This window comes from Pseudomonas sp. B10(2017) (assembly GCF_002113295.1).
Lineage (GTDB): Bacteria > Pseudomonadota > Gammaproteobacteria > Pseudomonadales > Pseudomonadaceae > Aquipseudomonas > Aquipseudomonas pudica.
In genome coordinates this window covers 1-55,675 of the sequence record NZ_NEJU01000015.1, presented here as the reverse complement: position 1 = coordinate 55,675, position 55,675 = coordinate 1, and the positions used below count along the sequence as shown (strand labels likewise).

At 63.6% G+C, this 55,675-nt stretch carries 50 protein-coding genes (1 of these 50 cut by a window edge); 23 read left to right on the top strand and 27 right to left on the bottom strand.

The genetic code is table 11. The features are described 5' to 3' along the window. The 7 genes from pdeM to CAF92_RS18160 all read right to left on the bottom strand — a co-directional run. Positions 1 to 519, bottom strand: partial view of a ligase-associated DNA damage response endonuclease PdeM gene (gene pdeM, locus CAF92_RS18190; RefSeq protein ID WP_085601554.1) — the 5' portion only. 135 nt of this gene lie to the left of the window's left edge; 519 of the gene's 654 nt are visible here — the first part of the coding sequence; the start codon lies at positions 517 to 519; its stop codon lies off the left edge, out of view. Next, a complete protein-coding gene (locus tag CAF92_RS18185) occupies positions 516 to 2,969 on the bottom strand; it encodes a ligase-associated DNA damage response DEXH box helicase (protein ID WP_085601553.1) in 2,454 nt (817 codons plus the stop codon). Before CAF92_RS18185 ends, pdeM begins: the two co-directional genes overlap by 4 nt. A 67-nt stretch (positions 2,970 to 3,036) precedes the next feature. After that, on the bottom strand, positions 3,037 to 4,152 hold the full coding sequence (locus CAF92_RS18180; protein WP_085601552.1) for a succinylglutamate desuccinylase/aspartoacylase family protein: 1,116 nt from the start codon (positions 4,150 to 4,152) through the stop codon (positions 3,037 to 3,039). A gap of 161 nt (positions 4,153 to 4,313) precedes the next feature. Further along, positions 4,314 to 5,972, bottom strand: a complete 1,659-nt coding sequence (locus tag CAF92_RS18175; RefSeq protein ID WP_085601551.1) for an ATP-dependent DNA ligase — start codon at positions 5,970 to 5,972, stop codon at positions 4,314 to 4,316. After that, on the bottom strand, positions 5,969 to 6,985 hold the full coding sequence (locus tag CAF92_RS18170) for a ligase-associated DNA damage response exonuclease (RefSeq protein WP_085601550.1): 1,017 nt from the start codon (positions 6,983 to 6,985) through the stop codon (positions 5,969 to 5,971). The genes CAF92_RS18175 and CAF92_RS18170 overlap by 4 nt, the downstream gene beginning before the upstream one ends. 106 nt (positions 6,986 to 7,091) lie before the next feature. Beyond that, the gene (locus tag CAF92_RS18165; protein WP_085601549.1) at positions 7,092 to 9,533 is read right to left on the bottom strand and encodes a penicillin acylase family protein; all 2,442 of its coding nucleotides are present in this window, start codon (positions 9,531 to 9,533) and stop codon (positions 7,092 to 7,094) included. Positions 9,534 to 9,692: 159 nt separating this feature from the next. Then, positions 9,693 to 11,033 carry a PLP-dependent aminotransferase family protein gene (locus tag CAF92_RS18160; protein ID WP_085601548.1) on the bottom strand — a complete coding sequence of 447 codons (1,341 nt, stop codon included), beginning with the start codon at positions 11,031 to 11,033 and terminating at the stop codon, positions 9,693 to 9,695. Positions 11,034 to 11,188: 155 nt separating this feature from the next. On the opposite strand from CAF92_RS18160, the gene CAF92_RS18155 reads away from it, so the two are divergent. Then, the gene (locus CAF92_RS18155) at positions 11,189 to 12,385 is read left to right on the top strand and encodes an MFS transporter (RefSeq protein ID WP_085601547.1); all 1,197 of its coding nucleotides are present in this window, start codon (positions 11,189 to 11,191) and stop codon (positions 12,383 to 12,385) included. A gap of 56 nt (positions 12,386 to 12,441) precedes the next feature. Here CAF92_RS18155 and CAF92_RS18150 read toward each other — a convergent pair whose 3' ends face one another. Genes CAF92_RS18150 through CAF92_RS18135 form a run of 4 tightly spaced genes read right to left on the bottom strand, consistent with a single transcriptional unit; the run spans position 12,442 to position 14,108 of the window. After that, a complete protein-coding gene (locus tag CAF92_RS18150) occupies positions 12,442 to 12,639 on the bottom strand; it encodes an SEC-C metal-binding domain-containing protein (protein ID WP_003258907.1) in 198 nt (65 codons plus the stop codon). Positions 12,640 to 12,646: 7 nt separating this feature from the next. Continuing rightward, positions 12,647 to 13,132, bottom strand: coding sequence for an LEA type 2 family protein (locus CAF92_RS18145; protein WP_085601546.1), 486 nt, complete (start codon positions 13,130 to 13,132; stop codon positions 12,647 to 12,649). 2 nt (positions 13,133 to 13,134) lie between these two features. Further along, on the bottom strand, positions 13,135 to 13,611 hold the full coding sequence (locus CAF92_RS18140; RefSeq protein WP_015271542.1) for a YchJ family protein: 477 nt from the start codon (positions 13,609 to 13,611) through the stop codon (positions 13,135 to 13,137). A 2-nt stretch (positions 13,612 to 13,613) separates the two neighbouring features. Then, positions 13,614 to 14,108 carry a DUF6231 family protein gene (locus CAF92_RS18135; protein WP_085601545.1) on the bottom strand — a complete coding sequence of 165 codons (495 nt, stop codon included), beginning with the start codon at positions 14,106 to 14,108 and terminating at the stop codon, positions 13,614 to 13,616. 159 nt (positions 14,109 to 14,267) lie between these two features. Here CAF92_RS18135 and CAF92_RS18130 point away from each other — a divergent pair, with 159 nt between their 5' ends. The 4 genes from CAF92_RS18130 to CAF92_RS18115 all read left to right on the top strand — a co-directional run bounded on the left by CAF92_RS18130 (position 14,268) and on the right by CAF92_RS18115 (position 16,895). Then, positions 14,268 to 14,960, top strand: a complete 693-nt coding sequence (locus tag CAF92_RS18130; RefSeq protein ID WP_003258902.1) for an OmpA family protein — start codon at positions 14,268 to 14,270, stop codon at positions 14,958 to 14,960. Positions 14,961 to 15,050: 90 nt separating this feature from the next. Next, on the top strand, positions 15,051 to 15,770 hold the full coding sequence (locus tag CAF92_RS18125) for an OmpA family protein (RefSeq protein ID WP_085601544.1): 720 nt from the start codon (positions 15,051 to 15,053) through the stop codon (positions 15,768 to 15,770). A 98-nt stretch (positions 15,771 to 15,868) separates the two neighbouring features. Further along, positions 15,869 to 16,144, top strand: a complete 276-nt coding sequence (locus tag CAF92_RS18120) for a DUF1145 domain-containing protein (RefSeq protein ID WP_025340369.1) — start codon at positions 15,869 to 15,871, stop codon at positions 16,142 to 16,144. Next, on the top strand, positions 16,137 to 16,895 hold the full coding sequence (locus tag CAF92_RS18115; RefSeq protein WP_085601543.1) for a collagen pro alpha-chain precursor: 759 nt from the start codon (positions 16,137 to 16,139) through the stop codon (positions 16,893 to 16,895). The genes CAF92_RS18120 and CAF92_RS18115 overlap by 8 nt, the downstream gene beginning before the upstream one ends. 74 nt (positions 16,896 to 16,969) lie before the next feature. Here the strand turns inward: CAF92_RS18115 and CAF92_RS18110 are convergent, their stop codons facing one another. Further along, the gene (locus tag CAF92_RS18110) at positions 16,970 to 17,434 is read right to left on the bottom strand and encodes a CopD family protein (RefSeq protein WP_046614729.1); all 465 of its coding nucleotides are present in this window, start codon (positions 17,432 to 17,434) and stop codon (positions 16,970 to 16,972) included. A gap of 98 nt (positions 17,435 to 17,532) precedes the next feature. Between CAF92_RS18110 and dinG the strand changes: the two genes are divergently transcribed. From dinG to pdxH, 5 genes are all read left to right on the top strand, one after another. Beyond that, positions 17,533 to 19,677, top strand: coding sequence for an ATP-dependent DNA helicase DinG (dinG, locus tag CAF92_RS18105; RefSeq protein WP_046614728.1), 2,145 nt, complete (start codon positions 17,533 to 17,535; stop codon positions 19,675 to 19,677). Between the two features lie 78 nt (positions 19,678 to 19,755). Then, the gene (locus CAF92_RS18100; protein WP_085601542.1) at positions 19,756 to 21,990 is read left to right on the top strand and encodes a beta-galactosidase; all 2,235 of its coding nucleotides are present in this window, start codon (positions 19,756 to 19,758) and stop codon (positions 21,988 to 21,990) included. 227 nt (positions 21,991 to 22,217) lie between these two features. Beyond that, on the top strand, positions 22,218 to 23,363 hold the full coding sequence (locus CAF92_RS18095; RefSeq protein ID WP_085601541.1) for a serine hydrolase domain-containing protein: 1,146 nt from the start codon (positions 22,218 to 22,220) through the stop codon (positions 23,361 to 23,363). Between the two features lie 99 nt (positions 23,364 to 23,462). Beyond that, a complete protein-coding gene (locus tag CAF92_RS18090) occupies positions 23,463 to 24,440 on the top strand; it encodes an OmpA family protein (protein ID WP_046614725.1) in 978 nt (325 codons plus the stop codon). A gap of 18 nt (positions 24,441 to 24,458) precedes the next feature. Beyond that, positions 24,459 to 25,106, top strand: a complete 648-nt coding sequence (gene pdxH, locus CAF92_RS18085) for a pyridoxamine 5'-phosphate oxidase (protein WP_046614724.1) — start codon at positions 24,459 to 24,461, stop codon at positions 25,104 to 25,106. Between the two features lie 39 nt (positions 25,107 to 25,145). Here the strand turns inward: pdxH and CAF92_RS18080 are convergent, their stop codons facing one another. Further along, positions 25,146 to 25,379 carry a hypothetical protein gene (locus CAF92_RS18080; RefSeq protein WP_085601540.1) on the bottom strand — a complete coding sequence of 78 codons (234 nt, stop codon included), beginning with the start codon at positions 25,377 to 25,379 and terminating at the stop codon, positions 25,146 to 25,148. Positions 25,380 to 25,526: 147 nt separating this feature from the next. Between CAF92_RS18080 and CAF92_RS18075 the strand changes: the two genes are divergently transcribed. Then, a complete protein-coding gene (locus tag CAF92_RS18075) occupies positions 25,527 to 25,991 on the top strand; it encodes a glycine zipper 2TM domain-containing protein (RefSeq protein ID WP_085601539.1) in 465 nt (154 codons plus the stop codon). A gap of 68 nt (positions 25,992 to 26,059) precedes the next feature. Here the strand turns inward: CAF92_RS18075 and nhaA are convergent, their stop codons facing one another. From nhaA to CAF92_RS18035, 8 genes are all read right to left on the bottom strand, one after another. Then, positions 26,060 to 27,235 (bottom strand): Na+/H+ antiporter NhaA, encoded by a 1,176-nt coding sequence (nhaA, locus tag CAF92_RS18070; RefSeq protein WP_085601538.1) that lies wholly within the window; start codon positions 27,233 to 27,235, stop codon positions 26,060 to 26,062. Positions 27,236 to 27,547: 312 nt separating this feature from the next. Then, entirely contained in the window at positions 27,548 to 29,155 is a 1,608-nt protein-coding gene (locus CAF92_RS18065; protein ID WP_085601537.1) for an NAD(P)/FAD-dependent oxidoreductase, read from the bottom strand. A 103-nt stretch (positions 29,156 to 29,258) separates the two neighbouring features. After that, positions 29,259 to 29,906 (bottom strand): COG3650 family protein, encoded by a 648-nt coding sequence (locus tag CAF92_RS18060; RefSeq protein WP_371916246.1) that lies wholly within the window; start codon positions 29,904 to 29,906, stop codon positions 29,259 to 29,261. Positions 29,907 to 29,954: 48 nt separating this feature from the next. Next, positions 29,955 to 30,656 carry an ABC transporter ATP-binding protein gene (locus CAF92_RS18055; protein WP_013973921.1) on the bottom strand — a complete coding sequence of 234 codons (702 nt, stop codon included), beginning with the start codon at positions 30,654 to 30,656 and terminating at the stop codon, positions 29,955 to 29,957. Next, positions 30,657 to 31,424, bottom strand: coding sequence for a high-affinity branched-chain amino acid ABC transporter ATP-binding protein LivG (gene livG, locus CAF92_RS18050; RefSeq protein WP_013973920.1), 768 nt, complete (start codon positions 31,422 to 31,424; stop codon positions 30,657 to 30,659). Beyond that, entirely contained in the window at positions 31,421 to 32,677 is a 1,257-nt protein-coding gene (locus CAF92_RS18045) for a high-affinity branched-chain amino acid ABC transporter permease LivM (RefSeq protein ID WP_025340357.1), read from the bottom strand. The genes livG and CAF92_RS18045 overlap by 4 nt, the downstream gene beginning before the upstream one ends. Next, complete coding sequence (gene livH, locus CAF92_RS18040; RefSeq protein WP_025340356.1) at positions 32,674 to 33,597, bottom strand: high-affinity branched-chain amino acid ABC transporter permease LivH; 924 nt, start codon at positions 33,595 to 33,597, stop codon at positions 32,674 to 32,676. Before livH ends, CAF92_RS18045 begins: the two co-directional genes overlap by 4 nt. A 184-nt stretch (positions 33,598 to 33,781) precedes the next feature. Beyond that, entirely contained in the window at positions 33,782 to 34,897 is a 1,116-nt protein-coding gene (locus tag CAF92_RS18035; RefSeq protein ID WP_024087643.1) for a branched-chain amino acid ABC transporter substrate-binding protein, read from the bottom strand. Positions 34,898 to 35,256: 359 nt separating this feature from the next. Between CAF92_RS18035 and CAF92_RS18025 the strand changes: the two genes are divergently transcribed. Next, positions 35,257 to 35,568: a DUF2288 domain-containing protein gene (locus CAF92_RS18025; protein ID WP_046614718.1), complete on the top strand. Its 312-nt coding sequence runs from the start codon at positions 35,257 to 35,259 to the stop codon at positions 35,566 to 35,568. A 164-nt stretch (positions 35,569 to 35,732) separates the two neighbouring features. Next, positions 35,733 to 36,620, top strand: coding sequence for an NAD(P)-dependent oxidoreductase (locus CAF92_RS18020; RefSeq protein ID WP_085601535.1), 888 nt, complete (start codon positions 35,733 to 35,735; stop codon positions 36,618 to 36,620). On the opposite strand, the gene CAF92_RS18015 is transcribed toward CAF92_RS18020, so the two are convergent. Together CAF92_RS18015 and rapA are read right to left on the bottom strand one after the other, a co-directional pair. Beyond that, a complete protein-coding gene (locus tag CAF92_RS18015) occupies positions 36,520 to 38,784 on the bottom strand; it encodes a bifunctional diguanylate cyclase/phosphodiesterase (RefSeq protein WP_085601534.1) in 2,265 nt (754 codons plus the stop codon). The two genes, CAF92_RS18020 and CAF92_RS18015, sit on opposite strands and share 101 nt — an antisense overlap. A 319-nt stretch (positions 38,785 to 39,103) precedes the next feature. Beyond that, entirely contained in the window at positions 39,104 to 41,950 is a 2,847-nt protein-coding gene (gene rapA, locus CAF92_RS18010) for an RNA polymerase-associated protein RapA (RefSeq protein WP_085601533.1), read from the bottom strand. 161 nt (positions 41,951 to 42,111) lie between these two features. On the opposite strand from rapA, the gene CAF92_RS18005 reads away from it, so the two are divergent. From CAF92_RS18005 to CAF92_RS17985, 7 genes are all read left to right on the top strand, one after another. Then, positions 42,112 to 42,807: a M949_RS01915 family surface polysaccharide biosynthesis protein gene (locus tag CAF92_RS18005; protein WP_085601532.1), complete on the top strand. Its 696-nt coding sequence runs from the start codon at positions 42,112 to 42,114 to the stop codon at positions 42,805 to 42,807. Between the two features lie 63 nt (positions 42,808 to 42,870). After that, positions 42,871 to 43,200 carry an aspartate-semialdehyde dehydrogenase gene (locus tag CAF92_RS18000; protein ID WP_085601531.1) on the top strand — a complete coding sequence of 110 codons (330 nt, stop codon included), beginning with the start codon at positions 42,871 to 42,873 and terminating at the stop codon, positions 43,198 to 43,200. Positions 43,201 to 43,267: 67 nt separating this feature from the next. Next, a complete protein-coding gene (locus tag CAF92_RS27475) occupies positions 43,268 to 43,429 on the top strand; it encodes a hypothetical protein (RefSeq protein ID WP_178081805.1) in 162 nt (53 codons plus the stop codon). 135 nt (positions 43,430 to 43,564) lie between these two features. Then, complete coding sequence (gene ccoM, locus CAF92_RS27750) at positions 43,565 to 43,681, top strand: cytochrome c oxidase subunit CcoM (protein ID WP_025340347.1); 117 nt, start codon at positions 43,565 to 43,567, stop codon at positions 43,679 to 43,681. Between the two features lie 180 nt (positions 43,682 to 43,861). Then, positions 43,862 to 45,850 (top strand): FUSC family protein, encoded by a 1,989-nt coding sequence (locus CAF92_RS17995; RefSeq protein WP_046614713.1) that lies wholly within the window; start codon positions 43,862 to 43,864, stop codon positions 45,848 to 45,850. After that, complete coding sequence (locus CAF92_RS17990) at positions 45,837 to 46,043, top strand: DUF1656 domain-containing protein (RefSeq protein ID WP_046614712.1); 207 nt, start codon at positions 45,837 to 45,839, stop codon at positions 46,041 to 46,043. The genes CAF92_RS17995 and CAF92_RS17990 overlap by 14 nt, the downstream gene beginning before the upstream one ends. Before the next feature lie 12 nt (positions 46,044 to 46,055). Next, positions 46,056 to 46,925 (top strand): HlyD family secretion protein, encoded by an 870-nt coding sequence (locus tag CAF92_RS17985; protein WP_085601530.1) that lies wholly within the window; start codon positions 46,056 to 46,058, stop codon positions 46,923 to 46,925. 40 nt (positions 46,926 to 46,965) lie between these two features. Here the strand turns inward: CAF92_RS17985 and CAF92_RS17980 are convergent, their stop codons facing one another. Further along, the gene (locus CAF92_RS17980; protein ID WP_046614710.1) at positions 46,966 to 47,724 is read right to left on the bottom strand and encodes an SDR family NAD(P)-dependent oxidoreductase; all 759 of its coding nucleotides are present in this window, start codon (positions 47,722 to 47,724) and stop codon (positions 46,966 to 46,968) included. Positions 47,725 to 47,835: 111 nt separating this feature from the next. Here CAF92_RS17980 and CAF92_RS17975 point away from each other — a divergent pair, with 111 nt between their 5' ends. Beyond that, positions 47,836 to 48,744, top strand: coding sequence for a LysR family transcriptional regulator (locus tag CAF92_RS17975; RefSeq protein WP_085601529.1), 909 nt, complete (start codon positions 47,836 to 47,838; stop codon positions 48,742 to 48,744). A 123-nt stretch (positions 48,745 to 48,867) separates the two neighbouring features. Then, on the top strand, positions 48,868 to 49,203 hold the full coding sequence (locus CAF92_RS17970; protein ID WP_085601528.1) for a DUF2025 family protein: 336 nt from the start codon (positions 48,868 to 48,870) through the stop codon (positions 49,201 to 49,203). A gap of 179 nt (positions 49,204 to 49,382) precedes the next feature. Here the strand turns inward: CAF92_RS17970 and CAF92_RS17960 are convergent, their stop codons facing one another. Both CAF92_RS17960 and CAF92_RS17955 read right to left on the bottom strand, forming a co-directional pair. Continuing rightward, positions 49,383 to 51,968, bottom strand: a complete 2,586-nt coding sequence (locus CAF92_RS17960) for an EAL domain-containing protein (RefSeq protein WP_085601526.1) — start codon at positions 51,966 to 51,968, stop codon at positions 49,383 to 49,385. Positions 51,969 to 52,019: 51 nt separating this feature from the next. Further along, positions 52,020 to 53,093 (bottom strand): diguanylate cyclase, encoded by a 1,074-nt coding sequence (locus CAF92_RS17955; protein WP_046614838.1) that lies wholly within the window; start codon positions 53,091 to 53,093, stop codon positions 52,020 to 52,022. 130 nt (positions 53,094 to 53,223) lie between these two features. Here CAF92_RS17955 and CAF92_RS17950 point away from each other — a divergent pair, with 130 nt between their 5' ends. Then, positions 53,224 to 54,315: an MBL fold metallo-hydrolase gene (locus CAF92_RS17950; RefSeq protein ID WP_046614706.1), complete on the top strand. Its 1,092-nt coding sequence runs from the start codon at positions 53,224 to 53,226 to the stop codon at positions 54,313 to 54,315. Between the two features lie 3 nt (positions 54,316 to 54,318). Here CAF92_RS17950 and CAF92_RS17945 read toward each other — a convergent pair whose 3' ends face one another. After that, complete coding sequence (locus tag CAF92_RS17945; RefSeq protein WP_046614705.1) at positions 54,319 to 55,215, bottom strand: formate/nitrite transporter family protein; 897 nt, start codon at positions 55,213 to 55,215, stop codon at positions 54,319 to 54,321. Positions 55,216 to 55,675: the final 460 nt, after the last annotated feature.

Here is a 55,675-nt window from a genome sequence, read left to right as displayed (position 1 = left end):
CCGCAGGCGTTGCCGAGCCTTGCCACGCAGTACGAATACCGGATGTACATGGCCTGCCAGTACCGGGTGGCTCGGGTGTGGATCGGGTTCGTGCTGTAGCGCGAAGGGTTCCAGCAGCCAGGGTTCGCTCAAGACTTCTATTGCGAGCGACACGGGTGGATCACCGGCGTTCCTATCATGATTGCCGCGTATCAGCACAATTTTCAGGGCCTTGTGCCGTTCTCGCCACGTCTGCAGCTTGGCGAGCGTTGCCGGCGCACGCGCTGCTCGTGCATGCAGGAAATCGCCAAGAATGATCAGTTGCTCGCAATCATGTGCGGCCAGCAATGCATCCAGGCGGTCGAGTGTCGCGTCGGTGGTGCCGCGTGGTACCGGTTGGTGCAGGGCACGATAACTCGCTGCCTTGCCGATGTGCACGTCGGCCACCAGCAGGGCACGGCGGGCTGGCCAGTAGATCGCCTTGTCCGAAAGCAGCCAGAGCACTTGGCCATGGTGTTCGATGGATAGAAAGTTGGTCATACCGTAGCGTCCGCCACACTGTTCAGCTCAGCGACCATCCTGGCAATCCGGTCCGCCAGCTTCTCGGTGCTCAATGTCTCGCGCATGCCTTCCACCAGCAAGGCAAAGGCCAATGGCCCAGGCCGCTCAAGCTGTCGCAGCTCCAGCCGCAACTGCCCCATTTTCAGCAATTGCCGGTGCAGCCGCTCGATCTCCAGTTCCTCGTTCAACACTTCGTCCCGTGCCTGGGTCAGCAGCAGGTTGCCAGCGTCGTGCTTGCGAAATACCTCGTAGAACAACCCGCTGGAGGCCTGGATCTGCCTCAGGCTTTTCTGCGCCGCCGGATACCCGCCAAACACCAGCCCGGCAATTTGCGCGATCTCGCGAAAGCGGCGCAATGCCATTTCTCCTGCATTGAGGCTGGCCAGCACATCGTCCAGCAGGTGTTCGGTACCGAGTGCCTGCGGCAGGTGCGTTGCCCAGTCCACGTTGCCAGGGCTGAGCAGTTCGAACCCGTAGTCATTGACGGCAATCGAAACCGAAAGCGGCTGCACGCGGCTCACTCGCCAGGCAATCAGGTTGGCCAGGCCAAGGTTTGCCATACGCCCGGCGAACGGATACAGGAACAGGTGCCAACCCTGGCGCGACTTGAAGGTTTCGGCCAGCAGCGTGGTGGGAGTGGGCAGCGCCGACCACTGCGCCTGCAAGGCAAGCAAGGGGCGCACTGCGCGCATCTCCGGGCCTTGGAAACACCCCTGAGATGCTGCGCCGAACTGCTCGACCAGTGCGTTGGCCAGTTCGCTGGAGAGCGGCATGCGGCCACCATTCCAGCGTGCAACCGCCGCCTTGCGCGCGGTGCTGCGGCGTACGTAAGCGGTCATGTTTTCCACGCGCACCAGCTCCAGCACTCGCCCGGCGAACACCAAGGTATCGCCAGGGCGCAAACGGGCAATAAATGCCTCTTCAACGCTGCCCAGCGCCTTGCCCCCACCACCCTTGCTCCAGTACTTGAGCTGCAGGCTGGCGTCGCTGACGATGGTACCGATACTCATGCGATGGCGGCGTGCCAGACGTTCGCTGGCAACCCGGTAAGCGCCGTCGGCCTGGCGCTCGACGCGCTGGTAGTCCGGGTAGGCGCTCAGAGAACTGCCGCCATGACAGACGAAGTCCAGCGCCCATTGCCACTGGCTGTCGCGCAACTGGCGAAAGGCCCAGGTGCTACGCACTTCGTCCAGTAACTGCTCCGGATGAAAGCCACTGCCCAAGGCCATGCTGACCAGGTGTTGCACCAGCACGTCCATGCACAAGCGCGGCGAATGACGGGCCTCGATGTGCCCGGCTGCCAGGGCCTGCCTGGCGGCGGCTGCTTCCACCAGTTCCAGGCTGTGGGTGGGCACCAGAGTAACCCGGGAGCGCCGCCCCGGCGCATGGCCGGAGCGCCCGGCCCGTTGCACGAGGCGGGCAATGCCCTTGGCAGAACCGATCTGCAGTACTCGCTCCACGGGCAGGAAGTCTACTCCCAGGTCCAGGCTGGAGGTGCAGACCACTGCCTTCAGCCTGCCTTGCTTGAGGCTGCGCTCCACCCAGTCACGGGTATCGCGGGCCAGCGAGGCATGGTGCAAGGCAATCAGTCCGGCCCAGTCGGGGCGTACTTCGAGCAGGGCCTGGTACCAGAGTTCGGCCTGCGCACGAGTGTTGGTGAATACCAGGCAACTGCTGCTGGCGTCGATTTCCCGACTGACCTGGTCGAGCATCTTCAAGCCCATGTGCCCAGCCCAGGGGAAGCGCTCGATGGCCGTTGGCAGCAGGGTATCGACCTGTAGCGGCTTGTCTTGTCGGCCTTGTACCAGCAAGCCGCCTTGTGGCAGCAATACGTCCAGCGCATGTTGAAGATTGCCGAGGGTGGCAGACAGGCCCCAGGTCGGCAGGGTCGGGTGCCAATGGCGCAGGTGGGCCAGAGCCAGTTGCAGTTGTACCCCACGCTTGTTGCCCAGCAGTTCGTGCCATTCGTCCACCACTACCAGGCGCAGCGTGGCGAAGTCGTCGCGGGCTTGTGCCCGGGTCAACAGCAGCGTAAGGCTTTCAGGGGTAGTGACCAGTACGCTGGGCAGGCGCCGTGCTTGCCGGGCACGTTCGGCACTGCCGGTGTCGCTGCTGCGAACGCCCACGTTCCAGGGCAGGCCCAGGTCGTCCAGCGGCAGCTGCAGCGCGCGGGCGGTGTCGGCGGCCAAGGCTCGCATGGGGGTGACCCACACCACCTGCAAGGGGGCAGCATGACGTCCCTGGGCTTGGGCCTTGAAGGCCCGCAGCGCGGCGAGCCATATCGCGTAGGTCTTGCCGGCACCGGTACTGGCATGCAGCAAGCCGGATTCGCCTCGTTCCACGGCAGCCCAGACACGGCGCTGGAAAGCGAAAGGCTTCCAGCCACGCTTGGCGAACCAGGCCTTGGCGAGGTCGGTGGCGGCGGGCATGGGGCATAGGGTCCTTCGATGGCTGTGTTGCTACAGACAACCAGGCTGGTGCAATGGTTTTACCGGATCAGTTGGCAAGCAGGTAGCCGCTGCGGCACACCTGCTCGCCTGCGACATGGGCGATGACCATGCCTGCGGTAGCCATGCGCCGTACGTTTCGTGCATAAAGCAGGCCGGGCTGGCTGTTGCGGATGGCAGTGACTCGGTCGCTGAGCGGGTCGATTACTTCAGCGATCAGCTGGCCCGCCTCCAGGTGCTGGCCTGGCCGGGCGTGGTACACCAGCAGCCCGCCCAGTGGCGTTATCACCGGTTCGACGGCGGCCAGCGGCGTGGCCGGGCAGCGCAAGGCGGGCAGGGCGGCTGCGGCTCCTTCGATGACCCCCGCATGGGTCAGGAAGTCGAGGATCGCCTGACAGTCCTTGCTGGCCAGGTCGTGGCTTACATCGGCCTGGCCGCGCAGCTCGACGGTGACCGAGCAGCAGCCCAGCGGAATCGGGAACCGTTTGCCAAAGCGTTGCTGCAACTGCCACCAGACCAGGCTGAAGCACTCATCGAACGACTGCCCGCCTGAGTCGGTAGCCAGCAGGCTGGCCTGGGCAACCAGGTAGCGGGCCAGCGGCTCGATCTGCGGCCAGGCGTCTGGCGTGGTGTACAGGTGCTCGACCGCCTCGAAGTCGCAGTGCAGGTCCAGCACCATGTCGGCATCGCAGGCAAGGCGCTGCAGTATCAGGCGTTGGGCTTGCAGCGGTGTGCGCGCCGGGTGTGCGTCCAGCCCGCGGCGCAGGTATTCGCGGATCAGCGCAAGGTTGTGCGCCGGGTCTTCGGTAAGGTGCTCTTCGATCTGGTCGCCGATGCTGTCCGAAAGGTCGACGAAGTTACGGTTGAAGTTCTCGCCACTTTGCAGTTCGAAGCGCCCCAGCGGCGCATCCAGCAGCACTTGTTCCAGACCGACCGGGTTGGCCACCGGTACCAGGATGATTTCGCGTTGCAGGCGGCCTTGCTGTTCCAGTTCACCCAGGCGGCGCTTGAGGTGCCAGGCCACCAGCATGCCGGGCAGCTCGTCGGCATGCAGCGAGGCCTGGATATAGACTTTGCCGCCACCGCGAGGTCCGAAGTGGAAGCTGTGCAACTGGCGGGTGATACCCGGAACGGGCGAGAGCAGGTCGTGAGTTGAATGGTGCATGGTGGTCCTGGGTGCGTGGCGAAAACGGTCTGCGACACGGGGCGGCACACAGATAGAAGCACAGTTTTTGGCCTTGCGCCTGCATCGGTGCCCTCCTGGTCACCGCGCTGGCTTCTTTGCGGGTTTAGCCGCGAAGAAGCCAGCACGGTCCAGAAATGTTTTCAGGCCAACAGCGCCTGCAATGTGGCCAGGTCATCCGCTTCTTCCACTGGCTTGTCCAGCCGCCAGCGCAGCATCCGCGGAAAACGCACGGCAATGCCGCTCTTGTGCCTCCTGGACAGGGCGATGCCCTCGAACCCAAGCTCGAACACCAGCGTTGGCGTCACGCTGCGTACCGGCCCGAAAGTTTCAACCGTGGTCTTGCGGATGATGGCGTCGACCTTGCGCATTTCTTCGTCACTGAGCCCTGAATAGGCCTTGGCAAAGGGAACCAATGCCCGCCCCGGCGTACCGGCTGGCGCGTCCCACACGGCGAAGGTGTAGTCGCTGTACAAGCTGGCCCGCCGGCCATGACCGCGCTGGGCATAGATCAGCACGGCATCGACGCTGAACGGGTCGATCTTCCACTTCCACCAGGTGCCCATGTCCTTGGTGCGCCCCACGCCATACAAGGCCTCGCGCTGCTTAAGCATCAGCCCTTCCACCCCCAGGCTGCGGGATTGTTCGCGCTGGCGGGCAAGGTCGGCCCAGTCCTGGCCTTCGAGCAGAGGCGAGAGCAACACCGGGGCCAATGGATGCTGCTCAAGCACGTGTTCCAGCTGTTGGCGGCGTGCATGCTGCGGCCGGCTGCGCCAGTCCTCGCCTTGCCATTCCAGCAGGTCGTAGGCCTGCAGCACGACCGGTGCGTCGCTCAACAGCTTTTTGCCCAAGGTCTTGCGCCCCAGGCGCTGCTGCAACATGGCAAAGGGTTGTACAGCCAGTTCATCTGCTGAACCACCGGGTTTCCATACCAGGATCTCGCCATCGAGCACGACACCGTCGGGTAGCGTCTGTGCCAGGCTGTGCAATTCGGGGAAGCGTTCGGTGACCAGTTCCTCACCGCGCGACCAGACCCACAGCTGGCCTTCGCGCTTGACCACCTGGGCGCGAATGCCGTCCCATTTCCATTCGATCTGCCATTCGCTCGGCGGCCCGAGCAGTGCATCGAGCTGGTCGGTTGGTACCTGAAGGGGGTGGGCCAGAAAAAACGGGTAGGGCTGGCCGCCACGCTGGCTATGTTCATCGTCTGATTCCGGGGCTATCAGCCGTTGATAGCTGGCTGGCGTCGGGCGGTGGCTGATGTCGGTGTAGCCAACCAGGCGCTGGGCCACGCGTTTGGCATCCAGCCCGGCCAGTTGTGCGAGGGCACGAGTGACCAGCAGCTTCGATACGCCCACGCGAAAGCTGCCAGTGATGAGTTTCAGGCAGAGCATCAGGCTGGGTCGGTCCAGTTGGGCCCAAAGAGGCGGCAGGCGTTCCTGGATCTCCTCTACCGGCAACCCGCGCAATGGCAGTAGATGGGCTTCGACCCAGCGGGCGAGGCCGTCGTCGCCAGGGTGATGGCTTTCCGGCATCAGCAGGGAAATGGTTTCGGCCAGGTCGCCAACGGCCTGGTAGCATTCCTCGAACAGCCAGTCAGGCAGCCCCGCCAACCTGCCGGCCAGCTCCCGCAGCACGCGTGTAGGTACCAGTTGACGAGGGCGGCCGCCTGCCAGGAAGTACACCGCCCAGGCGGCATCCCCAGCCGGGGCGGTGCTGAAGTAGTCGCGCAGCGCCGTGAGCTTGGCAGTGCTGGAGGTGGTCGCATCCAGCCTCAGGTACAGCTCGGCGAATGCTTTCATGCGTCTGGCTCCGCGGCTACCACGTCATCTTCCTCGCCATACTCGGTCACGAAGGCGCGGGCATCGAGGCCTTGTTCGATGAGGTAGCGCACCAGCACATTGACCGAGCCGTGGGTGACCATCACGCGTTCTGCGCCAGTCTGGCCGATGGCCCAGAGCAACCCCGGCCAATCGGCATGGTCCGAGAGCACGAAACCTCGGTCTACCCCGCGCCGGCGACGGGTGCCGCGCAACAGCATCCAGCCACTGGCAAAGGCATCGCTGTAGTCGCCGAAACGGCGCATCCAGCTGCTGCCACCCGCCGAAGGCGGTGCCAGGACCAGTGCCTGGCGCAGCAGCGGGTCGTTGCGTGGGATATCGCCGACATAGCGGGTTTGCGGAAGGTAGACGCCAGCGTCCCGGTACACCCGGTTGAGTGGTTCGACAGCGCCATGCACGAGGACAGGACCAATGTCGGCGTCCAGCCCGTGGAGGATTCTCTGGGCCTTGCCGAAGGCGTAGCAGAACAGCACGCTGGCTTTCCCCTGTTCGCTATTGGCGCGCCACCAGGTATTGATGCTGGTGAAGATCTCGCCCTGGCTGGGCCAACGGTAGATGGGCAGGCCAAAGGTCGATTCGGTGATGAACGTGTGGCAGCGCACCGGTTCGAACGGCGTGCAGGTGCCGTCGGGTTCCACCTTGTAGTCGCCGGACGCGACCCAGACCTCACCCTGATATTCCAGGCGCACTTGCGCCGAGCCCAGTACATGCCCGGCTGGGTGCAGGCTCAGGGTTACGCCATGGTGCAGCAGGCGTTCGCCGTAAGGCAGGGTTTGCAGGTCGATGTCCTGGCCCAGGCGGCTGCGCAGGATGCCGGCGCCTGGGGCGGCGGTGAGGTAGTGGCGGTTGCCGACGCGGGCATGGTCGCCGTGGCCGTGGGTGATGACGGCACGTTCCACTGGCCGCCAGGGATCGATGTAAAAATCACCTGGCTGACAGTACAGGCCTTCGGGGCGGGCGATGACGAGGTCCATGGCATGGGTGCTGGCTTGGAGTTACCAGTTAGGAACCATGGTAGGGGCGGGAAGTTCGACTGAGAATGGTTGGGGCACAAGGTGGCCCCAACACAGATGCTACTGCTTACTTCCCGGGTACCAACGTCAAACGCTGGTTGCCATATGCCCGCGCGAAGTTCTGCTGTTGCAGTGGCAGGCTCATGAAGCGCCCTTTGAACCAGGCGTCCAGCCCATCGCTGTAATGCTTGCTGGCCGGGTTGCCGGACTGCCCGCTGCTGGTCAGCACCTGCAATGGCTCGGCCTGGCCGAAGTCGACGATCATCCGCGCCGAGGCCGGCAGGCGGGTGTCGAAATCCCTGCCCCAGGCGTATGGCGTCAAGGCCAGGGTGGTGAAGTCTCCACCGGCAGCCAGCGGCGAGCGGCCGAGGGCGTCGCCCAGGCCATGGTAGGCCGGTGCAGGCCAGCGGTATTGGTGCAGCTTGCCCCACTGCCAGGTGCGGCGGTCGGCGCCCAGTTGCGCGGTGCCAGCATCCACCGCGCCCGCCAGGCTGCGCGCTAGAATGGCCGGCTTGTCTTCTTTCTGCGGGGTGCTGCGGTCATCCCAGAACGGGCTGTCGTCGCGGCCCAGCAGGTGGTCGGCCTGTGCCGAGAACGACAACCGTGCATTGCTGACGAAAGCCTGCCATGCCGGGCCGGATTCCGGGCCCAGGTCGTCGAGGAAGGTTTGCCGGGCGACTTCCTGGAGGAACAGTTCGTACAGCGCGGCATCGGCCGATACAGGGCTCAGACGGCCATCGAAGGCCTTGAGCCGGGCCAGAGCGTCGCTGGCCTTGTCGCGCTGTGCGGCGGGCAGCGCATCGATCGCCTGCTTGAGCGGCTGGGCCATGCCTGGGGCATCAAACATCTGCTTGAGCTTGTCGGCCAGCAGGGTGGTGTGATCGTTCTGCAGGGCCATCAGGCTGCGGCTGTCGTGGCGGCCATTGCCGGCCAGCTGGGCCAGGCGTTCGGCGCGTTCGGGGTAGTACCAGGTGCTGGACAGCTGCATGCCATAGCCACGCGGAAGGCTGCGCTGGTTGGCGTGGCCGATCCAGCCGGCGGGCGGGTCCTGGTCGTAAGGGTGCAGCATCGGGTCGGCATAGCCGTCCCAGTCGTAGCGCCCGTCCCAGCCCGGCGAGGGCAGAAGGCCCTGGCCTTCACGGCGGTTGGGGTAGCGGCCACTGACTTGCCAGCCGATGTGTTCGGGTTCGGCGAAGACGAAGTTGAGCGCGGCGGCGGTCACCTCACGGGTGCTGTCGAAGGCACGTTCCACGCTCTTGGCGCGGGTCAGGTCGAACAAAGCATCCAGGCTGCGGTCGCCCTTGAACTGTGGCAGGTTCAGCGCCAGGCCCAGGCTGGCATTGCCTGGCTGGGCCAGCAGGGTGCCGTGACGGGTGTCGTACATCACCTCGCGCAGCGGGCGCTGGCCGCGGACGAAGAAGGTTTCGCTGCGGGCGCGGGCCGGCAGCCATTTGCCGTCGGCCAGATAGCTCAGCTGGCTGCCCTGGTGGCGCAGTTGCTCCAGGTACAGGTCCTGGTTATCGGCCATGACCGCGCTGCTGCTCCAGGCCAGCTTGCCGTTGTAGCCGGCCAGCACGATCGGCAAACCAGGCAGCGACAGGCCGGCGACCTGGTACTTGCCGGTGTGGATCTGCACCGGGCTAAGGGCCCAGGCGGCTCGGCTGTCGCTGGCCAGCAGGCTCTTGCCGCTGCGGCTGCGCTGCGGCGCCAGGGCCAGGTTGGCCGAGCCCGGGCTGCCCAGAAGATCGAGGTCGGCCAGCTTCTGGCTGGCAGCTGCCAGGGCCGGCAGCCCCGGCAACTGGTTGGCCAGGTTCAGGTCCTTGAGCTTGTCCACTTCGGCTTCGGCCAACGGCTCGTCCGGGGCACCAGGCAGCAGCCAGGCCAGCTTGTCGCTGCCGGCTTTCTGCGCCAGGGTCAAGGCGCTCAGTTCTTCCTGAAGGTTCACCGACTGGCTGAAGGCATACAGGCTGAAGATCAGCGCCGAGTCTTCGGGCTTCCAGTATTCGGGGCGGTAGCCACTGCTGGCCAGGCCGGCGGGCAGCTTGTCGCGGTAGCGGAACAGGTAGGCGTTGACGCCGCGCGCATACACTTCGAAGAAGCGCTTGAGCCGTGGCGAGGCGTCAGCATACTGCTGGGCGGCGCTCTGCTTGAGGTTGGCCGCACGCATCAGGCGGTCGATGTCCAGCGCGTCGCTGCCGGCCAGTTCTGCCAGGCGGCCCTGGGCCAGCAGGCGCATGGCGACCATCTGCTCGATGCGGTCGCCGGCATGCACATAGCCCAAGCTGAACAGAGCGTCATGGAAGCTGCTGCTTTCGATCAATGGTGCGCCCATTGCGTTGCGCCGAACCGACACGTTCTGCGCCAGCCCCTTGAGCGGCTGCACACCGCTGGCCGGTGGCACGCTGTCCTGATAGCCGCCCGTCTGGCAGCCTGCCAGCCCGAGCATGCCGAGCAGCGTGGCAGCGGTTGCGAACCGCGGGCGGAATGGAGGGAAGGCGGAGGCGGCCATGACGAGGGCTCCTGCAAGGCGTGGCGGGTTTCGAAAGGCGCTAAGGTAGTGAGCGCGCAGGCGCCATGCAAGGTCCCTGGGCGGTTTATTTTTTGTGCTTGGCGTGGGATGTGTGGTGCCTGTGAGATCGAGCGCCACCTCAAAAATCAAGACATGCGCTCAAACCTTGAAAAGTTCGGCCACGGCGTCGGAAAAGTGCGTGCAATTGATGCGTGCATGGCGTTGAAAGTCGCGGCTGACAGCGAAGGCCGAGCCTGGCATCAATAGCACCTGGTGCAGTTCCAGGCGACGCATGAAAGGCTGCAGGTCGGCCAGTTCGGGGTGGTAGACCCACAGGAACATGCCACCTTGGGGCGTTATGTCGAACTGCCAGCCACGCGCCCGCAACAACTGCTGCGTCTGTGCCTGCTGCCGGATCAGGCGCTGCTGCAGGTCTTGCATGTGCCGGGCATAGGTGCCGTCGGACAAGATGGTGTTGACGAAGCGTTCGCAAAACGCCGGCACCGCCACGCAGGTCAGCAGCTTCAGGCGCGTCAGCGGCTCCATCAGCTCTGCCGAGCAGGCGATGTAGCCCACGCGCAATGAAGCGGACAGGCATTTCGAGAAGCTGCCGATGTAGATGACCCGCTCAAGGTTGTCCAGTTCGGCAAAGGTCTGGCGTACACCCGGGCTGAAGTCGCCGTAGACATCGTCCTCGACCACGAAGAAGTCGTGTTCCACCGCCAGTCGCAGGACGCTGAAGGCATTGTGCGGGCTGATGTTGCCACCGGTCGGGTTGTGGAAGGTGCTGTTGCAGAAGAATGCCTTCACCTTGTGCCTGGCCAGGTGCTCCTTCATGTCTTGCACGTTTGGTCCGTCCTGGGTTCGGCGCACCCCGACCACGTGGCCGCCGGCCAATTGGATCAGCTTGATCAGGTTGCCGTTGCCGGGCTCGTCGACGAACACGTGATCCCCTGGCTTGATCAACAACCGCGCCACCAGGTCCAGCGCTTGTGTGGCGCCCAGCGTAGTCAGCAACTGGCTTGGCCGGGCATCGACACGGGTCAGGCGTTGCAGGTGCACGCACAACTGCTTGCGCATGGGCAGGTAGCCCTGGATATCGCCATATTCCGCGAGCGAACTCTGCTCCAACCGCGCCGTGCGGCGAATCGCCTTGGCCAGCAGCTCGGTGTCACGCCAGGCGGGTGGCAGCCAGCCGCTGCCCAGTTTGATGTTGTGCTGGCCCCCCTGCAGCAGATTGAACAGCGGGTCGCCGGCCATGCCTGCGGGCGCATCCAATGCGCCGGTTTGCCGTGAGTGGCTGGCGACGAAGTAGCCGCGCCCAGGAATGGCGGTCAACACACCTTCGCTGACCAGCCGGGCATAGCTGGAGACGACATCGTGGTAGCTGCAGCCAACCGCCGCCGTCAGCTTGCGGATGGAGGGCATGCGCTGGCCGGGCAGCCATTCGCCGGCTTCGAGGCGCTGTTTCAACTGGTCATGAAGGCTGTGCGGGCGCATGGCGGGTCCAGCAGCTGTTAGAAAAAACAGCCTAACAGTTAACCGGAAAACGAGTCGACTGTGCGAATTTCAGGGCGCGGCAGATGCGACCATGGACCTGTCGGCATCTTTCCCAATTCCGAAATCGACCCGTCCACCAACCGTGAGCACACGCTATGTCGAGCACACTCCCGCGGCGCACGTACCTGTATTTCACCGCGCAATCGATCAACCTGACGACTGCGGTCATGTCCGTGACCATGGCGGCCATTGTCGGGGCGGCGCTGGCGCCTGCCGCCACGTGGTCCACCGTGCCCTATGGTTTCCAGTTCCTCTGCCTGATGCTGGCCACCTATCCGGTCTCCAGGCTGATGAGCCGTATCGGCCGCAAGCGCGCCTTCATGCTGGGCTCGATCCCTTTGGCGGTGTCTGGCATCAGTGGCTACCTGGCGGTGCAGTACCAGCACTTCCCGACGCTGGTGATCAGCCATTCGGCATTGGGCATCTACATTGCGTTTGCCAACTTCAATCGCTTCGCGGCCACCGACAACCTGGCCCAGAACCTGAAACCCAAGGCGCTTTCCCTGGTAGTGGCCGGTGGGGTAATCGCTGCCGTGGTCGGGCCGGCCTTCACCGAGTGGCTGAGGGATGTTCGCGGGTATCCGCTGTTTTCTCTCTGCTACGCCGCTTTTGTCGTCCTGGCGGTGATGTCGTTGCTGACAGCGGCCTGCCTGCCCGGCGATACCGGCACCGCCAGTAAAGACCGTGCAGCGAAACCGGCTGATACGACCGCCGAGCCACTGAGCCCGGTGGTTGCCGTGGCCATGGCAGTGGCCGCGCTGGGCTACGGGATCATGAATTTGCTGATGATCCAGGCATCCATGCACATGAAACACATGCATGAGGACTTTTCCGACGTTCGCCTGGCGATTCAATGGCATGTGATTGCCATGTTTGCCCCATCGTTCTTCACTGGTGCCATCATCCACAAGCTCGGTATCAGGGCCACCATCTGTCTCGGCCTGGGCCTGCTGATCGGTTGCACGGCCATGAACATGTGGTCGCACAGCTACGCGATGATGACCTTGTCACTGATAGCCCTGGGCCTGGGCTGGAACCTGACTTACGTGGGCGGTGGGGCGCTGTTGGCGCAGATGCTGCAACACAGCCCGGCAGCGATGCAGATGCAGGGGAAGAACGATCTGGCCATCGCGGTGTTCGCGACCATTGGCGCATTCAGCCCGTCGCTGTTGCTGGGCACGGTCGGTTGGGATGGTACCAATGCCATTTGCATGGCCCTGTGCATCGTGCTGCTGATGGCCACCTCAGTGGTGCTGCAGCGCAATGTTTCAGGGCCTGCCAGGGTCAGCTAGGCCCTGGCTATACCCACTGCGCGGCCCGCGGCTGGGACGCGCAAGTGCTGTTCAGGTCAGGCGCCGTGGCACTTCTTGAACTTTTTCTGGCTACCGCACGGGCACGGGTCGTTACGGCCAACGTCCTTCAGGGCGTTGCGTACCGGCTCCTGGTGGCCGTGGTTGCAGTGCGGGCCGTGTACATGGCCATGATCGTGGTGGTGATCATGATCGTGGTTGCAGTCAGGGCCATGAACGTGGGGTTGCTGGGACATTGCAGGGTTACTCCGGGTTGTAGTCGCCGGGGATTATCTCACCACTGCGCGACAAGTGCAGGTCCCGATGGATGAGCAACCCGGTCGCCAGCTCGCCCTGCAGGCTGTAGTGCAGCGGTTGTTCGCTTTTCAGCAGCTTGGCCAGTGGTTTCAGGTGCTGCCACAGGTTGGTTCGCGCGGTGATCTTGAAAGTACGCTGGGCGTGCCCGCCGACACTGCGCCACACGCTGGTTTCATCCTGCACCAGCAACAGGTCGTTGAGGCGTATGGCATACGACAGGTTGCGGATGAACAGTCGGCTGTCATTGGGGTTGTCGACTCGCAGGTGCAGCACGAACTCCTGCTCCAGCAACCTGGCCTTGACTGTCTCCACCTCGACCAGGTGCATCTCGGGTTCGCGCCACTCGTCACCGCCCCAACTGGCGCAGCCCGCCAGCAGTGCCAGCCATGCCATCAGGGGGGCGAGCAGCAGCGGGCGGGTGCGGGCGACCATGTTCAGCTACCCACGTAACTGGCGCAGCATTTCTTGAACTTCTGCCCGCTGGCGCAGGGGCAGGGGTCGTTACGCCCGGCCTTGAGCCCGACCGTGGGGTCGATGAAGTACCAGCGCCCGGCATGCTGGACGAATGCCGAGCGCTCGCGGTGCTGATGGTCACCCTCCTGGTCGTGCCAGCGTGCAGTGAAGGTGACAAAACCGTGCTCTGGCTGGCCGCCGAGCACCTCCGCACTTTCTACCTCCAGGCCCAACCAGGTGCTCTGGGCGCTCCAGGCAGCCATGGCAGCGCGATCCAGGCCAGCTTGCTGGGCTGGCAGAGTGGTGGCCACCAGATAGTCGACCAGGCCCAGCACGTAGGCACTGTAGCGTGAGCGCATCAGCGCCTGGGCATCCGGTGCCGGGGTGCCAGCATGGTAATGCCCGCAGCAGGCGTCGAGCAGGTTGCCACTGCCACAAGGGCAGACCGAGACACTCATCATCACCACCAGTACTTGCCGAAGTTTTCAGGGTTGGCCCAGAACTTGGCATTCAGCCAGTCCGGTACCTGCTTGTAGTCATGTAGATCATAGGTGAACAGGCTCAATACCTGCTGGTCACGGCGGAATTTCTCGCTGGCCGACAGGGCCAGGGCAAAGAAATCGGTGTCTTGCCAGCCACAGGCGCCCAGGTCGGCAAGCACCGCGACCCGGCTGGCATTGAGGTTGCGAATGCCGCCGAGCAACTCCAGGCCGGTGCGTTTGGGCAGGTGCTCCAGGCAGTCCACCAGTACCGCCAGGTCAAAGCGCTGGGCTGCCAGTTCGGCCGGCAGCGGGCCTGGGGCGGCTGTGGCGATGGTTACCTGTGGGTGCGCCTTGGCGAAGGCGTCCAGCGCCGGGAAACGCGTGCCCACCAGCAGCAGGCGTTGCGGGGTGAAGCGCTCGAGCAGGGCCGCCAGGGCCTGCTGCGGGGTGCGCTGGGAAAAACCGTCGGTCATTGGCAATCCTCGTTGAAGTCGTCCAAGACTAGCGGGCCGCAGCGTGCGGGCAAAGAGGCATGTGGCTGTGTCGTGGCTTATTGGTGGCAGGGATCAGATGCTCGGTCTTTACTCCCTGAAATCGGCCTTATGCCGATTCCCCCTAGGAGAAGCAATGAAATGAGCATAGTACGCACAGCGATACCCCTGGTTCTGCTCACCAGTGTGTTGACTGGTTGTGCAGGTTTGCAAAAGACCGACTGGCCGAAATGTGCCGCCGTCGGGGGTGTAAGCGGCGCTGCCCTGGGCGCCATCGAGAGCTCCAGCTGGGCTGGTTGGGGCGCGTTGCTGGGTGGTGGCCTGGCGGCAGGCTATTGCTGGGCCCATGGCGATGGCGACGAGGATGGCGACGGTGTGCCGGACAGCCGTGACAAGTGCCCAGGTACCCCGCGCGGTGTGCAGGTCGATGCCAACGGCTGCCCACCGGAGCCGGCCGCAGTGGTCGAGGAAGTGGTGGTGCAGAAGGAAGAAGTCATCGTCATCCGCGATGTGCACTTCGAGTTCGACTCTGCGCGCCTGACCGCCAGCGACAAGGAGCGCCTCAACACCATTGCCACGCGCCTGAAACAGGAAGCGCCGTCCGCCCGCCTGAGCGTCAGCGGCCATACCGACAGCGTCGGCTCCGACAGCTACAACCAGAAACTGTCCGAGCGCCGCGCCCACTCGGTGACCGACTACCTGGTCGAGAGCGGAGTACCGCGCAGCAGCTTCGTGTCGGTGGTAGGGGCTGGTGAAACCCAGCCGGTGGCAGACAACGCCACGGCCGAGGGGCGCGCCATGAACCGCCGTACCGAGATCAAGATCCAGCGGTAGAGCGACTTGCGCCCGTGCCTTGAGCAGTGGCACGGGCGTGTCTTCAACGGCAGTCAGCCGTCCGTGGCCAATGACACAGGAGCATTCAGCATGAGTGTGACGTCGAAAGCGGCGCTGCCGCTGTTGGTGGCTGCCAGCCTGCTCGCGGGCTGCGCCACCCAAAGCGATGGTAGCGCGCCACTCAACCAGAGGACCTGGCCCATCTGCAGCCTGCTCGGCGGCCTGGTCGGTGGTGGCCTGGGCGCCATCGAAAGCTCGAGTTGGGCGGCTGGTGGCGGTGCCCTTGGTGCCATTGCCGGGGGGCTGATCTGTTACGTCCAGGATGGTGACGAAGATGGCGATGGCATTTTCGACCGCCGCGATCGTTGCCCCGATACCCCGGCAAACACTGCGGTCGACCATATGGGGTGCCCGTTGAAGGTGTACCCCGTATCGCCGCCTGCCACTGAACCCGAACCCTCGCCGGAGGTGATCATCCTGGATGACAACGGCGCGGTGATGTTCGCCTTCGATTCCGCCGAGCTGACCCCGGCGGCCCAGCAGCGCCTGCAAGGCCTGGTGGCAAAACTCGATTCACCGACGGTGGCCAAAGTCAGCGTGATCGGACATACGGATAACGTAGGCTCCGACAGCTACAACCAGGCACTTTCCGAACGCCGCGCCAGCAGCGTGGCCGTTTACCTGATCAGCCAGGGGCTGGAGGCGGGCAAGGTCACCAGCCAGGGGCGCGGTGAGAGTGAGCCGCTCAGCGACAACGAAAGCGAGGAGGGCCGCGCCCGCAACCGACGGGTGGAACTGCACCTCAACTGAGTGGTGCTGGCGCCTGTCTTGACATTGCGGTTAATGTTGGCCGCACGGCCCGCTCGAACGGGCCGGCTCGACATAACAACAATCCATGGGGGCGGGATATGAAGTTCATCCTGGGCTTGGGCAAGGTCCTGACTGTCGCTTTCTGGGGTGTGGTGCTGTTCAATCAGTTGATGCCACAACCCTTGCCCTTCAACCTGCTGATCAACGCCGCCGGCATCACCTTGCTCGGCCTGCACCTGCTCGAAGTGTTGTTCTTCAATGGCAGCCTGCGCGGGCGCAGCCACCGCTGGTTCGATCGTCTGCAGATCCTGTTGACGGGTATCTTCCATGTCATGTCCATTCCCCGTGTGCAGGAGGCGCCGCGAAATGCGTAATTTGATGTTGCTGGCCATGTTGGCCGCTCCCCTGGCCCAGGCCGAAAGCCTGGAGGTCGCTGCCAATTCCATGCTTCGCCTGCCCGACAAGTCGGCTAGCGTGCACCTGGCACAGTTGCGTGTCGCCGATGCCGCAACCCTGCTGCTGCCTGCCACGCTGGCGGAATTGAAGGTCGACCAGCTGGAACTGGGGCGCGATGCGCGTATCGCCATTGCTCCGTCCGATAGCCCGTTGCTGATCGAGGCGCGCAGCGCACGGCTGGGTGAGGGTAGTGAATTCAGTGCGCCGGGGGCGGCGGGCACCTACCAGCGGGGAGCCCGGTCTGGCCGCAGCCTGGACCTGAAACTGGCTGAAGTGGATGCCGAGCGCCTGGCTATCGATGCCCGTGGCGGTGACGGTGCGCCAGGGTACGTGGGACTCGATGGCGCTAACGGCCAGGCCGGTGGCTGCACCTGGGGCCAGGCCAGCCGCGGTGCCAATGGCGATGACGGCGGCAACGGGCACGATGGTGCGCCGGGTGGGCGCATCCGCTTGAGCGTGCCGCAGGGCTTCCCGCAGGAGCGCATCGTGGTGCGCCTGGACGGCGGCGCACCGGGCAAGGCCGGGGCTGCAGGCAAGGCCGGCAAGGGCGGGGCTAGCAAGGGGTGCCTGGTGTACCGCACAGACGCCGGCGCAAATGGCCGACCGGGCCAGCCGGGCCAGCCTGGGTTGGCCGGCGCTGCAGGTGAGCTGATTCTGCAGCGCCTCTGAAGCCTTGCTGCGCCCCCTGTAGGAGCGGCCTTGTGTCGCGATGGGCTGCTCCTACACGGGCTGCGCAGATCCTGTCAGAGCATCAGCCGCGAACTGGCCACGGCTACCACCGCCAGGCCCAGCAGCAGGTTGATCCCTACCATCCGCCGAATCCGCCCCAGCACTGCCGCACCCGCCGGCCAGTCCTCGGCCTGCACCGCCGCCCTCAGCTCCGGCAGCAGCAACGCCTGGATGCGCATGAACAGGGCAAACATGGCGATGCCCCCACCGATCATCACCTGCACATACTTCGGTGCAGTCTCGAAGCCGCTGAAGCGCATGTGCAACATGCCGATACCACTTATCGCCAAAATCGCCACGGCCAGCCAGACCCAACCGAAGAAGCGTCGGAAAACTTCTACCCACAAGCGCAGCCGGGCAGGCCCCTCAAGGGCTGCAACCGTTGCCGGGCGCAGCACCAGCCAGGCGAAGAACATGCCGCCGACCCACACCAGGGCGGCAATGACATGCAGTGTGTAGGGCAAGGCAAAGGCAAGCATCTGGATCTCCATGCGGCATAAAGGGCAATAGCGGGGTATGATAGCCGCCCCATGCGAAACACTGAAAATATATCCAGCCCTCCGGGCGCCTGCAGACCATGATCAGCAACGAACTCAAAGCCACTATCCAGGGCGCCTATACGCGTTTTCTCGAAGCCAAGAGCCTCAAACCGCGCTATGGCCAGCGCCTGATGATCGCCGAAGTGGCCAAGGTGCTCGGCGACATCGCCTGCGACGAGGAAGGCCGCCGTGCCGGCGAGCCTGCCGTGGTGGCAGTGGAGGCGGGCACCGGTACCGGCAAGACGGTGGCCTACAGCCTGGCTGCCATTCCGGCCGCCAAGGCCGCCGGCAAGCGCCTGGTGATCGCCACCGCCACCGTGGCGCTGCAGGAGCAGATCGTCTTCAAGGACCTGCCCGACCTCATGCGCAGCAGCGGGCTGAACTTCAGCTTCGCCCTGGCCAAGGGCCGTGGCCGCTACCTGTGCCTGTCCAAGCTCGACATCCTGCTGCAGGAGGGCCACGCCCAGTCCGCCACCGCCCAGCTGTTCGAGGAAGAAGGCTTCCACATCGAAGTCGACGAGCGCAGCCAGAAGCTGTTCAACAGCATGATCGAGAAGCTTGCCGGCAACCGCTGGGACGGTGACCGCGACAGCTGGCCAGAAGCCCTGGAAGACCAGGACTGGGCACGCCTGACCACCGACCACAGCCAGTGCACCGGCCGTCATTGCCCGAACTTCCAGCAGTGCGTGTTCTACAAGGCCCGCGAAGGCATGGGCAAGGTCGATGTGATCGTCACCAACCACGACATGGTGCTGGCCGACCTGGCCCTGGGCGGCGGCGCGGTATTGCCCGACCCGCGCGACACCATGTACGTGTTCGACGAAGGCCACCACCTGCCGGACAAGGCCATCGGCCATTTCGCCCACTATTCGCGCCTGCGCTCCACTGCCGACTGGCTGGAACAGACCGCCAAGAACCTGACCAAGCTGCTGGCCCAGCACCCGCTGCCCGGTGACCTTGGCAAGTACATCGAGCAGGTGCCAGAGCTTGCGCGGGAAGTGCGCACCCAGCAGCAGTTCATGTTCACCCTGTGCGAGCAGGTTGCCGACTTCCGCCCCAGCGAGGACAACGAAGGCCGTGAGCGCCCGCGCTACCGCTTCGAAGGCGGTGTGGTGCCGGAGCAGATTCGCGAAGTGGGCATCGAGCTGAAAAAGGGCTTTGCTCGCCTCAACGACCTGTTCACTCGCCTGGCCGACCTGCTCAAGGAAGGCATGGACGGTGAGGTCAACATCGGCATCGCCAGCCACCAGGCCGAGGAGTGGTACCCGCTGTTCGGAAGCCTGGTCACCCGTGCCCAGGGCAACTGGGAGCTGTGGACGGCCTTTACCGCCGAAGACCCGGAAGACAGCCCGCCCATGGCCCGCTGGCTGACCCTGGCCGAGAGCGGTGCGCTGTTCGATATCGAAGTCAACGCCAGCCCCATCCTGGCCGCCGAAATGCTCCGCCGCAGTCTGTGGAGCGTGGCCCATGGCGCGCTGGTGACCTCGGCGACGCTGACCGCGCTCGGCAAGTTCGACCGTTTCCGCATGCGCTCGGGGTTGCCGCGTGACGCGGTCACCTGCGTGGTGCCCAGTCCGTTCGTGCATGGCGATGCCGGCCTGCTGCGGGTCCCCGACCTCAAGGCCGACCCGCGCGATGCAGCGGCGCATACCGCGGCAATCATCCGCGAACTGCCGAGTATCGTGGAAGAGGCCCGTGGCGCGCTGGTGCTGTTCTCCTCGCGCAAGCAGATGCAGGACGTGTTCGATGGACTGGACCGTGACTGGCGCAAGCTGGTGCTGATCCAGGGCAACCTGTCCAAACAGGAAACCCTGAACAAGCACAAGGCGCGGGTAGATGATGGCCAGCACAGCGTGCTGTTCGGCCTGGCCAGCTTTGCCGAGGGTGTCGACCTGCCGGGTGCCTACTGCGAGCACGTGGTGATCGCCAAGATTCCCTTTGCCGTGCCAGACGACCCGGTCGAAGCGGCGCTGGCCGAGTGGATCGAGGCTCGCGGCGGCAACCCGTTCATGGAAATTGCCGTGCCCGACGCGTCGCTTCGGCTGATCCAGGCCTGCGGCCGCCTGCTGCGAACCGAGCAGGACCGCGGTGTCATCACCTTGCTTGACCGGCGTCTGGTCACCCAACGCTATGGCAAGGCTATTCTCAATGCGCTGCCGCCGTTCCGGCGGGAGATTTCCTGACCGCCGGAGCACTTGCTCTGGCGCGTTGTCCATACTCAGTCGTGGGCCATGAGGGCCCTGAAGGAGAGCCCCAGCCTTATGGTCCGCCGTACCCTGCCCGCCGTTTTCGCCCTGTTGTTCAGCTCGCCTTTGCTGGCTGGGCAGCAGACGCTTTTCAGCTTCGTGCGCCCGGCCTCGGTGGTCAACGTGGTGACCGAGGATGCCGGTATGCCGCAGTACAACGCGGAGCAAACGGCCGAAGGCGAAGTGTTGCGGCGCGTGGTGTTCAACCCTGCCCAGCGGCCGACCCTGCGCCTGAGCCCGCAAAGCGGTGTATGGGACTGGTCCGGCGGTCAGTTCCTGACCTTGCGACTGCAAAGCGCGATGGATTGGGCGCTGACCGTGGACGTCATGGTACAGAGCAGTGATGGCCGCACGTTGACCAGCCGCATCGACCTACCGGCCGGGCCTGCACAAACCGTGATGGTACCGCTGACGGCCAGTTCGCCGCTGAGCCAGGGCATGCGCGCCGGCCCGCCCATGCCCTGGAACCATGGCGGCCAGCGCCTGCTGCTGACCAGCAGCGCCGGCGCGCTCGACCTCAAGCAGGTGGTGTCGGTCAGCCTGAGTATCCCCAACCCCAAGGTGGCGCAGAACCTGTTGATCGAGCGGGTCGGCATCCAGGATGACGACCAGGCCTACAAGGCGGCCTACCAGGAGCTGATCGATGCCTATGGCCAGTCCACCCGCGGCCATTGGCCTGAAAAGGTTGCCAATGACGAGCAGCTCAAGGCGGCCGATATGCGCGAGCAGCAACAGCTCAAAGGCTGGTTGGCAGAGCGTGGCAAGCAGCCGTTGGACGCGTACGGTGGCCTGCTGGCCGGGCCGGCGTTCGAGGCCAAAGGCTTTTTCCGCACCGAAAAGCGTGACGGCCGCTGGTACCTGGTAACGCCCGAGGGGCATCCGTTCTACTCCCTGGGGGTGAATGCCGTGGCCGCGGATGGCGGGCGTACCTACATCGCCGGGCGTGAGGGAATGTTCAAGGCGTTGCCGGGCGAGGGGGATGCACTGGCCGCATTCTATGGCGACGGCAACAACGACGACGGCAACCCCTCGTCGCAGGGGCGCAACTTCAAACAGGGGCGCTGGTTCGATTTTTATGCCGCCAACCTGCAGCGCACCTATGGCAAACCCTGTTCGCCCGCGGTAGAAGGGCAGCCGGCCAACTGCCCTCCATTGGCGCTTGATACCGCCCGTTGGCAGGCGCATGCGCTCGATCGCCTGCAGGCCTGGGGTTTCAACACGGTCGGCAACTGGAGCGAACCGGCCCTGGGCCAGGCCAGGCGCATGCCGTACACCTTGCCGTTATCGATCGTCGGGGATTACGCCAGCATCAGCACTGGCATGGACTGGTGGGGCCGCATGCCCGACCCGTTCGACCCGCGTTTTGCCATGGCCACCGAACGCGCCGTGGCCATTGCCGCCCGCGATCACCGTGACGACCCCTGGCTGATCGGCTATTTCGCTGACAACGAACTGGCCTGGGCCGCCCCCGGTAGTGACGCGAAGGCGCGTTACGGCCTGGCCTACGGAACCTTGCGCCTGACCACCGATGTACCGGCCAAGCGCGCTTTCCTCAAGCAGCTGCGTGACAAATACCGCAACCAGGAAGGCTTGTCCAAGGCATGGGGCATCGAGCTGACCGCCTGGGAACTGATGGAAGACCCAGGCTTCGAGGCACCGTTACCCAACCCGGAGCACCCGGAAATCGAGCGTGACTACCAGCACTTTCAGCAAGTGTTCGCCGAAACCTACTTCAAGACCATTGCCGACTCGTTGAAGTGGCATGCGCCCAATCACCTGCTGCTGGGTGGCCGCTATGCCGTCAGCACGCCGGAGGCGGTCAAGGCCTGCGCCGAGTTCTGCGATGTGCTCAGCTTCAACTTCTATACCCTCAAACCGCAGGACGGCTACGACTTTGCCCGCCTGGCCGAGCTGGACAAGCCGGTACTGGTGTCCGAGTTCCAGTTCGGCTCGCGCGATCGCGGGCCGTTCTGGCCGGGGCCGCTGGAAGTAGCGCGGGAAGAAGACCGCGGCCCGGCCTACGGCAACTTCCTCAAGGCAGCCCTGGCGCAGCCGATGATCGTTGGCGCGCACTGGTTCCAGTACCTTGACCAGCCGGCCAGCGGCCGCCTGCTCGATGGCGAGAACGGCCACCTTGGGTTGGTGGCGATCACCGATGTGCCTTACCCGGGGTTTGTCGATGCCGTGCGCAAGAGCAACTTGCAGGCAATGAGCCAGCTGCGAGCCCAACTGGAAAAACCGGCGCCCTAGCCCAGGTCGACGCGGTCTTTTTGTGGGAGCGGCCTTGCGTCGCGAAAGGACTGCGGAGCAGTCCCCTCATTTCAGCGGCGCTGTATAAATTGCCGGGGCTGCTGCGCAGCCCATCGCGACACAAGGCCGCTCCCACAGTGACCACCCAGCCCAAGCCAGTTTGCAAAACGCCAAACTACTGAAACAATGCACACCATTTTCGGAATTGGTCGTACGGAGAACAGCGGGTGCAGATCCAGGGTCACTATGAGCTGAAGTTCGAAGCAGTGCGCGAAGCCTTTGCCGCGCTGTTCGATGATCCCCAGGAGCGTGGCGCCGCGCTGTGCATCCAGGTCGGTGGCGAAACCGTGGTCGACCTGTGGGCTGGCTGTGCCGACAAGGACGGCCAGCAGGCCTGGCACAGCGATACCATCGCCAACCTGTTCTCCTGCACCAAGACCTTCACCGCTGTCACCGCCCTGCAACTGGTCGGCGAGGGCAAGCTGGCGCTCGATGCGCCGGTGGCCAACTATTGGCCCGAGTTCGCCCAGGCAGGCAAACAGGCGATCACCCTGCGCCAGTTGCTCAGCCACCGTGCCGGTCTGCCGGCCATCCGTGAGCTGCTGCCGGCCGAGGCGCTGTATGACTGGCAGGCCATGGTCGATGCGCTGGCAGCCGAAACGCCCTGGTGGAAACCCGGCACCGAGCACGGCTACGCCGCCATTACTTATGGCTGGCTGATCGGCGAGCTGATCCGCCGTGCCGACGGCCGTGGCCCCGGCGACTCGATCGTGGCCCGTACCGCTCGGCCGTTGGGGCTGGATTTTCATGTCGGCCTGGCGGACGATGAGTTCCATCGCGTAGCGCATATCGCCCGTGGCAAGGGCAACGCCGGGGACGCCGCGGCGCAGCGCCTGCTGCAGGTGACCATGCGCGAGCCCGAGGCCCTGTCGACCCGTGCCTTCACCAACCCGCCGGCGATACTGACCAGTACCAACAAGCCTGAGTGGCGGCGCATGCAGCAGCCAGCGGCCAATGGTCATGGGAATGCGCGTAGCCTGGCGGGTTTCTATGCCGGGTTGCTGGACGGTAGCCTGCTCGAATCCGAACTGCTCGACGAACTGACCCGTGAGCACAGCATCGGGCAGGATCGCACCCTGCTCACCCAGACGCGTTTTGGCCTGGGCTGCATGCTCGACCAGCCCGATGTGGCCAATGCCACCTTCGGCCTCGGGGCCCGCGCCTTCGGCCATCCAGGCGCTGGCGGCTCGGTCGGTTTCGCTGACCCGGAACACGATGTGGCCTTCGGTTTGGTGGTCAATACCCTCGGCCCTTATGTGCTCATGGACCCGCGAGCCCAGAAACTGGTACGTGTCCTTGCCAGTTGCCTTTGATCGGGTAATGCGGGTGTTGCCCCACCCCTTTGACTATCCTCAATGCCAACGCCTGAAGCGTGTAGGCAAAATTTCTTTCTATTTCATGGTGTATCGCTGATGTCTTCACACAAAACCTTAGCACTCGCCCTGTGCCTGACCGCCGTTACAGGCTGCGCCAGTCACCCCCAGGACGGCTCGAAGGACAGCGCCTCGAGCTGGTGGCCCTTTGGTTCGGAAAAGGTTGCCGAGCAGGAAGTGAAGGAAGCCGTCACTGAAAACGTGGCCAAGGCCGACGCCAAGTCCGACAACGCCAGCCGTTGGTGGTGGCCGTTTGGCGGTGAAGAAAAGCAGGCAAAGGGGCCGGTGGTACCGAAGATCGACCAGAAGGCCACCCAGGCCTGGCTGGACGAGTACGAGCCCAAGCTGCGTGAGGCGATCAAGGGCAGCAAGCTGGAGCTGGAGCGCCGTGACAACGTGCTGGCCGTAACCATCCCGGTGGACAGCTCGTACAACCCCGATCGTCCGAACATGCTGCTGCCGATGACCCTGGGCCCGATCACCCGTGTGGCCAAGACCGTCGAAGGCGATGCCAAGACCGCCGTGCTGGTGCTTGGCCATGCCGACAGCAGCGGTGTCGCTGCTGCCAACCAGAAGCTCAGCCTGGAGCGCGCCGCTTCGGTGTCGGCCATTTTCCGCCTCAGCGGCTTGCAGCGTGATCGCCTGAACCTCAAGGGCATGGGCTCGGAAATGCCGCGCGCCGCCAACGACAGCGCCGAGGGCCGTGCCCTGAACCGCCGTGTGGAAATGCTGTTGACCCCGCAGAACACCATGGTCGCCCTGCTGGCCAAGTACCAGCAAGCCGCTCCGGCGCGGGCCCCGATGGTGGCGGTGCAGGACGTCAAGGCGCCTGCTGCCAAGCCTGCCGACAGCAAGCCGGCCACCAAGGCTGCGGCGAAGAAACCTGTCACCAAAGCCAAGGCCAAGGCGCCTGCCAAGACAACGGCCAAGAAAAAAGCCGCGCCGGCCAAGCCCGTCGCCAAGAAAGCTACCGTTGACAAGAAAGTAGCTGCAAACAGCCCTGCGAAGACCAACTGATCGTCAAGGAACGCAGCAATGACCCAATCCCTGGCTGATATGCGCCGCGACTACACCCGCGATGGCCTGGCTGAAGCCCAGGCCCCGGGGGAGCCGTTCGCCCTGTTCCACCAGTGGTTCGCCGACGCGGTGAAAACCGAGCAGGTACCGGTGGAAGCCAACGCCATGACCCTGGCCACTGTCGATGGTGAAGGCCGTCCTCATTGTCGTATCTTGTTGCTGAAGGGGCTCGATGAGCGTGGTTTCACCTTCTTCACGAACTACGATAGCGCCAAGGGCCAGCAACTGCTGTTCAACCCTTTCGCCGCCATGACCTTCTTCTGGCCTGCACTGGAGCGCCAGGTGCGCATCGAAGGGCGTGTGGAAAAGGTCACGCCTGAGGAATCTGACGCCTACTACCAGGTGCGCCCGCTGGGCAGCCGCCTGGGGGCATGGGCTTCGCCGCAGAGCCAGGTAATCGCCAGCCGTGAGGAGCTGGAGCTGCTGGTCAAGGCCACCGAGGCGCGCTTCTGCGACACTCAGCCGCATTGTCCGGAACATTGGGGTGGGTATCGTTTGCTGCCTGAACGCATCGAATTCTGGCAGGGGCGGGCCAGTCGCCTGCATGACCGACTGAACTACCGGCTGGTGGATGGGCAATGGCTGCGGGAGCGGTTGGCGCCCTGAAATTGTGGGGCCGCTTTGCGGCCCTTTCGCGACACAAGGCTATCCCGGAAACCCGGCAGCCTCCCGCTCCAACCACCCCGCCAACTGCTTGCGTCCCACCTTCTCCACGCGCGCCTGCTCCAGCCTTTGCAGCATATACGCGCGCTTTTCTGGGGCCGACCCAGCCAGCGACAATGCCAGGTCACGGTCCATCCAGCGGCGCATGCGCACATACAGCCACCAGTGGAAGTAAAGCCCCGCGACGGTGGTGACCACGACGATGAAGTAATCCATGGCTATCCTTGGTCTCACTTGAAATGGCCTCGACACAGCCATGCAGGCTGTACCCTGGCTGAATGAAAACAATTTTATTACGTTTGTACCGTGACAGCGGTCAACCTGCAGCGTCTAATGGACACCTGACTTATGGAGACTTTACCCATGCCTAAATCCGCTTTGCTGGTGGCGACCTTTACCACCATGTCGTTGTTGCTGGGTGGCTGTGCCTCGAGCCTGACCGGTGACAGCTACTCCCGTGATGAAGCCCGCCGCGTGCAAACCGTGCGCATGGGCACCATCGAGTCCCTGCGTCCGGTCAAGATCGAGGGCACCAAGACCCCGATCGGTGGTGGTGCTGGCGCCATCGTCGGTGGTGTGGCCGGCAGCGCCGTGGGTGGTGGTCGTGGCAGCATCGTTGCCGCCGTGATCGGTGCCGTTGCCGGTGGCCTGGCCGGTTCCGCCGCCGAAGAAGGCTTGACTCGTACCCAGGGTGTCGAAATCACCGTGCGTGAGGACGATGGCAGCATGCGGGCCTATGTGCAGGCCGTACAGCAGAATGAGATCTTCCGCGTTGGCGACCGCGTACGCATCATGACCGTCGACGGCACCAGCCGCGTTACGCACTGACCGTAGCCCAACAAGAAAAACCCCGACATGGCGCTCGCCAGTCGGGGTTTTTTCATGCTGCGACCAGGTCAGCCGACGTTGGGCTTGCGGCTGGCCATGGCGGTTACCGCATAGCCGATCACGGCGGCGAAGAACGAGCCGGTGAGAATACCCATGCGGTCCATACCGGCGTAATCACTGCTGCCAGGTACAAAGGCGAGCGAGCCGACGAACAGGCTCATGGTGAAGCCGATGCCGCAAAGTATCGCCACACCCAGCAATTGCCCCCAACTGGCGCCGACAGGCAGCGCGGCCAGGCGCAGCTTGACCGCGACCCAGGTCAGCCCGAAGACCCCCACGGTCTTGCCCAGCAGCAGCCCGACGGCGATGCCCAGTGGCACCGGGTGGGTGAAACTGTCTACGGTCATGCCTGCCAGCGATACACCGGCATTGGCGAAAGCGAACAGTGGCAGGATGGCGTATGCGACCCACGGGTGCAGGGCGTGTTCCAGGGCGAGCAGTGGCGAGCGTTCGGCATGGCGCGTGCGCAGCGGGATGCACAGGGCCAGGGCTACCCCGGCCAGGGTGGCATGCACACCGCTCTTGAGCACGCAGACCCACAGGATCAGGCCAACGATCATGTATGGCCCAAGCTTGACCACGCCAAGCCGGTTCATGGCCACCAGCACTATCAGGCAAGCGGCGGCCAGCAGCAACGACACGCTTGACAGGGTGCCCGAGTAGAACAGGGCAATGACGATGATCGCACCCAGATCGTCGATGATCGCCAGGGTCATCAGGAACAGTTTCAGCGACACCGGCACGCGCTTGCCCAACAGGGCCAGTACGCCGAGGGCGAAGGCGATGTCGGTGGCGGTAGGGATCGCCCAACCGGCCACGGCGGCAGGGTTGTCACGGTTGATGAACCAGTAGATCAGTGCCGGAATCACCATGCCGCCCACGGCGGCGGTGGCAGGCAGGATCACCTGGGAGGGCTTGGACAGGTGGCCGTCGACCACCTCGCGCTTGACCTCCAGGCCGATGAGCAGGAAGAACAGGGCCATCAGGCCGTCGTTGATCCACAGCAGCAACGGTTTGGCGATATGCAGCGCGCCGACCTGGACGGCGACGGGAACGTCGAGCAGGCCGCTATACAGATAGGACAGCGGTGAGTTGTTGATGACCAGGGCCAGAATGGCCGCGGCGATCAGCAACAGGCCGCTGGCGGCTTCGAGCTGGAAGAAGCGGGTGAACAGGCTACGCACGGGCTATAGGCTCTCCATGAGCAGTTGACGATGGAACGGGCATACACCCTAGCCTGTGACGATATGCTTTCAAACAAAAACTATATTCGTTTTTGTTATATGGTGTTACTGGCTGGGCTGAGGGAAGACTAGATGCAGATGGGGAAGGAGTGGGGAGGGGAATTCTGATGTTTGCTGTGGATTGTTCTGATGTCGGCAGTGGCCCTTTCGCGGGTGAACCCGCTCCCACAGGTACTTCACAGTTTTCAATACCTGTGCAGTACCTGTGGGAGCGGTTTTACCCGCGAAGAGGCCCTGGCATGTAATAAAGGATCAGAGGCCGAGCATATCCCGCGCCACCGCCTCGGCGATGCGAATGCCATCGACACCCGCCGACAGGATCCCGCCCGCATACCCGGCCCCTTCACCCGCCGGGAACAGCCCCTTCAGGTTCAAACTCTGGAAGTCCTCACCGCGGGTAATGCGAAGCGGCGACGAGGTGCGGGTCTCGATCCCGGTCAGCACTGCGTCATGCAGGTTGTAGCCCTTGATCTGCCGGTCGAACGCCGGCAGGGCCTCGCGAATGGCCTCGATGGCGAAGTCCGGCAGGCTCGGGGCCAGGTCGCCCAGGGTCACACCTGGTTTGTAGGACGGCTCGACACTGCCCAGCGTTGTCGACGGCCGGCCGGCGACGAAGTCACCCACCAGCTGCGCCGGAGCCTGATAGTTGCTGCCACCCATCACATAGGCGTGGGCTTCCAGGCGCTCCTGCAGCTCGATGCCGGCCAGCGGGCCACCTGGGTAGTCGCGCTCGGGGTCGATGCCGACGACGATGCCGGAGTTGGCGTTGCGCTCGTTACGCGAGTACTGGCTCATGCCGTTGGTAACCACCCGGCCCGGCTCGCTGGTGGCGGCAACCACGGTGCCGCCCGGGCACATGCAGAAGCTGTATACCGAACGGCCATTCTTGGCGTGGTACACCAGCTTGTAGTCGGCGGCACCAAGTTTCGGATGGCCGGCGTATTTGCCCAGGCGTGCCTTGTCGATCAGCGTTTGCGGGTGTTCGATGCGGAAGCCCACCGAGAACGGTTTGGCTTCCATGTACACGCCCTTGGCATGCAGCATGCGGAAGGTGTCGCGGGCACTGTGGCCCAGGGCCAGCACCACATGGCGCGAGTGCAGCTGTTCGCCGCTCTCCAGCACCACGCCGGTCAGTTGCCCATCCTCGATCAGCAGGTCGGTGACCTTCTGCTGGAAGCGCACTTCGGCCCCCAGGGCGATCATGTCCTGGCGCATCTGCTCGACCATGCCGGTGAGGCGGAAGGTACCGATGTGCGGCTTGTTGATGTACAGGATCTCGTCCGGCGCGCCGGCCTTGACGAACTCTTCCAGTACTTTGCGGCCGTGGTGCTGCGGGTCCTTGATCTGGCTGTACAGCTTGCCGTCGGAGAAGGTACCGGCGCCGCCTTCGCCGAACTGCACGTTGGACTCGGGGTTGAGCACGCTCTTTCGCCACAGGCCCCAGGTGTCCTTGGTGCGCTGGCGCACTTCCTTGCCGCGCTCGAGGATGATCGGCTTGAAGCCCATCTGTGCCAGCAACAGGCCGGCGAAGATGCCGCACGGGCCGAAGCCGACCACGATCGGGCGCTCCTGCAGATCGGCAGGGGCCTGGCCGACGAACTTGTAGGTCACGTCTGGCGCCGGGCCGATGTTGCGATCGTCGGCGAACTTGCTGAGCAGCTCGGCTTCGTTGCTGGCTTCCAGATCGATGGTGTAGATGAACAGCAGTTCGCTGTTCTTCTTGCGCGCATCGTAGCTGCGCTTGAACAGGTTGAAGCTGAGCAGTTGCTCGTCACGGATGCCCAGGCGCTGGACGATGGCTTCACGCAGGGCTTCGTCGGGATGGTCCAGGGGCAGCTTCAGTTCGGTGATTCGTAGCATGGCAGGGTCCAGTATCCCGGCCATGGGCGGCCGGCGGCTTTACACAAACCGCCAAGTATAAGCTGTTCGCCGCCCTGACTGGCAGGATAAAAGCGCCCGGCGATCAGTTGTCGCGGGCACCGCCATAGTAACCGCAGCCTCGCAGGGTCTTGCCGTCGATGCGCAATTCGGCGCGCAGGTGGTGGATGGCGCCGGTGGCGCTGTCTACGCAGCGTTGTGGCGCGACCCACAGCTCCACGTGCTGGCCGTTGGCTTCGCTGGTCAGGGTCAGGCCACCGCCGGGCACTTCTTCCTCCAGGAAGGGGAGAGGCAGGGGTTGCTGGCCGACGCGGTTGAGCACCATGCCTTTGCCGCTGGCCTTGATGTCCCATTCCGGTTCGTGGCCGTTGGCGCGCAGGGTCAGCTGCTTGAAGTTGAGGTCTTCACAGGCGCGCGTGGAAGGCTCCAGACGGTACAGGCGGCGTACTTCCAGCTGGCCGTCGTTGTTGGCCTGCCTGCTGCCGGTGAGGCGGCCACGGACGTCGGCGAACAGCTTGTCGTTGGCGTCCTTGGCCAGGTTGGCGGCCTCCTGAAGGATGCCCGTGGCGGCGACGTCGTTGATCACGAAGGTGCGGTTTTCGCTGCACGGCTTGAACAGCAACTGGCCACCGGCGGCACGCAATTCGCCCTGCATGCGCGTGGTGCCGATGTTCGGGTCGCTGGGGGCGTCAGCCATGAGCTGGCAGCCGGCGATAGGGCCAGTACAGGCAATACATTTCTGACAGGTAGAAAAAAGGGCCAGTAGATGGCCCTTTTCCCATCAACCCCCCAGGTACGCGTCGCGCACCTTCGGGTCGGTCAGCAGTGCTTCCCCAGTACCCTGCATCACCACCCGGCCGTTCTCCAGCACATACGCTCGATCAGCGATCTTCAGCGCCTGGTTGGCGTTCTGTTCCACCAGGAACACCGTCACGCCATCACGGCGCAGCTGTTCGATGATGTCGAAGATCTGCTGGATGATGATCGGCGCCAGGCCCAGCGAGGGCTCGTCGAGCAGCAGCAGCTTGGGCTTGCTCATCAGCGCCCGGCCGATGGCGAGCATCTGCTGCTCGCCACCGGACATGGTGCCGCCCCGCTGGATATAACGCTCCTTCAGGCGCGGGAACAGCTGTAGCACCTTGTCCAGCTGCTCCTGGTAATCGCCCTTGTCGGTGAAGAAACCACCCATCGCCAGGTTTTCCTCGACGGTCAGGCGGGAGAACACGCGGCGGCCTTCCGGCACTACCGCGATGCTCTTGCGCATGATGTGCGAGGACGGTTGGCCGACCAGTTCTTCACCCAGGTACTTGATGCTGCCGCTGTGCGCCTGCGGCGAGCCGCACAGGGTCATCAGCAAGGTCGACTTGCCGGCACCGTTGGCGCCGATCAGGGTAACGATCTCGCCCTGGTTGATCTCTACGTTGACGCTGTGCAGCGCCTGGATCTTGCCGTAGAAGGTGGAAACGTTCTCGAACTTCAGCATTTACGCTTCCCCCAGGTAGGCTTTGATCACGTCAGGGTTGTCGCGGATCTCTTCCGGCGTGCCGTGGGCCAGGGGGGTACCCTGGTTGATCACCACGATATGGTCGGAAATGCTCATCACCAGTTTCATGTCGTGCTCGATCAGCAGCACGGTGACGTTGTGCGACTCACGCAGGTAGGCGATCAGCGCCTTGAGGTCTTCGGTCTCCTTCGGGTTCAGGCCCGCTGCCGGTTCGTCGAGCATGATGATGCGCGGCTGGGTCATCATGCAGCGGGCGATCTCCAGGCGGCGCTGCTGGCCGTAGGCGAGGGTGCCGGCGGTACGGTTGGCGAACTCGGTCAGGTTGACCTTCTCCAGCCAGTATTGCGCGCGCTCCATGGCCTCCTTCTCGCTGCGGCGGAAGCTCGGGGTCTTGAACAGGCCGGCGAAGAAGTTGGTGTTCAGGTGGCGGTGCTGGGCGATCAGCAGGTTTTCCAGCGCGGTCATTTCCTTGAACAGGCGCACGTTCTGGAAGGTCCGCACCACGCCCTTGCGGGCAATCTGGTGCCCGGCCAGGCCCTGGATCGGCTGGCCATCGAGCAGGATGGTGCCGCCGCTGGGCTTGTAGAAGCCGGTCAGGCAGTTGAAGACAGTGGTCTTGCCGGCACCGTTCGGGCCGATCAGTGCCACCACCTGTTTTTCCTTGACGGTCAGGCCCACGCCGTTGACCGCCAACAAGCCGCCGAAGCGCATGCTCAGGCCGCTGACTTGCAAAATTTCGCGGCTCATCGACGCAGCTCCATGTGTGGACGTTGCATAGGCAGCAGGCCTTGCGGACGCCAGATCATCATCAACACCATCAGCGCACCGAACATCAACATCCGGTATTCGCTGAACTCACGCATCAGCTCGGGCAGCAGGATCATCACGATGGCCGCGAGGATCACGCCCAGTTGTGAGCCCATGCCGCCGAGCACGACGATGGCGAGGATGATCGCCGACTCGATGAAGGTGAACGACTCCGGCGTCACCAGGCCTTGGCGCGCAGCGAAGAAGCTGCCGGCGAAACCGGCGAAGCAGGCGCCCAGGGTGAAGGCCGACAGCTTGATCACGGTCGGGTTCAGGCCCAGTGCACGGCAGGCGATCTCGTCTTCGCGCAGGGCTTCCCAGGCGCGGCCGATCGGCATGCGCAGCAGACGGTTGATCACGAACAGCGCCAGCAGGGCCAGCAGCAGGGCCACCAGGTAGAGGAAGATGACCTTGTTGATCGAGTTGTATTCCAGCCCGAAGAACTCATGGAAGGTCTGCATGCCTTCGGCGGCACGGCGTTCGAAAGTCAGGCCGAAGAGCTCTGGCTTGGGAATGTTGCTGATGCCGTTGGGGCCGCCGGTCCAGTCGGTGAGGTTACGCAGGAACAGGCGGATGATCTCGCCGAAGCCGAGGGTCACGATCGCCAGGTAGTCACCGCGCAGGCGTAGAACCGGGAAGCCGAGCAGGAAACCGAAGGTAGCGGCCATCAGGCCGGCAATCGGCAGGCATACCCAGAAACTCCAGCCCAGGTAGTGCGAGAGCATGGCGTAGCTGTAGGCGCCAACGGCGTAGAAGCCGACGTAACCGAGGTCGAGCAGGCCCGCCAGGCCGACCACGATGTTCAGGCCCAGGCCCAGCAACACGTAGATCAGGATCAGCGTGGCAATGTCGACCGCACCGCGCGAGCCGAAGAACGGCCACACCAGTGCCGCGACGATCAGGCCCATGATCACGTAGCGCTGGGTCTTCGGCAGGGTCAGGTAGTTGCTGACTGCCGGCGGGATCAGCTTGCGATCCGAACGGCGGCCCATTACCGAGTTCCACTGCTTGTCGAACAGCACGCGCAGGAACATCAGGACCGAGCACAGGGCAATGATGCTGAGGTTGAACGAGCCCTGGCTGTGCACGGACAGGCTGATGCCGTCGATGCTCAGTTTCAGGCCCAATACCGGGAAGGCCACGGCCCATACCAGCAAGGCGCTGAAGAACGCCTGTTTGAGATTTCTGTTCATACTTTTTCAACCTCCGGGCGGCCCAGGATGCCGGTCGGCCGGAATAGCAGGACAAGAACCAACAAGCCGAATGCCACCACGTCCTTGTACTGGTCGCCGAAGATATCGGCACCGAACGCTTCGGCCACGCCCAGCACCAGCCCACCGAGCATGGCGCCCGGGATGCTGCCGATGCCACCCAGCACCGCCGCGGTGAAGGCCTTCAGGCCCACGAGGAAACCGGCGTTGGGGTTGATCACCCCGTACTGCATGCTCAGCAGCACGGCCGCCACCGCCGCCAGGGCGGCACCGATGACGAAGGTGAGGGCGATGATGTTGTTGGTGTTGATGCCCAGCAGGTTGGCCATCTTGATGTCCTCGGCACAGGCGCGGCAGGCGCGGCCCAGGCGGGAACGGGAGATGAACAGGGTGAGGCAGGTCATGGCCACCAGGGTGACCACGAACACCAGGATCTGCATGTAGCTGATCAGTACTTCCTCCGCGCCGCCCGGCCCGAACGAGAAGCTTCCGGGGATCAGGTTGGGGATGGACTTGTCCTTGGAGTCTTGCGACAGCAAGACGGTGTTCTGCAGGAAGATCGACATGCCGATGGCGGAAATCAGCGGGATCAGGCGGTTGCTGTTGCGCAGGGGGCGGTAGGCAACCCGTTCGATGCTGTAGCCATAGGCACTGGTGACGAAGATCGTCGCGACGAAGGCGACGGTCATGAGGATAGGCAGCGAATGGATACCCATCATGGCCAGGCCAGCCAAGGCGATGAAGGCCACGTAGGAACCGATCATGTACACCTCGCCGTGGGCGAAGTTGATCATGCCAATGATGCCGTACACCATCGTGTAGCCGATGGCGATCAAGGCATAGGTGCTGCCGATGGTCAATCCATTAACCAGTTGTTGGAAGAAATGGTAGATCTCAGGCATTACAGCGCTCCTAAAAACCTGATTTGCATTTCGCTGGCGGGGGTAAGGCCAGGAAACCGCGGGTGACGGTTTTAAGATTTTCAGGTGAGCCGCCCCCGGATCGCGGGGATCAGGCCCATGAACCTCATAAAACAAAGCCCACTGCTCGCACAGTGGGCTCGTAGGTCAGCTATTAGTCACGCAGTTACTGAGGGGAGACTTCGGTCTTCGGCTTGCCGAAGTGCCATTCGTAGACCACGAACTTGAAGTCTTTCAGATCGCCTTTGTCGTCGAACGACAGGTCACCGGTCGGGGTCTTGAAGGTACCTTTGTGGATGGCGGCTGCCACCTTGTCGGCATCTTCGGACTTGGCTTCCTTGATGCCCTGGGCGATCAGCTCGACAGCCGAGTAGGCCGGGAACACGAACGGGCCGCTTGGGTCCTTGCCGTCAGCCTTGATGGCGTCGACGATCTTCTTGTTCGCAGGGTCCGCGTCGAACGACTTCGGCAGGGTCACCAGCAGGCCTTCGGAGGCGTTCTGGGCGATCTGCGAGATGGAGTCGTTGCCCACGCCTTCCGGGCCCATGAACTTGGCTTTCAGGCCTTTTTCCTGAGCCTGGCGCAGGATCAGACCCAGCTCTGGGTGGTAGCCGCCGTAGTAGACGAAGTCGACGTTGTTCTGCTTGAGCTTCTGGATGATCGAGGAGAAGTCCTTGTCACCGGCGTTCAGGCCTTCGAACACGGCAACCTTGGTGCCTTTGCCTTCAAGGGTCTGCTTGACTGCGGTAGCGATGCCTTCACCGTACTGCTGCTTGTCGTGCAGGACGGCGACCACCTTCGGCTTGACGTGGTCGGCGATGTAGTTGCCGGCAGCCGGGCCCTGGGCGCTGTCCAGGCCGATGGTGCGGAAGATCAGCTTGTAACCACGGGCGGTGATTTCCGGGGAGGTGGCGGCTGGGGTGATCATGATCACGCCTTCGTCTTCATAGATGTCGGACGCAGGCTGGGTGGAGCTGGAGCACAGGTGGCCGATGACGAACTTGACGCCATCGTTGACCACCTTGTTGGCGACTGCAACGGCCTGTTTAGGGTCGCAGGCGTCGTCGTATTCCTTGGCTTCGAGCATCTTGCCATCCACGCCGCCCGCGGCGTTGATATCCTTGATGGCTTGCTTTGCGCCGATGAACTGCATGTCGCCGTACTGGGTCACAGGGCCGGTCTTGGGGCCCGCAATCCCGATCTTGATGGTATCGGCGGCAAACGAATGGCTGGCTACCCCTGCCAGAACCATTGCGGCGAACAGCTTGGAAATCTTGATCATAGTGCTCCACTCATTCTGTTGTAATTCTTATAGTCCTGGCGGCCAGGGCTACAGACCGGGCGGGATTTGCGGCGTGGCCATGCCAACGCGCAAGCCCACCTTCCCCCGGAACATGTCCCGGAACTGTACCGGTACAGTGTAGAGCGCTGCCCGAGCGCTTGAAAAGCGGTCGAAAAGTGCCTGCTTCCTGGGTTGTCGCTTGGTCGACACAAAGATACAGAAAGGCGCCATCAAACTGCCTGCATCTGCGATCCTGCCCCACAAGATCGGGATCAATCGACCAAATTACATATTTGAAACCGGGTTTTTCTGCAAAAATGCCGGCCTTTTTTATTGGCCGATTTTTGCGGATACCACCCATGACTGATCAAACAAGCACCCTCTATGCCAAATTGCTTGGCGAGACGGCAATCATCGAGTGGAAAGCGCTGGAGCGTTTCTGGGCAAAGGGTGACCTGATTTGGGTCGACCCCAGCCTTGACCTGATCGCCGTTGCCGAGGCGATGGCCGAGAATCGCAGCGAGATCTTCGCCAAGTGGCGTAGTGATGGCACTGTTGGGCCGGTGACCGCCGAGCAGGCCCATGACCTGCAAAGCCGCGACCCAGAGATCTGGGCGGTAGTAGTTTCGCCGTTCATCGTGATCCAGGTGAAGCGCCCGGCAGAAGCGTGATCGCTTTTGGTGCGCAAAAATGCGCAGTAGCCCCGTTTTGGTGCTCGAAGGCGCTCAGGGCGGGTAGAGGGAAGTAACAATTCGGCGTGGCGGTAACAGTTTACGGGATGCGTAATGGGGGCTGCACAGCGGCCCCCGGTTGTTCGAATAGTCAGGAGTCATTGATGAGCACTGCACTACCTTCGCTTGGATTCGCCGGCATCGGCCTGATGGGCCTGCCCATGTGCCGGCGCCTGTTGGCAGCGGGCTACCCGCTGACCGTATGGAACCGCAGCCCGGACAAGTGCGCTGCACTGGTCGCCGCCGGCGCGCGCTTGGCCGGCAGCCCTGCCGAACTGTGCCGCGACAGCGACATGCTGCTGCTGTGCCTGGCCGACACAGCCGTGGTCCGTGAGGTGGTGTTCGGCGAGCAAGGCATCGCCCAGGGCGGGCGCAGCGGCCAGTTGCTGATCGATTTTTCCAGCCTGGAGCCAACCGCCACCCGTGAAATGGCTGCCGAACTGGCAGCGCTGTGCGGCATGGCCTGGCTGGACGCGCCAGTTTCCGGCGGCACGCCCGGGGCCGAAGCCGGCACCCTGGCGATCATGGTCGGTGGCGAGGCGACCGACCTGGAGCGCGCCCGCCCGGTACTGCAGGTGCTCGGCCAGCGCGTGACGCACATGGGGGCGGTGGGCGCGGGCCAGGTGACCAAGGCCTGCAACCAGATGATCGTGGCCTGCAATGCCCTGGTGATCGCCGAAGTGGTGGCCTTGGCTGAACAGTCCGGGGTCGACGCGACGCTGATCGCCGAAGCGCTGGCGGGCGGCTTTGCCGATTCCAAACCGCTGCAGATCCTCGCTCCGCAAATGGCCGAAAGCCGCTTCGAGCCGATCAAGTGGCACGTGCGCACGCTGCTCAAGGACCTAGATGGCGCGGTCAAGTTCTCCCGCGAGCAAGGCTCGGCGACGCCGCTCAGTGGCCTTGCCGCACAATTGATGCGCCTGCACGCAAGCCAGGGGTACCTGCAAAAAGATCCGGCGACCCTGGTTGAGCTGTATCGCAGCAAGGTTTGAACACGCCACCCTGGTGCTGCAGCCGTTCCAGCAACGAGCGCAGTTCGGCCAGTGGCTCGGGGCGACCCAGCAGGTAGCCTTGCAGATAGTCGCAGCCGTGGGCTTCGAGAAACGCCAGCTGTTCGGCGGTTTCCACGCCCTCGCTGACTACCTGAAGATGCAGGGTATGCGCCATGACGATGATCGCCTGGACGATCTCGCGGTCCTTCTGGCTGCCCGGCACATCCTGCAGGAAGCTGCGGTCGATCTTCAGCACATCCAGCGGCAGGCGCTTGAGGTAGGCCAGTGACGAGTAGCCGGTGCCGAAGTCATCGATCGACAGCGTCACGCCCAGAGCGCGCACGCGTTTGAGCAGGTTGACTGTGCGCTGGATATCACCCATCAGGGCGTTCTCGGTCACTTCCAGCTCCAGCTGCCGGGGCGCGAGCCCGGCGTGGAACAGCGCCTTCTCCACTTCGTTGGGCAGTTCGTCGTGGCTGAGAGTGACTGCCGAGCAATTGACCGTGACCTTGAGGTTGCCATGGCCGTGGCGCTGCAGATAGGCCATGTCGGCGCAGGCGTGGCGCAGCACCCACAGGTCGAGGTCGATGATCAGCCCGTTGGCTTCGGCGATGGCGACAAAACGATCGGGCCCGAGCAAGCCGTGTTGCGGGTGGCGCCAGCGCACCAGTGCTTCCAGTTTGGCCACTTGCCTGCTGCGCATGTCGAAGATCGGCTGGTAGTGCACGCACAGCCCATGCTCCTCGAGCAGGGCCACCCGCAGTTCCTCTTCCAGCTGCAGCGCAATCGAGGCCTGGGTCTTAAGGCTGTCGTTGAAGAAGTTCAGGCTGTTGCGCCCATTGCCCTTGGACTGGTACAGGGCGAGGTCTGCATGCTTGAGCAGCTCTTCGGCGGTGGTGCCGTCTTCGGGGAAGATGCTGATGCCGATGCTGGTGGTCATGACCATGCGTCGGCCGCCCAGGTTGATGGGCTCTTTCATCCTCTGCATGATGCGCTGGGCCAGGTGGCGGGCTTCGTCGCGGTTATTGAGGCTGGTAACCACGCAGAACTCGTCGCCGCCAAGGCGCGCGACCAGGTCGTGGTTGCGGGTGGCGGCCTTGATGTGGCTGGCGATCACCTTGAGCAGTTCGTCGCCGGCGTCGTGACCGAGGCTGTCGTTGATGCGCTTGAAATGGTCGATGTCCAGGAACATCACTGCCAGGTGGCTTTCCGTTACCTTGTGTTCGGCCAGGCGTTCAGCGAACACCTGGTTGAAACCGCGACGGTTTACCAGGCTGGTCAGCGCATCGTAGTGCGCAGCCTGCTGCAGCGACGCGCGGGCCTGGTCGAGTTGGCTGAGCAACACGCTGACCCGGCGCAGGTCGTGTTCCTTGCTTTGCAGCTTCTTGTCGGCCAGTGCGCTACTGATGCTGGCAGCACTGATGAGCAGGGTAATGAAGCCGATGCCCAGCGCCAGTTGCAAGCTGTTGTCGCCAGAGGGCAGGCGCAGGGCGGTGTCGGCCGGGATGACCAGGGTCATGGCCGACATCGCGGTGAAATGGGTGGCGACAATACCGCCGGCCATCAGCAGGCTGGCGCCGTACTTCATGGCCTGGTGCAGGTTGCCGCTGCCATGCCGGAAGTAGCGGGCCAGGTACAGCGCGGTCAGGCTGGTGAGCAGGGCAATGGTGGTCGAGGCCAGCAGCAAGCCGGATTGGTAGTACTGGCGGGCGCCGGTTTCCAGGGCGGCCATGCCTACGAAGTGCATCACGATGATACCCAGGCCGATCAGTACCGCACTTTGCAGGTAGTGGTGTGCGCGCATCTGGCTGCGGTCGAGGCTGTGCATGGCCAACCAGGCGACGGCCAGAGCGATGAGCAGCGAAAGGATGGTCAAGGACGCGTCGTAGTGCACTTCCACTGGAGCCTGGAAGGCCAGCATGCTGATGAAGTGCATGGCCCAGATGCCGCCTGCGAGGCAGCAGGCACCGAGCATGTTCCATTGTCGGTGGGCGGTGGGGTCTTCGCTGTGGGATTGGCGCTCTGCCATGTCCAGGGTGGCAAAGCAGGCCGCACAGGCGACGAAGTAGGCGAGCAGAACCAGGAGCGGTTCATGCCGGCAATCAATGACGATGCGCCCGGTTGCCGGCAGGTCGGCGAACAGTTGCAGCCCCAGCCACTCCATGGAATGCCTCATGATCGAGTTTTCACTCGTCTGCGCTACAACCCTGTGCAGACTGTCCAGAGGCAGTATAGGAAGAGGTGTTTAAGCCTTCCTGACTAATGGCAAATTGATTCCTACGATTTGGTTATGAACCTGATCGCAGCATGGAATATGTAAATGGGTTCTGAAAATTGGCCCCCTGTGGGAGCGGCCTTGTGTCGCGAAAGGGCTGCAAAGCAGCCCCGGCAATTTCAACTATTGCGCGTCAGTCCTGGGGCCGCGTTGCGGCCCTTTCGCGACACAAGGCCGCTCCCACAAAGGCGGCGGTTTCTGAACTGTATTAGCCCGCCACTAGCACACGAATGGCTTCCAGCCGCAGGGCGGCTTTTTCCAGCATCGCCAGGCCCTCTTCGCGCTGCTTGCGCAGCGCTTCGATCTCGCTGTCGCGCACGCTTGGGTTGACCGCTTGCAGCGCGATCAGACGGGCCAACTCTTCGTCGGCTTCCGCTGTCAGGCGGCGCTGGGCCTCGGCCACGCGCTCGACGTGGGCCGGCATGACCTTGGCCTCGCCACTGCTGATGCGCTGGGCAAGCACGTCGCGCTGGGCCTGGACGAACTTGTTGGCGCTGGCGCGCGGTACGCTTTCGAGCTGGTCGTTGAGGGTTTCGAAGGCCACGCGGGACGCCAGGTCGTTGCCGTTGGCATCGAGCAGGCAGCGCAACGCCGCCGGTGGCAGGTAACGGCCCAGTTGCAGACTACGCGGTGCCACCACCTCGCTGACGAACAGTAGTTCAAGCAGCACGGTGCCGGGTTTGAGCGCCTTGTTCTTGATCAGCGCCACGGCAGTGTTGCCCATCGAGCCGGACAGAACCAGGTCCATGCCGCCTTGCACCATCGGGTGCTCCCAGGTGAGGAACTGCATGTCCTCACGCGACAGGGCCTGGCCACGGTCGTAGGTGATGGTCACGCCTTCGTCGTCGCCCAATGGGAAGCTGGCGTCGAGCATCTTCTCGCTTGGCTTGAGGATCAGGGCGTTTTCGGAATGGTCTTCGCTGTCGATGCCGAAGGCGTCGAACAGGGTTTCCATGTAGATCGGCAGGGCGAACTGGTCGTCCTGTTCGAGAATGGCCTCGACCAACGCCTGGCCTTCGCCGGCACCACCGGAGTTGAGTTCCAGCAGGCGGTCACGGCCAGTATGCAGTTCGGCTTCCAGGCGCTCGCGCTCGCTTCGGGCATCGGCCACCAGGGCTTCCCAGGCCTTGCTTTCGCCGCCTTCGAGCAGCGGCAGCAGGCGCGGGCCGAACTGGTGCTGCAGCGCGTTGCCGGTAGGGCAGGTGTTGAGGAAGGCGTTGAGGCCTTCGTGGTACCACTGGAACAGGCGCTCTTGCGGGCTGTCCTGCAGGTACGGGATATGCAGCTGGATGGTTTGCTTCTGGCCGATACGGTCCAGGCGGCCGATGCGCTGTTCGAGCAGGTCGGGGTGCGCTGGCAGGTCGAACATCACCAGATGGTGAGCAAACTGGAAGTTGCGGCCTTCGCTGCCGATCTCGGAGCAGATCAGCACCTGCGCGCCGAACTCTTCGTCGGCGAAGTAGGCAGCGGCGCGGTCGCGTTCGAGGATGCTCATGCCTTCATGGAACACCGAGGCCGGGATGCCGGAGCGCACGCGCAGGGCGTCTTCCAGGTCCATCGCGGTTTCGGCATGGGCGCAGATCACCAGCACCTTGGTGCGCTTGAGCATCTTCAGGGTGTCGATCAGCCAGTCGACGCGTGGGTCGAAACGCCACCAGCGCTCGTCGTCGGCCACCTCGCCCTGGGCCTGGAAGGCGACTTCCGGGTACAGCTCGGCATGTTCGCCGGCTGGCAGGTCGCGGTACTGCTCGGGCGTGGCCAGTGGGTATGGGTGCAACTGGCGCTCAGGGAAGCCCTGGATCGCCGCGCGGGTGTTACGGAACAGCACGCGGCCGGTGCCGTGGCGGTCGAGCAGCTCACGGATCAGGCGCGCACTGGCCTGGGTATCGCCGTCGCTGACCGCGGCCAGCAGGGCTTCGCCTTCGGCTCCCAGGAAGCCCTGGATGGTGGCGTGGGCCTTGGGCGACAGGCGGCCTTCGTCGAGCAGTTCCTGTACGGCTTCAGCCACCGGGCGGTAGTGCTCGCTCTCGGCTCGGAAGGCGGCCAGGTCGTGGAAACGGTTGGGGTCGAGCAGGCGCAAGCGGGCGAAGTGGCTGTCCTGGCCGAGCTGCTCGGGGGTGGCCGTGAGCAGCAGCACGCCCGGGATCACCTGGGCCAGCTGTTCGACCAGACCGTATTCGGCGCTGACCTGGTCTTCGTGCCAGACCAGGTGGTGGGCTTCGTCCACCACCATCAGGTCCCAGCCGGCGGCGAACAGCGCGTCCTGGGCCTTTTCGTCTTCGACCAGCCACTCCAGGGCCACCAGCGCCAGCTGGGCATCCTCGAACGGGTTGCTGGCGTCGCTTTCGATGAAGCGCTCGGCATCGAACAGGGCCACCTGCAGATTGAAGCGGCGGCGCATTTCCACCAGCCACTGGTGCTGGAGGTTTTCCGGTACCAGGATCAGAACGCGGCTGGCGCGGCCAGACAGCAGCTGGCGGTGGATCACCAGGCCGGCCTCGATGGTTTTGCCCAGGCCCACTTCGTCGGCCAGCAAGACGCGCGGCGCGCTGCGGTCGGCGACTTCGCGGGCGATGTGCAACTGGTGGGCGATGGGTTGGGCGCGGCAGCCGCCCAGGCCCCACAGCGCCGACTGCATCTGCTTGCTGGTGTGCTGCAGTGTGTTGTAGCGCAGGCTGAACCACGACAGCGGGTCGATCTGCCCGGCGAACAGGCGGTCACTGGCCAGGCGGAACTGGATGAAGTTCGACAACTGGGTTTCCGGCAGCGTGCGCGGTTGATTCTGCCCGTCCAGGCCGTGGTAGACCATCAGCCCGTCGATGTCCTCCACCTCGCGCACGGTCAGCTTCCAGCCTTCGAAGTGGGTGATCTGGTCACCTGGCGAGAAGCGCACGCGGGTCAGCGGCGCATTGCGCAGGGAATACTGGCGGGTGTCGCCAGTGGCCGGGTAGAGCACGGTCAACAGGCGGCCATCCTGCGCCAGGATGGTACCCAGGCCGAGCTCGGCTTCGCTGTCGCTGATCCAGCGTTGCCCCGGTTGATACTGCTGCGCCATACTGCCTGAACTCCCGCGATGAAAAAGCCGATTATGTTAACGGATCGGCCGGTCAGACCAAAGTGCCGAGCGCATCGAAAGGTGCCGAAGTGCGATAGGTAGCAACAGTCTAGCCGCTTCATCGCACCCCACCGTGCTGCCGACGAGGGCCCCCGATCAACATGTCTGCCAAGCACCGCTGGATCAGCACTTCGATGGCCGTGGGCAGCCTGTTGCTACTGGCCGCCTGCGAGCAGAAAAACTTCGAGACCTTGCCCGCCATCCCGATCGAGCAGCTCGAGGTACTGGGCGTGCAGACGCCGATCAAGAGCGTGCACTTTCGTGACCGCGACGGTGAAGGCCTGCTGGTATTGAGCCGCAGCGATGGCCAGGCCAGCGACCCGGAAAGCGAGCAGGAAGTGGACAAGGTGGTACTCAAGGCCACGCTGTACGGGCGCACCGCCGAAAACGACGCGTTCAAGGCGCGCTGGCAGATCGAACAGGAAACCACCTGTCCGGGGCTGGACTTGGATGTGGACTTCTATAACGACGTCAGCGATGTCGGCGACCTGAACAAGGACGGCATCGCCGAGGTGACGGTTGCCAGCCATGCCTTCTGCGGCGGTGGCATCGACCCGCACGACATCGCCATCGAGATGCGCGAAGGGCAGGCCAGCTATAGCATCACCGGCCAGTCGCTGATTACCCCGGCGGGTGAAGAGCCGATCGGCGGTGAGCGTGAGGACAGCGCTTCGCTCAAGGCCGCGCCGCAGGTGCTTCGCGAGCACATGGATGCGGTCTGGCAGCAGGTGTACAAGCGCCCTTGGAGCGAGGCCAGCCCGCCAAGCGACGGCGACCCTGACGACGAAACCGAATAAGTGTTGTGCCAGCCATCAAGGTAAACCCGCGCCTGCCGATACAGGGGGCATAGGAGAACGTCCATGCTGCCACCGATCATTCCGCTCAGTGCCGCGCCGGTGACCTCGCAACAGGACCCGGTCAAGCCGACACCCGACATCAAGCCGGTGGTGCCGACGCAACCTGCATCCGGTGAAAGTGCCATCGACCTCAAGCACCAGCGTGACCCGCAAGAGCATGCGCTGCTGCTGCGTGAGGAGCAGCGCCGCCAGCAGCAACGCCGGCAGAAGGGCGACGACGAACGCTACAGTGCTATGCCGGGTGACGAGGTCAACGCCGACAATACCGTGCCGGTGGCACCGTTGATGGGCGAGCATGTACGCCAGGGGCTGCTGGTGGACATCGAAGTCTGACATGGGGCTGGTCAGCGCCAGCGCCTGGCTTCATCATGCAAGTCTCAGTTGATCGTCGAGCCCACCCATGAGCCAAGACAACCTCATCGATTTCGATGCCGAACGCGCCAAGCGTATCCACGACCTCAAGGAAAAGCGCCTGAACGAAATGCGCAATGCGTTCGAGCAAGCCCTGCCGTTGAACACTGCCAAGAAAAAGAAGCCCAAGGGCAAGCCGAAGAAGCGCTGAAACTTGACGCAGGTCAACCCTGCACCCGCCTCGCGTGCCCGGCCCCGGGCACCATTGACACCGATCAATTTTCCCCGCCCCCACATTGGTTAACGTGCACCCATCGGACAACGGCAAACGAATGGGGAGGCCAGCATGTTCTTCGACAACGTGGTTATCGCCGGAGTGGTAACGGTCGGGTTGATGGTCGTCTTCTTTGCCGGTCTGGGCATTTTCATCTGGAAGGACTCGAACAAGCGCAAGCCGCGCTGACCTTCCGGGTACACGAGCACGCAAGGCATTTAGGGCGACTTCGGTCGCCCATTTTTTTGCCTGCAATCTTGTGTTGCCTGTCCCTCCATAAGATGATTAGCTAGCTAATTAATCGTTTCCGCTTTATCCTTCCCACCATTGTCTATCTTTCTACAAGACCATCCCCGCAAGGTCCGTCTCGTGCCCATCACCCTCCAGGCCCTGTTCGCCCCTAGCAGCCTAGCCCTCAAGTTCGCCATCAAGACCCTGCTCGGTGGCGGGCTGGCGCTGTGGCTGGCGATGCGCTGGGGGCTGGAGCAACCGTCCTGGGCACTGATGACCGCTTTCATCGTCGCCCAGCCGTTGTCGGGCATGGTGGTGCAGAAGGGCCTGGCGCGGTTGGCCGGTACCTTGGTCGGCACGTTCGCGTCGGTGCTGTTCATCGGCCTGTTTGCCCAGACCCCATGGCTGTTCCTGCTCACCTTGGCCCTGTGGCTGGCCCTGTGCACCGCCGCCTCCACCCAACTGCGCAGCGCCTGGGCCTATGCCTTCGTGTTGGCAGGCTACACCGCAGCGATCATTGCCCTGCCGGCCATCGACCACCCGTTGCAGGTGTTCGACCAGGCCGTGGCGCGCTGCACCGAGATCTGCCTGGGTATCTTCTGTGCCACCGCCAGCAGTGCCTTGCTCTGGCCCATGCGGGTAGAGCAGCAACTGGGCGGGCAGGCCCGCCAGGCCTGGCAGAACGGCCTGCAGGCCGCCAGTGCCATGCTGGGCGGCGAAGACGAGGCGCGCAAAGGCCTGCTGGAAAGCCTGGGGCGTATCGTTGCCATCGACAGCCAACGCGAACACGCCTGGTTCGAAGGCAACCGCGGGCGCCAGCGCGCTCGTGCCATTCGCGGCCTGAGCCAGAAACTGATGGTGCTGCTGCGCATTTCCCGTTCGGTGCGCCGGCAGTGGCGGCAACTTGATGAGCGCCAGGCCGAAAGCCTGGCACCCTGGTTGGAGGAGGTGCGCGCACTGCTGGGCAAGCCCGACCAGCCGAGCCTGTTGTTGCTGCGCCAGCGCATCTGGGATGCCGCCCACGACGAACAGATCAGCCCGGCGGAGCACTTCTGCCTGGCGCGCATGGCGCTGCTGCTGGATTACGCCATGGCTGCCAGCCAGGCGCTGGAGGATGTGGAAGCGGGCAGGGCGCCCAAGGATGTGTCCCAAGGCCTGGCCGCGCACCGCGACTGGTCGCTGGCTTTGCTGTTCGGCTCACGCAGTGCGCTGGCCTTTCTGGTAATGAGCGGCTTCTGGCTGGCTACCGCCTGGCCTTCGGCACCGGGTGGGCTGGTGTTGACCTGCGTGGTCTGCAGCCTGTTCGCCAGCCGCGAGAATGGTGCGCAGATCGGCTTGAGCTTTTTGCGCGGTATCTGCCTTGCCATACCTGCGGCATTTCTGGTCGGGCAGATTCTGCTGCCGCAATGGAGCAGCTTCGCCATGCTGTGCCTGGGCATGGGCGTGCCGCTGTTTCTTGGCGCGCTGGGCATGGCTCACCCGCGGACCGGGGCCACGGCTACCTCCTATTGCCTGCACTTCATCGTGCTGGTGTCGCCGCTCAACGCCATGCAGTTCGGCGTGGCCACCATGCTCAATAGTGCCTTGGCCATGCTGGTGGGGGTGTCGGCGGCGGTGATGGCCTTTCGTTTGTTGGTGTTTCGCCACCCGGCCTGGCTGGGCCGGCGCCTGCGCGCGGCGACCCAGAACGATCTGGTGCGCCTGACCCGGCGCGACCTGCGCGGGGCCGACAGCTGGTTTGGCGGGCGCATGGCCGACCGCCTGATGCAACTTGCGCGGCATGCCAGCGAACTGCCCGAGAACGAGCGCAAGCGCTGGGACGATGGCCTGCACGGCCTGGATATCGGCGACGAACTGGTGCATCTGCGCATGTGCCTGGCGGTCGCCCAGGCCCCGTTGGGGCGCGCCGAGCGCGAATACCTGCAGCAGGTAGAGGCCGTGCTGGCCAAAGGGCCGGCGCCCGGGCGTGGGCAGCGCCTGGATGCCGCCAGCGAACAGTTCATTGGCGCCTTGCGCCGTCTACCCTCCAGCGATCCGCTGCGGTTGGCCGAAGGGGCGGTGCTGCAACTGCAGAAAAGCTGGGGCAAGTGGTGCCGCTGGCAGGAGGAAACCCATGGGGTTGCGTGAGTGGGAAGTGGGCGGCGTGCTGTTCAGTCCCTTTCTGGTTTATGTGTTGCTGGCGCTGGTACTTACCGGGTTGCTGCGACTGCTGGTGCAGGCCACGCCGTTGGGGCGCTGGATCTGGCATGAAGCGCTGTTCGACGCGGCGTTGTTCGTTTGTGTGTTGTTCCTGGTGGTGCGACTGCTGGGAGCTTTATAAAGGAGTGTTTCGATGCGTGCGGCCGTACGTACCCTGATCACCTTGTGTGTGGTAGCCCTTGCCGTGTTTGCCGGTTATCAGTTATGGCAGTACTACATGCTCACCCCCTGGACCCGCGATGCCCGTGTGCGTGCGGATGTGGTGGTGATCGCCCCTGATGTATCCGGCTGGGTGCGCGAGCTGAAAGTCCGTGACAACCAGCAGGTCAAGGCTGGCGACCTGCTGATGAGCATCGACCGCGAACGCTTCCAGGCTGCCTTCGACCAGGCCAGCGCAGTGACCGAGACACGTACCCAACAACTTCGCCTGCGCGAGCGTGAAGCAGCCCGGCGTACTGCCCTGGGGCCGGAGGCGATCAGTGCCGAATTGCGGGAAAACGCCCAGATCAATGCGGCCATCGCCCGCGGTGAGTTGCACGAGGCCGAGGCACAGTTGCAGGTTGCCAAAATCAACCTGGCGCGCAGTGAGGTGCGTGCACCGCGTAGCGGGCACATCACCAACCTGCGCCTGGCCGAGGGCAACTATGTGAACACCGGGGAGTCGGTGATGGCCCTGGTGGACGATTCAACCTTCTATATCCAGGCCTATTTCGAGGAAACCAAGCTGCCGCGCATTCGCGTGGGGGATGCGGTAAAGGTTTGGCTGATGGGCGCGGGCGAGCCGATGCAAGGGCATGTGGAGAGCATCAGCCGTGGTATCACCGACCGCAACAGCAACCCGGACAGCCAGTTGCTGCCGGAGGTTGAGCCGACCTTCAACTGGGTGCGCCTGGCGCAGCGGATACCGGTGAGGATTCGCCTGGACCAGGTGCCGGAGGGGGTGACCCTGAGTGCGGGAATGACGGCCAGTGTGCAGGTGCATGAGGAGCAGAATCGGCCGTGAGGGCCAAGGGGGCCGCAAAGCGGCCCCAGAAAAACTGACCTCAGAGGAACATCCCGCCTGAAACCTCCAGCCGTTGCCCGTTGATCCAGCCATTGCCATCTTCCAGCAACAGCGCAATCGCTGCCCCGATATCATCCGGCAAGCCCACGCGTCCCAGCGCCGTGTTGCCGGCAATGTATTCATTCACCTGGCGGTTGTCCCGCACCACGCCGCCGCCAAAGTCCGTCTCGATCGCCCCCGGCGCCAGAATGTTCACGCGGATGCCACGCGCCCCCAGTTCCTTGGCCTGGTAGCGGGTCAGCACCTCCATCGCTCCCTTCATCGAGGCATAGGCGGCGTACCCCGGCAGCGCAAAGCGCGCCAGGCCGGTGGAAATGTTGACGATGCGGCCATTGTCGACCAGCAGCGGCAGCAGGCGCTGTGTGAGGAAGAACGGCCCTTTCAGCTGGATATTCAGCAACTGGTCGAACTGCGCCTCGCTGGTTTCGGTGTATGGCACGTTCAAGCCGATCCCGGCATTGTTCACCAGAAAGTCGAAACGCTCGCGACCGAAGTGTTGCTGCAATGTTGCTCCAAGGCGTTCGGCGAAGGCGGCAAAGCTGGCGCTGTCGCTGACGTCCAGTTGCAGCATGGCGGCCTTGACCCCGGCCTGCTCCAGCCGCGCGGCCACGGCCTGGGCTTCCTCGGCCTTGCTGTGGTAGGTGCCGATGACATCGATACCGCGTGCGGCCAGGTGTTCGGCAGTGTTGCGGCCCAGGCCGCGGCTGGCGCCAGTGATCAGGGCAATCTTGCGAGTCATGGTGAAAACCTCATGGTGGGCTGATGAGTACAGGCTATTGGTCGTGGTTGTGCTGTTAAATCCAGCAAATATGGAAATACTGTTCGGTAAAACCGGATAGACGAGGTTCAAGTGAACAAGCTGGAGTTGTTGCGCACCTTTGTGCGGGTCAGTGAGGTCAGCAGTTTCACCTTGGCTGCCGAGAGCCTGGGGCTGCCCCGTTCGACCGTGTCGGAGCAGGTCAGGGCGCTGGAGCGTTTGCTGGGTACGCAGTTGTTCAACCGCACCACCCGCCGGGTGCAGGCAACCCAGGATGGCGCCTTGCTTTACGAGCGCAGCAAGAACCTGCTGTCGGGGATGGATGAGATCGAGAGCCTCTTTTGCGCCGACGATGCCGAGCTTGCCGGGCGCCTGCGGGTCGACCTGCCGACCATGATGGCCCGCCGGGTCATCATTCCGGCGCTGCCGCAGTTTCTACAGCGTTTCCCGCGTCTGGAGGTGGAGCTCAGTTGCACCGATCGCCAGGTCGACCTGCTGCGTGAAGGCTTCGATTGTGTGATGCGCATTGGTGCCCTGCATGACCTGGACGTGGTGGCGCGCCCGGTCGGGCAACTGAGCATGCGCAACTGTGCCAGCCCAGCCTACCTTGCCCGCCATGGCGTGCCGCGCACCCTGCAGGACCTGGCCGAGCACCATCTGGTGCATTACGTGCGTACCCTGGGGGGGCGCAGTACCGGTTTCGAATACCTGCAGGACGGTGAACTGCACTTGCAGGCCATGGCCGGTGTGGTCACGGTCAACAATGCCGAGGCTTACTCGGCGGCCTGCCTGGCAGGGCTGGGGCTGATCCAGGTGCCAGCTGTGGGCGTGGCCGAACACCTGCAGCGCGGTGAGCTGGTTTCGGTACTGGAAGGCTGGCAGGCCCCGGCCATGCCCGTGTCACTGCTGTATGCCCGGCAACGACACGTGCCACGTAGGGTGCAGGCGTTCATGCAGTGGTTGGGCGAGGTACTGCATTCACAGGTTGACGGTGGCCGCTGATCGATGAAAAGCGTGGCGCCTGTGCCACGGCTTGCGTTAGGCTGCCGGTCACGAGTTGCCCGGCAGAGGCAACCTCTCCCCGCCTGGCGTGCGTATCTTCCGATTGAATTGCGAGGTTACGTCATGGCCATCACTTCCCAGGACATCTGCAACGCAGCCGACCAGCTCAAGGGCTTTGTCGGTTTTCATGGCAAGCGCGGTGCGCATATCGTGCGTTTTTCCGAAGATTCGTTCGGCATGGATGTGGCCGATGCCAGCATCACGCCCTGCTGCGAGTTTGTCTGGCGGCCCGAGCAAGGGCAGCGCATGGCCCTGTGCCGCGAACGGCTGGCGCTGTTGCTGGAGCAGCATGTGGATGACCGTTTGAACATCGGTGAACCGCTGCGCACCTACCTGCGCCGGCGCGACCTGCCGGAAATCGTGGCAGAGCGCAGTTTGCAGCGGAAGTCCGCTCTGTAATAGCGGAGTAACTGCTTCGCTCGAATACCGAAAACCTGGACGATCACTGTGGGAGCGGGCTCACCCGCGAACACCGGCGAAGCCGGTGCCATATGCCGCGTCGCATTCTTCGCGGGTGAACCCGCTCCCACAGAGGGTGTGCAAGTATCAAACCTGGACAAGACGGTTACCTCCATGCGCTACAGGGAGGGTGTCGAACGCTGAGATGCCTGCTGCAGCAACGCCTCGAGCGCCGCACTGTCCAGCGGCCTGCTCAGGTAATAGCCCTGCACTTCATGACAACGGTCCTTCTGCAGTGCCCTGAGCTGCTGCTCGCTTTCCACCCCTTCGGCCGTCACCGTCAGCCCCATCGCTTCGCCCAGGTTGATGATGGCCTGGACCACGGCGCGGTCGCTGCCGGCGGTGTTGTTCAGCCCGCCGATGAAGCGTTTGTCGATCTTTATGCTGTCGAACGGGTAGGTGCGCAGGTAGCCCAGCGACGAGTAGCCGGTGCCGAAGTCGTCCATGTTAAGGCGTACGCCCAGCTCCTTGAGCGACAGCATGGTGCCCAGCGCGCCTTCGATGTCGTTGAGCATCACGTTCTCGGTAATTTCCAGCTCCAGGCGCTGAGCAGGGAAGGCGGTTTCCAGCAGGATCTCGCGTACATCGGCCACCACATCGCTACGCAGGAACTGCGCCGGTGACAGGTTCACGGAAATCAGTACATCGGCAGGCCAGTCATGGGCAGTGCGGCAGGCTTCGCGCAGCACCCAGCGGCCCAGCGCAACAATGATGTCACTCTGTTCGGCCAACGGAATGAAGGTGTCCGGCCCCAGCAACCCCTCCTGCGGATGCTGCCAGCGCAGCAAAGCCTCGACCGCGACGATGCGCAGGTCGCTGAGGCGGTAGCGCGGCTGGTAGTGCAGCTCGAACTCCTGGTTGCGCAGGGCCCGCCGCATGTCGTTCTCCAGTTGGCGGCGGTACTGGATCTGCTGGTTCATTTCGGCAGCGAAATAACGCCAGGTGTTCTTGCCATCGGCCTTGGCCTGGTACAGGGCGATATCAGCGCAGCGGATCAGCTCACCGGCATCGAAGCCCTGGGTACGGGTCTGGGCGACACCGATGCTGGCGCCGACGTGCAGCGGCTGGTTGTCGAAGATGATCGGTTGCTGCAGCAGGGCGATCAGGCGGGCACAGAAACGGTCGATCTCACTGCGGTTGTCCATGCCGCCGAGCACCAGGAGGAATTCGTCGCCGCCCAGGCGCGCGACCAGGTCGCCATCGCGGGTGCTGTCGCGCAGGCGGGTCGCTACCTCCTGCAGCACGGCGTCGCCGGCGGTATGGCCAAGGGAGTCGTTGATAGGCTTGAAATTGTCCAGGTCCAGCAGCAGCAAGGTCAGTGGCGGTGAATCACTGCCGCGCAACAGGGCTTGCTCGAGATGCCGGGCGAGCTTGTTGCGGTTGGCCAGCCCGGTCAGCGGGTCGTGCAGTGAAAGGTGCTGGATGCGCGCATGAGCGTCGACTTCATCGGTGATGTCGCTGGCGGTGCCGCGAAATCCCACAGGCTTGCCGTCGTACCAGATGGCACGGGCCGAAATCCGGCAGTAGCGGCTCTGGCCATTCTGGTCGCGGTAGGTGCAGCGCAAGTTGGCCAGCTGTTGCGGATCGGCCACGGCCAGGGCATCCAGCCACGGCGAGAGCGGCGTGGTATCGCAGGCCAGCAACTGATTGAGCGGGTGGCCGAGCCAGTCGTCCACCGAGTAGCCAGTGACGTTGACAAAGCGTTGCGAAAGGTAGGTCAGGCGTTGTTGTCGATCGGTTTCCCAGATCCAGTCGGAGGCCGACTCGGCCACCGCGCGAAAACGTTGTTCACTGGCCTCCAGGGCCTGGTTGCTCTGCTGCAGATCGGCGAGCGTGAGGTCTATCGCCCGCGAACTGCGCAAGGCATGGCGGAACAGGTACAGCATGACCAGACCGAGTATCAGCAAGGCACCCGCCAGCGGCGGCAACACTGCCCGCAGCAGCTGATGCCCCGGCAGCGGGCTGCTCCAGGACAAGTGGTAGCCGGTATCGCCGAGGTCGATGCGCAGGTGGCCGTGCTCCCCCGCATCATCGTTTTCCACATGCATGCCGGTCAGGCCGGCATTGTTGCTCAACAGCGCCAGTTTTTCCTCGGTGAGCTGGTCGACGAACAGCATCACCGGTGCCTGGCGCACCTCGCTATCGGTCACATCCCGGTCCGGGCGTACCGCCGCGGCACTGAGCACTGCCGGCCAGCCGTTGAACAGGACGAATTGGGTGATCTGTTCACGGGTGATGGCCGCCGCCCGGGCCTGGTCGATGATTGGCTGCAGCGCTGCATCAATATAAGTACCGGCCGCCGCCTGGGTAGGCTTGCCTTTGAACAAGCCGTAGGTGGTACGTGCGTCCTCAACCACGAACACGCCTTCATAGCCGCTGGCGCTGTACAGCGACTCGCCCACGTTCTTTTCTTCATAGGCCCATTTCCAGTCGGCCTGGCCCGCCAGGTGTTCGAAGGCGGCATCCCACACGGCGTAGCTGGACAGGAACTGCCGCGAGGCTAGCAGCCGTTGCTCCAGCGCCTTGTTTGCCTGAGAGGCACTGCGCTGGCGCTCCTGATGGTCAAGAGTACCTGCGATATTGAACAGGGCGCCGAGGATGACCAGGCAGGCCAGGCCGAAAATTGCGCTGAAACCGGCGATCAGTCGACGCACCTGGAAGCGCGGTGCAGGGCTGGCGGGTGGGAGGTTGGCGGTCCTGGCCATGCGCGAGCGGCTCCTTCAGGCAGCCTCCCGCCAGTCAGTCAGGAAGGAGGTTCAATCAGGATAGGCCAGCCTGAGCGCCGCAGCGTCGCTGCGGGCAAAATTGACCTGGTCGCGCCCCGCATGCTTGGCAGTGTAAAGCGCCTTGTCCGCCTGTTCGAGCCAGTGCTCGGGTGACTCCAGGTCGGCCTCGAATGCCGAAAGGCCGATACTCAGGCTGATGCGCAGGTGCGGCAATTGCGGGTTGCGGTAGTTGGCGACCCGCTCGCGCAGGCGCTCCATGGCCTGGCAGGCCTGGGCTTCGCTTGTATCTGGCAGGATCACGCAGAATTCGTCACCGCCGTAGCGACCGGCCTGGTCGCCTTCGCGCAGATTGTGCCGCACCTCGGCGCCGAGCTGGCGCAGCACACAATCGCCGACCACGTGGCCGAAGGTGTCGTTGATGGTCTTGAAGTGGTCGATGTCGATCAGGGCAATCACCGCGTGCTCGTGTTGCTGCTGGCAAGCCTGGAACTTCAGCAGCAGCAGGTCCTTCCAGGCGCCGTGGTTGAGCAGGCCGGTCAGGCTGTCGGTGAGGCTCAGGGCGCTCAGCCGGCGCTTGTGGTCGGCCAACTTGATCGCCAACTTGTAGCAGACCCAGCCCAGCGCCAGCGGGTATAGGGTCAGCATCGGCAGGCAGGCATAGACCTGCAGTGGCGTCGCGTTCAGTTGCAGCCCGGGGCCCAGCAGCAGGATGGCGACGAGCATGCCCGCCAGCTGGGCCAGCACCCCGCGAACGACCATGCGTTTGCCGCCGGCGGCGACGTTGTTCATGGTCATCATCGACAGCACTGTCACGCTGGGCAATGGATTGAAATGCATGGCGGCGGTCCAGAACCCACCCATCAGGGAGTCCAGTACCAGGTTGCGCTGTTCTGCCTGATAGGGCCCGGCCGAACGGGTGGCCCACAGGTAGGCCACATGCGGCCACAACAAGCCGTTGAACAGTAGCAGCAGCCATGCCCATGTGGGCGGTGACAGCGGCGCAATGGCGGCCATGACGCTGAACAGGCCGATCCCCAGGCCGATGGCACGCGGCAGGTAGATGCGTTTGGCGAATGAAAGTCCTTTGCCGCTGCGTTTATCCATATTGGTCATCGTTCTTCTGCTGAAGCACCGTTTATCGCATAACTCGCATGAATATTGTTGAACAGTGTTTCATCAACGAAAAATGACCTTACAAGCCAATTCACGGTTGATCCGATCACTGTGAGGTAGCATGAACGCTTTCCTGTTGCTAGGAGTGTTGCTGATGGTCCCTTTGGCCAACTCTGCCGGCGAGCCGGCGCCCCAGCGGGAAGGGCGTTTTCACAATCAGGCGTCATTGCCACCGGATGGCGTATTGAAGAAGCTGCGCATCGGGCTCAAGTACCTGTTCCTGCGCAAGCCGCCGGAGACCCGGCCGACCACACCGGTCAGCCTCCAGCCCATGACCCGCCAGCAGGTGCTCGACGCACCTGACCGCAGCCTGTGGCGCCTTGGCCATTCCACGGTATTGCTCAAGTTGCGCGGGCGCTTCTTTATTACCGACCCGGTGTTCGCCGAGCGTGCCTCGCCGGTGCAGTGGGCCGGCCCACTGCGCTTCCATGCGCCGCCCCTGGCGCTGGACCAGTTGCCGCCGTTGGCTGCGGTGGTACTGTCCCATGATCACTTCGATCATCTGGACGAACAGGCGATTCGCCAACTGTCAGCGCGCACGAGTGTGTTCCTGGCCCCGCTGGGCGTAGGCAACCTGCTGATGAGCTGGGGCGTAGCTCCGGCAAAGGTGCGGCAGCTGGATTGGTGGCAGGAAAGCGAGGTCGAGGGCGTGCGCTTTGTCGCCACCCCCGCCCAGCACTTTTCCGGGCGTGGGCTGCTGGACAGCAACCGGACCTTGTGGGCGTCTTGGGTGATCGTCGACGAGGATGTGCGGGTATTCTTCAGTGGTGATACCGGCTACTTCGATGGGTTCAAGCAGATTGGCGAGCGATTCGGGCCGTTCGACCTGACCCTGATCGAGACCGGGGCCTACAATGTCGCCTGGCCCGATGTGCACATGCAGCCGGAGCAGAGCCTGCAGGCTCATCTGGATCTACGCGGGCGCTGGCTGTTGCCGATTCACAATGGCACCTTCGACCTGTCCATCCACGGCTGGCAGGAGCCCTTCGAGCGCATCCTGGCGCTGGCCAACCAGGCACAGGTGCGCCTGAGCACACCGCAGATGGGAGAGCGCGTCAGTCTTGATTCTCCGCACGCCGGGCAGAACTGGTGGCAGCCGCGGCCTGTGCGTCCGCGCGGCCAGGCGAACGAGCGCGTGGTAGCGGCACGCTGAAGTTCATTTGTTGCCGTTGTTGCGGCGCGGGGAGGGTGGCTGGTCCTCTTTCAGTAGCCGTGAGGGCGGTTTGCCGCTGTCGCTGCGCACCTGTGCATGGCTGATCAAGCCGAAGATGAAGCTGCCGCCGATGATGTTGCCCGCCAGTGTCGGCAGGGCGAACTCAAGCCAGAAGCTGCTCCAGGTTTCATCGCCGGCCCAGACCAGATAGGACACCTCGACCGAGCCGACCACGATATGGGTGAAGTCTCCCAAGGCCATCAGGTAGGTGATCATCAGGATGATCCAGATCTTGGCGTGTTCCATCGACGGGATCATCCAGACCATGGTGGCGATCATCCACCCCGATACGATGCCTTTGGCGAACATCTGGCTGATATCGTTCTTCATGACCTTGCGGCCTACCTCCAGGAAGGCCACGTCGGTCTTGCTGTCGAAGATCGGCAGTTCCAGCATTACCCAGGCCACCAGCAAGGTGCCGGCGAGGTTGCCAAGCAATACAACGCTCCAAAGGCGAAGCAGGCGCCCGAAGTTGGCCAGGGTAGGGGCAGTCATTACCGGCAACACGGCGGTCAGGGTGTTTTCGGTGAACAGCTGCTGACGCGCCAGTATCACTGCAAGGAAGCCTGCGCTATAGCCGATGCTGGCGACCACCTGAGCGCTGTCCCCCTCCGGCAGGCGGGCGTAGAACAGGCCCATGGCCATGAGCGACAGCCCCATGGACAAGCCCGCGGCGAGTGCCGACCACCATAGTGCGGCGAGTGTACGTTCCAGCTCCTGATCGCCTTGGTAACGAATGATCTCGTGCAGTACTGCCGCTCGGGGCGGCTGACTGAGGCTGACTTCCTGCTCCTCGTCCGCCGACAGGCCCGGCGTTTTCTCGCTTTGCGCATCGCTCATGGCCGCTACGCTCCATTGGGTGGGGTTTCTCTACAGATTCGCGGCGCTTTCATTAGTTGCCGACGGATGTAAAACGTCGGCAGAAAGTTTTTTCAGATCAAGGTGTTGACTCTGATCTCAAAGCGCGTATTATTCGCCTCCTCGCAGCGTTGAACGCTTCGAGGCAAGCGGTAAGTTGTTGAGGTTTAAGGGTTTCGAAAGAAACCGGTTGTAAAAAACTTCAAAACAAACGCTTGACAGCAAGTGAGGAAGGCGTAGAATGCGCGCCTCGGTTGAGACGAAACGCTCTTAACCAAATGCTCTTTAACAAATCGAATCAAGCAATTCGTGTGGGTGCTTGTGAGCACGGACTGATAGTCACAAAGATTATCAGCATCACAAGTGGCCATGCGAGAAATCACATAGTCATTTGAGATTGCTGAGCCAAGTTTAGGGTTTCTTAAAAACCCAAGCAGTATTG

Excerpts from the sequence above, each read along its gene's own strand:
- CAF92_RS18185 (WP_085601553.1), bottom strand. The coding sequence starts at position 2,969 with ATGCCCGCCGCCACCGACCTCGCCAAGGCCTGGTTCGCCAAGCGTGGC.
- CAF92_RS17985 (WP_085601530.1), top strand. The coding sequence starts at position 46,056 with ATGCGTGCGGCCGTACGTACCCTGATCACCTTGTGTGTGGTAGCCCTT.
- CAF92_RS17980 (WP_046614710.1), bottom strand. The coding sequence starts at position 47,724 with ATGACTCGCAAGATTGCCCTGATCACTGGCGCCAGCCGCGGCCTGGGC.
- livH (WP_025340356.1), bottom strand. The coding sequence starts at position 33,597 with ATGCCTGAGATCTACCATTTCTTCCAACAACTGGTTAATGGATTGACC.
- CAF92_RS17970 (WP_085601528.1), top strand. The coding sequence starts at position 48,868 with ATGGCCATCACTTCCCAGGACATCTGCAACGCAGCCGACCAGCTCAAG.
- CAF92_RS18170 (WP_085601550.1), bottom strand. The coding sequence starts at position 6,985 with ATGGACCTCGTCATCGCCCGCCCCGAAGGCCTGTACTGTCAGCCAGGT.
- CAF92_RS17990 (WP_046614712.1), top strand. The coding sequence starts at position 45,837 with ATGGGGTTGCGTGAGTGGGAAGTGGGCGGCGTGCTGTTCAGTCCCTTT.
- livG (WP_013973920.1), bottom strand. The coding sequence starts at position 31,424 with ATGAGCCGCGAAATTTTGCAAGTCAGCGGCCTGAGCATGCGCTTCGGC.
- CAF92_RS18115 (WP_085601543.1), top strand. The coding sequence starts at position 16,137 with ATGCGTAATTTGATGTTGCTGGCCATGTTGGCCGCTCCCCTGGCCCAG.
- CAF92_RS18120 (WP_025340369.1), top strand. The coding sequence starts at position 15,869 with ATGAAGTTCATCCTGGGCTTGGGCAAGGTCCTGACTGTCGCTTTCTGG.
- CAF92_RS18155 (WP_085601547.1), top strand. The coding sequence starts at position 11,189 with ATGTCGAGCACACTCCCGCGGCGCACGTACCTGTATTTCACCGCGCAA.
- CAF92_RS18035 (WP_024087643.1), bottom strand. The coding sequence starts at position 34,897 with ATGATCAAGATTTCCAAGCTGTTCGCCGCAATGGTTCTGGCAGGGGTA.
- pdxH (WP_046614724.1), top strand. The coding sequence starts at position 24,459 with ATGACCCAATCCCTGGCTGATATGCGCCGCGACTACACCCGCGATGGC.
- CAF92_RS18000 (WP_085601531.1), top strand. The coding sequence starts at position 42,871 with ATGCTGCCACCGATCATTCCGCTCAGTGCCGCGCCGGTGACCTCGCAA.
- CAF92_RS18140 (WP_015271542.1), bottom strand. The coding sequence starts at position 13,611 with ATGAGTGTCTCGGTCTGCCCTTGTGGCAGTGGCAACCTGCTCGACGCC.
- CAF92_RS18145 (WP_085601546.1), bottom strand. The coding sequence starts at position 13,132 with ATGGTCGCCCGCACCCGCCCGCTGCTGCTCGCCCCCCTGATGGCATGG.
- CAF92_RS18160 (WP_085601548.1), bottom strand. The coding sequence starts at position 11,033 with ATGCGCCCGCACAGCCTTCATGACCAGTTGAAACAGCGCCTCGAAGCC.
- CAF92_RS27475 (WP_178081805.1), top strand. The coding sequence starts at position 43,268 with ATGAGCCAAGACAACCTCATCGATTTCGATGCCGAACGCGCCAAGCGT.
- CAF92_RS18020 (WP_085601535.1), top strand. The coding sequence starts at position 35,733 with ATGAGCACTGCACTACCTTCGCTTGGATTCGCCGGCATCGGCCTGATG.
- rapA (WP_085601533.1), bottom strand. The coding sequence starts at position 41,950 with ATGGCGCAGCAGTATCAACCGGGGCAACGCTGGATCAGCGACAGCGAA.
- CAF92_RS18150 (WP_003258907.1), bottom strand. The coding sequence starts at position 12,639 with ATGTCCCAGCAACCCCACGTTCATGGCCCTGACTGCAACCACGATCAT.
- CAF92_RS18080 (WP_085601540.1), bottom strand. The coding sequence starts at position 25,379 with ATGGATTACTTCATCGTCGTGGTCACCACCGTCGCGGGGCTTTACTTC.
- ccoM (WP_025340347.1), top strand. The coding sequence starts at position 43,565 with ATGTTCTTCGACAACGTGGTTATCGCCGGAGTGGTAACGGTCGGGTTG.
- CAF92_RS17955 (WP_046614838.1), bottom strand. The coding sequence starts at position 53,093 with ATGGATAAACGCAGCGGCAAAGGACTTTCATTCGCCAAACGCATCTAC.
- CAF92_RS18090 (WP_046614725.1), top strand. The coding sequence starts at position 23,463 with ATGTCTTCACACAAAACCTTAGCACTCGCCCTGTGCCTGACCGCCGTT.
- CAF92_RS17960 (WP_085601526.1), bottom strand. The coding sequence starts at position 51,968 with ATGGCCAGGACCGCCAACCTCCCACCCGCCAGCCCTGCACCGCGCTTC.
- dinG (WP_046614728.1), top strand. The coding sequence starts at position 17,533 with ATGATCAGCAACGAACTCAAAGCCACTATCCAGGGCGCCTATACGCGT.
- CAF92_RS17945 (WP_046614705.1), bottom strand. The coding sequence starts at position 55,215 with ATGAGCGATGCGCAAAGCGAGAAAACGCCGGGCCTGTCGGCGGACGAG.
- CAF92_RS18110 (WP_046614729.1), bottom strand. The coding sequence starts at position 17,434 with ATGCTTGCCTTTGCCTTGCCCTACACACTGCATGTCATTGCCGCCCTG.
- CAF92_RS18100 (WP_085601542.1), top strand. The coding sequence starts at position 19,756 with ATGGTCCGCCGTACCCTGCCCGCCGTTTTCGCCCTGTTGTTCAGCTCG.
- CAF92_RS18125 (WP_085601544.1), top strand. The coding sequence starts at position 15,051 with ATGAGTGTGACGTCGAAAGCGGCGCTGCCGCTGTTGGTGGCTGCCAGC.
- CAF92_RS18165 (WP_085601549.1), bottom strand. The coding sequence starts at position 9,533 with ATGGCCGCCTCCGCCTTCCCTCCATTCCGCCCGCGGTTCGCAACCGCT.
- CAF92_RS18055 (WP_013973921.1), bottom strand. The coding sequence starts at position 30,656 with ATGCTGAAGTTCGAGAACGTTTCCACCTTCTACGGCAAGATCCAGGCG.
- CAF92_RS18175 (WP_085601551.1), bottom strand. The coding sequence starts at position 5,972 with ATGAAAGCATTCGCCGAGCTGTACCTGAGGCTGGATGCGACCACCTCC.
- CAF92_RS18045 (WP_025340357.1), bottom strand. The coding sequence starts at position 32,677 with ATGAACAGAAATCTCAAACAGGCGTTCTTCAGCGCCTTGCTGGTATGG.
- CAF92_RS18025 (WP_046614718.1), top strand. The coding sequence starts at position 35,257 with ATGACTGATCAAACAAGCACCCTCTATGCCAAATTGCTTGGCGAGACG.
- CAF92_RS18015 (WP_085601534.1), bottom strand. The coding sequence starts at position 38,784 with ATGGAGTGGCTGGGGCTGCAACTGTTCGCCGACCTGCCGGCAACCGGG.
- CAF92_RS18135 (WP_085601545.1), bottom strand. The coding sequence starts at position 14,108 with ATGACCGACGGTTTTTCCCAGCGCACCCCGCAGCAGGCCCTGGCGGCC.
- CAF92_RS18065 (WP_085601537.1), bottom strand. The coding sequence starts at position 29,155 with ATGCTACGAATCACCGAACTGAAGCTGCCCCTGGACCATCCCGACGAA.
- CAF92_RS18075 (WP_085601539.1), top strand. The coding sequence starts at position 25,527 with ATGCCTAAATCCGCTTTGCTGGTGGCGACCTTTACCACCATGTCGTTG.
- CAF92_RS18180 (WP_085601552.1), bottom strand. The coding sequence starts at position 4,152 with ATGCACCATTCAACTCACGACCTGCTCTCGCCCGTTCCGGGTATCACC.
- CAF92_RS18005 (WP_085601532.1), top strand. The coding sequence starts at position 42,112 with ATGTCTGCCAAGCACCGCTGGATCAGCACTTCGATGGCCGTGGGCAGC.
- CAF92_RS17950 (WP_046614706.1), top strand. The coding sequence starts at position 53,224 with ATGAACGCTTTCCTGTTGCTAGGAGTGTTGCTGATGGTCCCTTTGGCC.
- CAF92_RS18130 (WP_003258902.1), top strand. The coding sequence starts at position 14,268 with ATGAGCATAGTACGCACAGCGATACCCCTGGTTCTGCTCACCAGTGTG.